Consider the following 56619-nt stretch of genomic DNA (forward strand, 5'->3'; position numbering starts at 1 on the left):
ACTCCGTCCGCCGAAGTCATGGCCACGCCCTGCCCACTCCGGTCACAGCCGCTCGACGATCGTCACATTGGCCTGACCGCCGCCCTCGCACATCGACACCACCCCCGACGACCCCCTCGCACCGCTCGGCCCCAGGGGGCCTCCCAGGCTTCGGCGGCCTGCGCCGGACTCCGTCCGCCGAAGTCATGGCCACGCCCTGCCCACTCCGGTCACAGCCGCTCGACGATCGTCACATTGGCCTGACCGCCGCCCTCGCACATCGTCTGGAGGCCGAAGCGGCCGCCGGTGCGTTCCAGTTCGTGCAGGAGGGTCGTCATCAGCCTGACGCCGGTCGCGCCGAGGGGGTGGCCGAGGGCGATGGCACCGCCGTTGACGTTGACCCTGGCGGGGTCGGCGCCGGTCTCCTTGAGCCAGGCGAGGACGACCGGGGCGAACGCCTCGTTGATCTCGACCAGGTCGACGGCGTCGATGGTGAGGCCGGTCTTCTTCAGCGCGTGGGCGGTGGCCGGGATCGGGGCGGAGAGCATCCGGATGGGGTCCTCGCCGCGTACGGAGAGGTGGTGGACGCGGGCGCGGGGGCGCAGTCCGTGTTCGCGGACGGCCCGTTCGGAGGCGAGGAGCAGGGCGGCGGCGCCGTCGGAGACCTGGGAGGAGCATGCGGCGGTGATGGTCCCGCCGTCGAGGACCGGCGCGAGCGCGGCCATCTTCTCCAGTGAGGTGTCCCGGCGCGGGCCCTCGTCGACCGTGACATGGCCGTAGGGGACCGTCTCGCGCTCGAAGCGGCCCTCGTCGATGGCGCTCAGCGCCCGCCGGTGGGAGCGCAGGGCGAACTCCTCCTGGTCCTGGCGGCTGATGCCCCACTTGGCGGCGATCATCTCGGCGCCGGCGAACTGGTTGACGGATTGCCGGCCGTAGCGGGCGCGCCAGCCGGCGCTGCCCAGGAAGGGGCCCTCGGTCAGTCCGAGCGGCTCGGCGGCCTGCCGGGAGGCGAAGGCGATGGGGATCTGGGACATGTTCTGGACGCCGCCGGCGACCACCAGGTCCTGGGTGCCGGAGAGGACGGCCTGCGCGGCGAAGTGCACGGCCTGCTGCGAGGAACCGCACTGCCGGTCGACGGTCACCCCCGGCACCTCCTCGGGCAGCCCGGCCGCCAGCCAGCTGGTGCGGGCGATGTCACCGGCCTGCGGTCCCACCGCGTCGAGGCAGCCGAAGACGACGTCCTCGACGGCGGCCGGGTCCACGCCCGAGCGCTCGACCAGGGCGGTCAGCACATGGGCGCCCAGGTCGGCCGGATGGACCCCGCTCAGTCCGCCCCGGCGCCGCCCGACCGGCGTGCGCACCGCTTCGACTATGTAGGCCTCGGCCATGTCATCGACTCCCTGCCCAGAAAGGGGTTCTCAACCAATGGGTGAGCTACTCGCGGACGGCGATCCCGTCCAGCACCATCGACAGGTACTGCCGGGCGATCTCCTCCGGGCTGTGCTGTCCGCCCGGCCGGTACCAGGAGGCGGCGACCCAGACCGTGTCGCGCACGAACCGGTAGGTGAGGCGGACGTCGAGGTCGGCGCGGAAGACGTGCGCGGCGACCCCGCGCTCCAGCGTGGCCAGCCACGCCTTCTCGAACCTGCGCTGGGACTCGGCGAGGAAGGTGAACCTGTCCTGCGCGACCAGCTGCTTGCTCTCCTTCTGGTAGATCGCGACGGCGGCGCGGTGCCGGTCGATCTCCCGGAAGGACTCGGTGACCAGGGCTTCGAGGGTCTCGCGCGGACCGAGCCCGGCGTCCAGGACGGTGTCGTAGCCGTCCCACAGCTCGTCGAGGAAGGTCCGCAGGATCTCCTCCAGCATCGATTCCTTCGAGTCGAAGTGGTAGTAGAGGCTGCCCGCGAGCATGCCCGCGTGGTCCGCGATCTTGCGTACGGTGGTGGCGTTGTAGCCCTGCTCGGCGAAGACCTCGGCGGCGGTGTCGAGGAGTTCACGCCGCCGGGCGGGGGCGGCGGTCACCTGATGCTTCTTCTTGGTCGGCACGGATACATTCTCGTCCTACGGGTGCTGGCTGCTGACGGAGACGACCTCTCCGGTGAGGTACGAGGAGTAGCCGGACGCCAGGAAGACGATGGCGTTGGCGACCTCCCAGGGTTCGGCGTGGCGGCCGAAGGCCTCACGGGCGGTGAGGTCCGCCAGCAGTTCGGCGGAGGTCACCTTCGCCAGGTGGGGGTGCATGGCGAGGCTCGGCGCCACCGCGTTGACCCGCACCCCGTACTCGGCCGCCTCGATCGCCGCGCACCGGGTCAGCGCCATCACCCCGGCCTTGGCCGCGGCGTAGTGCGCCTGTCCGGCCTGGGCCCGCCAGCCGACGACGGAGGAGTTGTTGACGATCACTCCGCCGTGCCCGCCGTCGCGGAAGTGCCGCAGCGCGGCACGGGTGCACCGGAAGGTACCGCCCAGGGTGACGTCGAGGACCCGCGACCACTGTGCGTCGCTCATGTCGACGAGCGCCGAAGTCCCGCCGAGACCGGCGTTGTTGACGACGACGTCCAGCCGCCCGTGCGCGCGGACGGCGGTCTCGAACAGGGCCGCCACCTGCGCCTCGTCGGTCACGTCGCACGGGACGGCGCTCACCGCCCCGGGGAACTCACGGGCGAGTGCGGCCTCGTGCTCCTCGAGCCGCCGGGTGTGCGCGTCGCTGATGAGTACGCGTGCGCCCTCCTCGAGGAAGCGCCGTGCGGTCGACCCGCCGATCCCCGCCCCGGCCGCGGCGGTGATGACGGCGGTGCGGCCCGCGAGCAGACCGTGCCCGGGCACGTACTCCGGAGTCTCGACGCCTGTCATGGGGCCACGCTAACCTACCAAACAATTGTTAGGGAAGGACGGTGACGGAGGCAGTGGACCTGACCCACACCCCGGCGGACGAGGAGTTCCGCGCCGAGGCCCGCGCCTGGCTGACGGCGCACGTGCCGTCCCGCCCGCTGCCCTCCCTGGAGACCGCGGAGGGCTTCGCGGCGCACCGCGCCTGGGAGGCGGAACTGGCCGCCGACCGCTGGTCGGTGGTGTCCTGGCCCGAGCGGTACGGCGGCCGGGACGCGGGGCTGCTGCGCTGGCTGGTCTTCGAGGAGGAGTACTACGCGGCGGGTGCGCCGGGCCGGGTCGGCCAGAACGGCGTCAGCCTGCTCGCGCCGACCCTCTTCGAGCACGGCACCGAGGAGCAGCGCGCCCGCGTGCTGCCGCCGATGGCCACCGGGAAGGTGGTCTGGGCACAGGCCTGGTCGGAACCCGAGGCCGGGTCCGACCTGGCCGCCCTGAGGTCCAGGGCGGTGCGGACGGCCGGGGGCTGGCTGCTGACCGGCCAGAAGACCTGGTCGTCGCGGGCCGCCTTCGCCGACCGCGCCTTCGGCCTGTTCCGCAGCGAGCCGGACACCCCGAGACCCCACCAGGGGCTCACCTACCTGATGTTCGACCTGCGCGCGCCAGGCGTGACGGTCCGGCCGATCGGCCGCCTCGACGGGAAGCCGGCCTTCGCCGAGCTGTTCCTGGACCAGGTGTTCGTGCCGGACGAGGACGTGATCGGCGAGCCGGGGCAGGGCTGGCGGATCGCCATGTCGACAGCGGGGAACGAGCGGGGGCTGACCCTGCGCTCACCGGGCCGGTTCCTCGCCTCCGCGGACCGGCTGGTGCGGCTCTGGCGGGAGCGGGGCGCCCCGGAGTCCGCCACGGCCCGGGTGGCCGACGCCGTCGTCCGGGCCCGCGCCTACCAGCTGTTCACCTATGCGGCGGCCGCGCGCGTCCTGGACGGCGAGGCGCTGGGCCCGGAGTCCAGTCTCAACAAGGTGTTCTGGTCCGAGCTCGACCTCGCACTGCACGAGACGGCGCTCGATCTGCTCGGCGAGGAGGGCGAGTCGGCGGACACGGCGTGGTCCGAGGGGTACGTCTTCTCGCTGGCCGGTCCCGTCTACGCGGGCACCAACGAGATCCAGCGCGACATCATCGCCGAGCGCCTGCTCGGCCTGCCGAAGGGACGCCGCTGACATGCGCTTCCTCCTCGACACGGAGCAGCGGGACTTCGCGGACGCCGTGCGGGGCCTGCTCGCGGCGGCGGACACACCGACGGTGGTACGGGACTGGAGCCGCGGGGAGCATGCGAGCGGGCGTGCCCTGTGGGGTCGTCTCGCCGAGGCGGGGGTGTTCGGGCTGGCGGTGCCGGAGGAGTACGGCGGGGCGGGGTACCGGCCCGTCGAACTCGCCGTCGCCTTCGTGGAGCTGGGGCGGTACGCGGTGCCCGGGCCGCTGGTGGAGACGGTGGCGGCCGCCGTGCTGCTCGGTGAGCGGCCCGATCTGGCGAAGCGGTTCCTGCCGGAGATCGTGTCGGGCGGCGCGATGGCGACGGTGACGATGTCCTTCGCGCGGCACGGGTACGGACCCGCGCTGGACGGGGACGCGGCACAGGTGCGGCTGGCCGCCACACCGGAGGGACTGCGGTTGTCGCCCGGTGCCGGTGCGGTGCGCCGGTCGCTGGATCCGGCGCGCCGGCTCACGCCGCTGCCGCCCGTCGGTGAGCTGGTCGGCGCGGAGCCGCCGTGGGGGCGGGCGCTGCTCTGGGCGCGGCTGGCGACGGCGGCGCAGGCGCTGGGGGTGGGGGTCGCGCTGCTCGAGCGGACGGTGGAGTACGTGCGGCAGCGCACCCAGTTCGGCGTGCCCATCGGGTCGTTCCAGGCGGTCGGGCACCGGCTGGCCGATGTGCGGATCGCGCTGGAGTTCGCCCGGCCGCTGGTCTTCGGGGCGGCGGTGACGATGAGTCCGGCGGATGTGGCCGCGGCGAAGCTGAGCGCGTGCGAGGCGGGGTATGCGGCGGCGCGGGCGGCGTTGCAGTTGCACGGGGCGATCGGGTACACGGCGGAGTACGACCTGTCGCTGTGGCTGACCAAGGCGCGGGCGCTACTGGGGGCTTGGGGGACGCCGGAGGAGTGCAGAGGAGTGGTTCTCGGTCTTCTTTAGGCTGCGGGCCGGTGGGGGATGGTCGCGCAGTTCCTCCCCCAGCCTTCGGCCGGGGGTACCCCCAGCGCCCCTTCGGGGCGCGCGTTTCAGTGATCGCCTCTTGTCAGTTCCCGGTACTCCTCCTGGGTCGGTTTGGGGATGTGGGTGTCCGGGCCGAACATTCCCCTGGCCAGGCTCGCGCGCACCCGCTGCGAGAGCGTGACCTTGCGCCGTACCCCGTTCGCGTCCTCCAGGGGGCCCAGTTCGTACGGCGGGTTCTGTTCGTGCTGGGTGAGGGTGAACAGGTGTGCCTGGCTGAGGGGTTCGTGGACCTCGATGTACTCGCCGTGCGGAAGCATCTTGATGAGGCCGGTCTCCCTGCCGTGCAGCACCTTGTCGCGGTCCCGGCGCTGCAGACCGAGGCAGATCCGCTTGGTGACGACGAAGGCGAGGACGGGGGCGACGAAGACGGAGATCCGCACGAACCAGGTGATCGAGTTGATGGAGAGATGGAGGTGGGTGGCCACCACGTCGTTGCCGCCGCCGACCAGCAGGACGAAGTAGACGGTGAGCCAGGCGACTCCGAGGGCGGTGCGGACGGGGGCGTTGCGCGGCCGGTCGAGGATGTGGTGTTCGCGTCTGTCGCCGGTGATCCACGCCTCGATGAAGGGGTAGACGCCGATGGCGAGGAGGAAGAGCGGGAAGAGCGAGAAGGGGATGAAGACGCCCAGCTCCAGGGTGTGGCCCCAGGCGTTGATCTCCCAGCCGGGCATGACCCGGATCAGCCCTTCGGAGAAGCCGAGGTACCAGTCGGGCTGGGCGCCGGTGGTCACCAGGTCCGGACGGTAGGGACCGAAGGCCCACACCGGGTTGATGGTGGCGATGCCGCCGATGACCGCGAGGACGCCGAAGACAAGGAAGAAGAAGCCGCCGGCCTTGGCCATGTAGACCGGCAGGAAGGGCATGCCGACAACGCTCTTCTGGTCGCGTCCGGGCGCCGGGTACTGGGTGTGCTTGTGGTAGAAGACCAGGATCAGGTGGGCGACGACCAGCCCCAGCATGATCCCCGGCAGCAGCAGCACGTGGATCGGGAAGAACCGCGAGATGATGTCGTGCCCGGGGAACTCCCCGCCGAACAGGAACATCGAGATGTACGACCCGACGATCGGGATCGACAGGATCGCGCCGTCGGCGAACCGGACGCCGGTGCCGGAGAGCAGGTCGTCCGGGAGCGAGTAGCCGGTCAGACCGGTGAGGATGGCGAGGAACAGCAGGGTCCAGCCGAGCAGCCAGTTGACCTCGCGGGGCTTGCGGAAGGCGCCGGTGAAGAAGACCCGCATCATGTGGACGACCATCCCGGCCACGAAGACCAGCGCCGCCCAGTGGTGGATCTGCCGGATCAGCAGTCCGCCGCGCACGTCGAAGCTGATGTGCAGCGTCGACTCGTACGCCTTGGTCATGACGATGCCGTTCATCGGCCCGTAGCTGCCGTGGTAGACGACCTCGGCGCCGCTGGGCTCGAAGAAGAGCGTGAGGTAGACGCCCGTGAGGATCAGGATGAGGAAGCTGTAGAGGCAGATCTCCCCCAGCATGAAGGACCAGTGGTCCGGGAACACCTTGCGCATGTTGGCCTTGGCAAGGGAGTACAGTCCGAGCCTTCCGTCGGCCCAGTCCGCGAGCTTCTCACCCTTGCCGGGCGGCGCCGCTCGGTCCGCCGAACTCCCCCGTGGTGCCTGCCCGTTCACCGTTCGTGCGCCGTCGTCCATACGTCGCCCGCCTCCCCGCCGGATCACCCCTCAGGGTGGCACGCCGGAGCGCCGCAGCCAACGGGGCGTCGAGAACTCAGGCCGCCGGGACGCCCGTTCCGACGATGCCGGCCGCCCGCGCCGCCGCCAGCCACTGCGGGAACTCGCCGACGAGACGGTCGTACAGCTCGCCGTCCGGGACCTGCCGCGGGTCCGAACCGGCGTGGAAGAAGCCCGCGTTGTCCACCACCCGCTTCCCCGGCACCGCCAGGTCGTCGAGCTTGCGCAGGAAGTCGAACTGTTTGCTGTGCGGGTCGCCGAAGCCGACGAACTGCCAGAACAGCGGCAGTTTCGCCGCCTTGCACAGGTAGCGTTCCGCGGCGAGCTTGTTGATCGGGCCGCCGTCGGTCTGGAAGACGACCAGGGCGGGGTCGGTGGCGCCGCTGTCGAGGTAGTGGTCGATGACGGCGTCCATGGCGAGGTGGTAGCTGGTCTTCCCCATGTGCCCGAGGCCGGCCGCGATCTTCTCGATCCGGCCCGTGTGCTCGGCCAGTGCGATGTCGGTGACCGCGTCGATGTCGGTGGAGAAGAAGACCACGGGCACCCGGCCGTCGTCGTCCAGGTGCGTGGAGAGGCCGAGCATCCGGTCGACCAACACCTGCATACTGCCGTCCGCGTAGTACGGCTTCGTGACTCCGCTCCCCACGACCGACGTAAGGGGGCTTCCAACTCAGGGAGTTGCGGTCCAGCCCGAACCGACCCTATATGGGCAAAGGGAAACTACCACAACGCGGGCGCGGTCTGCTCCACCTTGCTGAGACTGATCGCCGCCATCGTCCGCTCCCCTCGCCCCCGGTCGGAAGGCCGAGGTTACTTGATCGGCTGACATGCGGCGGCGCCTGCCCGGTCGTCCGGTCGGGGACTGTGGGGCAGGCGCCGTCAGTGTTCCGTACGCCTTTGTACGGGACGTTCCTCGGGGTGCGTCAGACCATCAGCGAGCGGTCCGTCGGGCGGATCGGGGCCGGGAGGTCGCTCGCTCCGGTGAGGAAGCGGTCGACGCCCTTGGCGGCGGAGCGGCCCTCGGCGATCGCCCAGACGATCAGGGACTGGCCGCGGCCCGCGTCACCGGCGACGAAGACACCGGGGACGCTGGTCTGGAAGTCCGCGTCGCGGGCGATGTTGCCACGCTCGTCGAGGTCGACGCCGAACTGCTCGACCAGGCCGTTGACCCGGTCGGTGCCGGTGAAGCCCATGGCGAGGGTGACCAGCTGGGCGGGGATCTTCCGCTCGGTGCCCGGCTTCGGGGTCAGCTTGCCGTCGACGAACTCCACCTCGGTGAGGTGGAGCCACTGGACGTTGCCGTCCTCGTCGCCCTCGAAGTGGGTGGTGGAGACGGAGTAGACCCGCTCGCCGCCCTCCTCGTGCGCCGAGGTGACCTTGTAGAGCATCGGGAAGGTCGGCCACGGCTGGTGCGGCGCGCGGTCCTCGCCCGGCCGGGGCATGATCTCCAGCTGGGTGACGGAGGCCGCGCCCTGGCGGTGGGCGGTGCCCACGCAGTCCGCGCCGGTGTCGCCGCCGCCGATCACGACCACGTGCTTGCCCTCGGCCGTGATCGGGGAGGTGACGTAGTCGCCCTCCTGGACCTTGTTGGACAGCGGCAGGTACTCCATCGCCTGGTGAATGCCCTTGAGTTCACGACCGGGGACCGGGAGGTCACGGGCCGTGGTGGCGCCGGCGGCGATGACGACCGCGTCGTACCGCTTCTTCAGGTCGGTCGCCTTGAGGTCGACGCCGATCTCGATGCCGGTACGGAAGCGGGTGCCCTCCGCGCGCATCTGCTCGATACGGCGGTTGATGTGCCGCTTCTCCATCTTGAACTCGGGGATGCCGTAGCGGAGCAGGCCGCCGATGCGGTCGGCGCGCTCGTAGACGGCGACCGTGTGGCCGGCCCGGGTCAGCTGCTGGGCGGCGGCCAGGCCGGCGGGGCCGGAGCCGATGACGGCGACGGTCTTGCCCGACAGGCGCTCGGGGGCCTGCGGGGCGACGGTGCCCGCGTCCCACGCCTTGTCGATGATGGAGACCTCGACGTTCTTGATGGTGACGGGCGGCTGGTTGATGCCGAGCACGCACGCCGACTCGCACGGGGCCGGGCACAGGCGGCCGGTGAACTCCGGGAAGTTGTTCGTGGCGTGCAGGCGCTCGGACGCCGCCGTCCAGTCCTCGCGGTAGGCGTAGTCGTTCCACTCGGGGATCAGGTTCCCGAGCGGACAGCCGTTGTGGCAGAACGGGATGCCGCAGTCCATGCACCGGCTGGCCTGCTTGCTGATGATCGGCAGCAGGGAGCCGGGGACGTAGACCTCGTTCCAGTCCCTGACACGTTCGGCGACGGGACGGGTCTCGGCGACCTCACGGCCGTGGTTCAGGAAGCCCTTCGGGTCAGCCATTGATCGCCGCCTCCATCATCTTCTCGTGGGTCTCGGTCTCGGAGAGACCCGCTCGCTCGGCGGCGTCCTTGGCGGCGAGCACTGCCTTGAAAGTGCCGGGAATGATCTTGCTGAACCGCTGCACGGCCACGTCCCAGTCGGCGAGCAGCTTCTCGGCGACCGTGGAGCCGGTCTCCTCGGCGTGCCGGCGCACCACGTCGTGCAGCCACTGCTTGTCGGTGTCGTCGAGGGCCTCGACGGCGTCCACGTTGCCGACGTTGACGTTGTCGACGTCGAGGTCGATGACGTAGGCGATGCCGCCGGACATGCCGGCCGCGAAGTTGCGCCCCGTCTCGCCGAGGACCACCGCGTGCCCACCGGTCATGTACTCGCAGCCGTGGTCGCCCACGCCCTCCGAGACGACCGTCGCGCCGGAGTTGCGGACGCAGAACCGCTCGCCGGTCCGGCCGCGCAGGAACAGCTCGCCGCCGGTCGCGCCGTACGCGATGGTGTTGCCCGCGATGGTGGAGTACTCGGCGAGGTGGTCGGCGTCGCGGTCGGGACGCACGATCACCCGGCCGCCCGACAGACCCTTGCCGACGTAGTCGTTGGCGTCGCCCTCCAGGCGGAGCGTGACACCGCGCGGCAGGAAGGCGCCGAAGGACTGGCCCGCCGAACCGGTGAAGGTGATGTCGATGGTGTCGTCGGGCAGGCCCGCGCCGCCGAACTTCTTCGTCACCTCGTGGCCGAGCATGGTGCCGACCGTGCGGTTGATGTTGCGCACCTTCACCTGGGCGCGCACCGGGTGGGCGTCGGTGGCGCTGGAGGCGGCCAGGGCGTCCGCGGCGAGCTTGATCAGCTCGTTGTCCAGGGCCTTCTCCAGGCCGTGGTCCTGGGCGACCGTCTGGTGCAGGGCGGCGCCCTCGGGCAGCTCGGGCACGTGGAAGAGCGGGGCCAGGTCCAGGCCCTGCGCCTTCCAGTGGTTCACGGCACGGGTGACGTCGAGCGCCTCGGCGTGGCCGACGGCCTCCTCGATGGAGCGGAAGCCCAGCTCGGCGAGGATCTCGCGGACCTCCTCGGCGATGAACCGGAAGAAGTTGACCACGTACTCGGCCTTGCCGGTGAAGCGGTCGCGCAGCACCGGGTTCTGGGTGGCGACGCCGACCGGGCAGGTGTCGAGGTGGCAGACACGCATCATGATGCAGCCGGAGACGACGAGCGGCGCGGTCGCGAAACCGAACTCCTCGGCGCCGAGCAGCGCGGCGATCACCACGTCACGGCCGGTCTTCAGCTGGCCGTCGGTCTGCACGACGATGCGGTCGCGCAGGCCGTTGAGCAGGAGGGTCTGCTGGGTCTCGGCGAGGCCGAGCTCCCAGGGGCCGCCCGCGTGCTTCAGCGAGGTCAGCGGCGAGGCACCGGTGCCGCCGTCGTGGCCGGAGATCAGGACCACGTCCGCGTGCGCCTTGGAGACACCCGCGGCGACCGTGCCGACGCCGACCTCGGAGACCAGCTTGACGTGGATGCGGGCCTTCGGGTTGGCGTTCTTGAGGTCGTGGATCAGCTGCGCGAGGTCTTCGATGGAGTAGATGTCGTGGTGCGGCGGCGGGGAGATCAGGCCGACGCCGGGGGTGCTGTGCCGGGTCTTGGCGACCCAGGGGTACACCTTGTGGCCGGGCAGCTGGCCGCCCTCGCCGGGCTTGGCACCCTGGGCCATCTTGATCTGGATGTCGTCCGCGTTGACCAGGTACTCGGAGGTCACGCCGAAGCGGCCGGAGGCGACCTGCTTGATCGCGCTGCGCCGCGCCGGGTCGTAGAGGCGGTCCGGGTCCTCGCCGCCCTCACCGGTGTTGGACTTGCCGCCCAGCTGGTTCATGGCGATGGCGAGGGTCTCGTGGGCCTCGCGCGAGATGGAGCCGTACGACATGGCGCCGGTGGAGAAGCGCTTGACGATCTCGGAGACCGGCTCGACCTCGTCGACGGAGATCGACGGGCGGTCGCTCTTGAAGCCGAACAGGCCGCGGAGCGTCATGAGGCGCTCGGACTGCTCGTTCACGCGGTCCGTGTACTTCTTGAAGATGTCGTAGCGGCCGGAACGCGTGGAGTGCTGGAGGCGGAAGACCGTCTCCGGGTCGAACAGGTGCGGCTCGCCCTCGCGGCGCCACTGGTACTCGCCCCCTATGTCCAGGGCGCGGTGGGCCGGCGCGATGCCGGAGGCCGGGTAGGCCTTGGCGTGCCGGGCGGCGACCTCCTGGGCGATGACGTCGATGCCGACGCCACCGATCTTGGAGGCGGTGCCGTTGAAGTACTTCTCGACGAAGCCCTCTTCGAGACCGACGGCCTCGAAGACCTGGGCGCCGCGGTAGGAGGCGACCGTCGAGATGCCCATCTTGGACATGACCTTCAGGACGCCCTTGCCCAGGGCGTAGATCAGGTTGCGGATGGCCGTCTCGGCCTCGATGCCCGGCAGGAAGGTGCCCGCGCGGACCAGGTCCTCGACGGACTCCATGGCCAGGTACGGGTTGACCGCGGCGGCGCCGAAGCCGATCAGCAGGGCGACGTGGTGGACCTCGCGGACGTCACCGGCCTCGACGAGCAGGCCCACGCGGGTGCGCTGCTTGGTGCGGATGAGGTGGTGGTGGACGGCCGCGGTGAGCAGCAGCGAGGGGATCGGCGCGTGCTCGGCGTCGGAGTGGCGGTCCGACAGGACGATGAGACGGGCGCCGTTCTCGATGGCGGCGTCGGCCTCGGCGCAGATCTCCTCGAGGCGCGCGGCGAGGGCGTCGCCGCCGCCGGAGACCCGGTACAGACCGGACAGGGTCGCGGCCTTGAAGCCGGGCATGTCGCCGTCGGCGTTGATGTGGATGAGCTTGGCCAGCTCGTCGTTGTCGATCACCGGGAAGGGCAGCACGACGCTGCGGCAGGACGCGGCGGTCGGCTCGAGCAGGTTGCCGGAGGGGCCGAGCGACGAGCGCAGGGAGGTGACCAGCTCCTCGCGGATCGCGTCCAGCGGCGGGTTGGTGACCTGCGCGAACAGCTGGGTGAAGTAGTCGAAGAGCAGCCGCGGGCGGGCGGACAGCGCGGCGATCGGCGAGTCGGTGCCCATGGAGCCGATCGGCTCGGCGCCGGCCTTGGCCATCGGCGCCAGGATGACGCGCAGCTCCTCCTCGGTGTAGCCGAAGGTCTGCTGGCGGCGGGTGACCGAGGCGTGGGTGTGCACGATGTGCTCGCGCTCGGGCAGGTCGCTCAGCTCGATCTCGCCGGCCTCCAGCCACTCCGCGTACGGCTGTGCGGCGGCGAGGGTCGCCTTGATCTCGTCGTCCTCGATGATGCGGTGCTCGACGGTGTCGACGAGGAACATCCTGCCGGGCTGCAGCCGGCCCTTGCGGACGACCTTGGCGGGGTCGATGTCGAGGACGCCGACCTCGGAGCCGAGGACGACCAGACCCTCGTCGGTGACCCAGTAGCGGCCGGGACGCAGGCCGTTGCGGTCGAGAACGGCGCCGACCTGGGAGCCGTCGGTGAAGGTGACGCAGGCGGGGCCGTCCCAGGGCTCCATCATCGTGGCGTGGAAGCCGTAGAAGGCGCGCCGGGCCTCGTCCATGGAGGCGTGGTTCTCCCACGCCTCCGGGATCATCATCAGCACGGAGTGCGGCAGCGAACGCCCGCCCAGGTGCAGGAGTTCGAGCACCTCGTCGAAGGACGCCGAGTCGGAGGCGTCGGGCGTGCAGATCGGGAAGATGCGGTCGAGCTTGTCCTGCGGGCCGAACAGGTCGGAGACCAGCTGGGACTCGCGGGCGCGCATCCAGTTGCGGTTGCCCTTGACGGTGTTGATCTCACCGTTGTGGGCGACGAACCGGTACGGGTGGGCGAGCGGCCACGACGGGAAGGTGTTCGTGGAGAACCGGGAGTGCACGAGCGCGATCGCGGACGCGAAGCGGCGGTCGGACAGGTCCGGGAAGAAGGGCTCCAGCTGGCCGGTGGTCAGCATGCCCTTGTAGACGATGGTCCGCGCGGACAGCGACGGGAAGTAGACGCCCGCCTCGCGCTCGGCGCGCTTGCGCAGCACGAACGCCTTGCGGTCCAGCGCGATGCCCTCGCTGGCGTGGTCGGTGACGAAGACCTGCCGGAAGACCGGCATGGTGGAGCGGGCGGTGGCGCCGAGCAGCTCCGGGGCGACCGGAACCTCGCGCCAACCGAGGACGGTGAGGCCCTCCTCGCCCGCGATCGTCTCGATCCGCGAGACGGCGTCCTGGGTGCCGTCCTCGGGGAGGAAGGCGATACCGACGGCGTAGGAACCGGCCGTCGGCAGCTCGAATCCGGCCACCTCGCGGAAGAAGGTGTCGGGCACCTGGGAGAGCAGGCCCGCGCCGTCGCCGGAGTCCGGCTCGGAACCGGTGGCGCCGCGGTGCTCCAGGTTGCGCAGCACCGTGAGCGCCTGCTCGACCAGCGCGTGGCTCGCCTCGCCGGTGAGGGTGGCCACGAAGCCGACGCCACAGGCGTCGTGCTCGTTGCGGGGGTCGTACATACCCTGCGCAGCAGGGCGAGCATCCATGAAGGACCAGTTCTGGCCATTCGCGGAGTGCTGGGACGGCTGGCGCGGCGTACGCATCGGCTCTCCCGTCGTCGTCAGTGGCATATAGCAGGTGCCGAGGGACGACGCTGGCCCTCTGCGTTTTTGTTGCGAAATTTCACGCAGGTTACATGATGGAGCGGTTCTCGGGAACCGGATACTCCGTTCCAACATGCGGACGCCACAGGGGTTTGCGGCGGGGTACCGCGCTGGGCGGTGAAGGCGAGGGGGACCGATCGGGACAGATCCGTGTCCATCGGTCCGAGGGGGCGGGGTTGAGCGTCGTGTCACCCCAAGGGTGCACGACAGGCGTCATTGCCTGCGGCGCTTACGGCTCATGCCCAGTGGTTAAGCATTCGAAACCAGCGAGTAACGGCTACTTATGCGGCCCAACGCATAAGTAGCGGTTCACCTATCCTACGGCCGTTCCGAACAGCGTGCCCAGGGCGTACGTCACACCGGCCGCGGCGCCGCCCAGCGCCAGCTGCCGAAGTCCGCTGAACCACCAGCTGCGCGCGGTCACCTTGGCCACCACGGCACCACAGCCGAACAGCCCGGCGAGCGCCAGCAGCAGGGCGGGCCACAGCGCGGTGGCGCCGAGCAGGAACGGCAGGACGGGAAGAAGGGCGCCGAGCGCGAACGAGCCGAAGGACGACACCGCGGCGACCAGCGGCGAGGGCAGATCCCCGGGGTCGATGCCCAGTTCCTCGCGGGCGTGTATCTCCAGCGCCTGCTCGGGGTCGGCGGACAGCTGCCGGGCGACCTCGCGCGCGAGCGCGGGCTCGACGCCGCGCGCCTCGTACAGCGCGGCCAGCTCGGCCTCCTCGTCCTGCGGATGCCGGCGCAGCTCCCGGCGCTCGACGTCCAGCTCCGCCTCGACCAGCTCACGCTGCGAGGCGACGGAGGTGTACTCGCCGGCCGCCATGGAGAAGGCGCCGGCGGCGAGACCCGCGAGACCGGTGATGACGATGGTCTGGTGCCCGACGGCGCCACCGGCCACACCGGTCATCAGGGCGAGGTTGGAGACCAGCCCGTCCATGGCACCGAAGACGGCGGGCCGCAGCCAGCCCCCGTTGACGTCCCGGTGGGTGTGGTTGTCGCGGTGGGCCTCGTGGAGCGTCGCCTCGGTGTCGATGATGGCCATGAGGGGTCCCCCTGGAGTCGCGTGAAGAAGCCTCGAATAAGCTGAGGCAAAGCTAACTTTGGACAAGTTCTATCTTTCGACAACAGCAACATTACGTCGCCACATTCCCCGCCGCCAGCAAGGAAAGGCTCGGCTAACCTGCGGCTTTACCCTTCTGTGCTCAGCCGTGCGTCGAGCCGCGCAGATGTCGACCGGGTGATGTGAACGCCTCCGAGGCTGCGGTCAACCGCCGTTGGTGGGACACATCCGCAAACGGTTCCGCGCCCGCGCGCGAAGCCCCTCCCGGAGAGGCCCGCCCATGTCATCGATCGCCTGCGCCCCGTCGGTCCCCGCTCCCGACGGACCCGCGCCCGCACCGCACGACCGGGCACGGGGCGCGCTGCTGGGCCTGGCCGTGGGGGACGCGCTCGGGGCGCCGGCGGAGAACATGAAGCCCTCCGAGATCCGGGCCCGCTGGGGCCGCGTCACGGGATACGTCACCGACAAGCCGGCGGGCACGGACGACACCGAGTACGCGATCTTCTCCGGTCTGCTCCTCGCCCGCCACGGCTCGGCGCTCACCCCCGCCCATGTCGAGGCGGCCTGGCACGAGTGGATCGCCAGCCGCGCCGAGGGCCCCTTCAAGGGCGCGGGCTTCAGCGAACGCGGCACGCTGGAGAACCTCCGCCGCGGCCTCGCCGCTCCGATCTCCGCCCAGCACCGGCACGCCTGGAGCGACGGGCTGGCCATGCGGGCGGCGCCCTTCGGGGTCTTCGCGGCCGGCCGGCCCGCGGAAGCGGCCCGCCTGGTCGCCATCGACGGCTCCGTGAGCCACGAGGGCGAGGGCATCTACGGCGGCCAGGCGGTGGCGGCGGGCGTGGCGGCGGCGATGGCGGGGGCTCCTCCCACGGCGGTGGTCGCGGCCGCGCTCGCGGTGATCCCGGACGACTCCTGGACGGCGCGTTCGCTGCGCCGGGGGGTGTCGGTGGCCCACCGCGGGGAGCGGGCGGTCCGCTCGGCGGTGGTGATCGGCGGCTACCCGTGGACCGACCTGGCCCCCGAGGCGGTGGCCCTGGCCTTCGGGGCGTACGCGTCGGCGGACGGCGACTTCCGGGAGTCGGTGTTGACGGCCGTCAACATGGGCCGGGACGCGGACACGACGGCGGCCGTGGCGGGCGCGCTGGCCGGGGCGACGCGGGGCGAGGGGGCGATCCCGGCGGAGTGGGCCGCGGCGATCGGCCCGGCCCGGGGGAGCTGCCTGCCGTCGATGGCGGGACAGCACGTGCTGGAGGTGGCGGAACTGCTGACGGCGTCAGCGGCTCGGCGAACGCCGACGCACCACGACTCCGCGGGTCCACGCACGCAATCGCCGCACGACAGGACGCCCCTGGAGACACAGCCGCCCCCCGACCCGACCACCACGCCGGCACGGCCGCCCCACACCCCCACCACCCCCCTCGCCGAGGCTGTCCTCAGCGAGGTCCAGCCGTGAGGCGGCGCCGCATCGAGGGGCTCTTTCTCGGGCTCGCCGCGGGTGACGCCGCCGGCTGGCCCGCCGCCCGGCACCGCGCCGCCCGGATGCCGGAGTGGACCCGCCGCCTCACCCGCGAACTGGACACCTTCGCCGAGCAGAACGCGACCACCACCCTCCCCGTCCCCATCGCCCTGAACCAGCCCCCCGAGCCCCTGCGCCTCGGCCCCTCCGACGACGCCGAGTGGGCGGCCTTCGCCGCGGAAGCCGTGCTGCGCGCCGGCGACGACACCGCCCTGGCCGACCTCAGCCGTGAGCTCCGTACCCGCGCCGCCATCGACCTCACCTGGACCGCCGTGGCCTCCGAGGTCGCCGCCGCGGCGGAACGCGCCCCCGAGATCGAGTCCGCCGTGCTCCCCCTGCGCGCCCGCATCTCGGTGCGTGCCGGTCTCGGCAACCTCGCCACCGGCCTGCGCCCGCCCGCCACCGGCCACGACAACCCGCACTACTTCGACGACGCCGCCTGCGTCCGCGCCTGCGCGCTCGCCGTCGCCCATCCCGGCGACCCCCGGCGCGCCGCCGACCTCGCCGAGTTCGACGCCCGCTACACGCAGGACGGCGACGGGGTGCACGGCGCCCGCGCCATGGCCGCCGCCCTTGCCCTCGCCCTCGCCGGTGCCGAGGTGGAGACCTGCGTGGCCGCGGCCCTCGCCGAACTCCCCGAACCCACCGAGATCGGCCGCAACGCCCGTCACGCCCTCACCCTCGCGGGCACCACCGACACCGCGTTCGCCCTGATCCCCCTCCTCGAACACGAAATCGTCGACCACGTCTACAGCTACGGCATCGCCGCCGCCGAGACCGTCCCCGTCGCCCTCGCCCTCGCCACCGCCGCGCGCGGCCGGATCGCCGAGGCCGTACCCGCCGCCGCCTGCCTGTCGCGGGTCGCCGACTCGGCCCCGGCCCTGGCCGGCGCGCTCACCGGCGCCCTCGGCGGGGCCGAGTCGATCCCGGCGTCCTGGCGGGACGCCTGCCGCACCCTCTCCGGCTGCGCCCTCCCCCGCCTCACCGGCACCGACCTCGTGGAACTCGCCGAACTCCTGGAAGCCACACAACCGGCCCGTCCAGGTGGATGATTCGGTGCATGACGCCCATAGGAGAAGAAAGCACCGGCGCTTCCCTCGACGAACGGATCGCCGGGGCCCTGGTCGGCGCCGCCGTCGGTGACGCCCTCGGCGGCCCGGTCGAGGGCTACTCCCCCGACCAGATCCTCGAACGCCACGGCGGCCGCGTGCACGGCATCGTCGGCCCCTGGCACGGCGATCAGTGGCGCACCGCCCGCCCCGTCGCGCCGTACCACAAGGGCGACGGGCACGTCACCGACGACACCTTGATGACCCATGCGCTGGTACGGGTGTACGACCGCGTCCGCGACCACCTCGACGCGTACGCGATCGCCGAGCACCTGGTCCCGGACCTGATGACCACCCCGCGCTGGATCCCCGAGCTGGAGACGGAGACCCTCCCCCTGCACCGTGTCTTCCTCGCCGAGAAATGGCTGGCGGCGCGCCTGCACTACGGCCACGTCGACCCACGGGAGGCAGGCGTCGGCAACATCGTCAACTGCGGTGCGGCGATGTACATGGCCCCGGTCGGCCTGGTCAACGCGGCCGACCCGCGGGCCGCGTACCACGAGGCGCTGGACGTCGCGGGCGCCCACCAGTCGTCGTACGGCAGGGAGGCGGCGGGCGTCTTCGCGGCGGCGGTGGCGGCGGCGGCCTCGCCGGGGGCGACCCCGGACTCGGTCGTCGGCACCTGCCTGTCGCTGGCGAAGGACGGCACGCGCGAGGCCGTCGAACGGGTCTGTGAAGTGGCCGCGCGCCACTCCGACTTCGAGTCGGCGCTCACCCCCCTGCGGGAGGCGGTCGCCCCGTACGACACGGTGGGCCCCGACTACCGGTCCCCCTCGCTCGGCGCCCGCCGCCCCTCCCGGCTGCACGCCATCGAGGAACTCCCCGTCGCACTGGGCATGGTGCTGGTGGCGGACGGCGACTACCGGCGGGCCGTGCTCGGTTCCGTCAACTACGGCCGGGACTGCGACTCCATCGCGACGATGGCGGGCGCGGTCGCCGGGGCGCTCGGCTCGCCGGTGCCGCAGGAGTGGTCGAAGCGGGTGGCGGAGGCGAGCCGTCTCGACCTCTGGGAGCCGCCGCGCGTCCTGGCCGGGGTGGCCCGGGAGGTCTTCGCCCGTGACGTCGGACGCCGCCGCGCCCACGAGCAGTCCTTCTCCCGCCTCGGAGGCCCGAGTTGCTCCGACTGACCTGGGTCCAGCCGGAGGACCTGCTGGGCCACGAGCTGCGCCAGGCCCGGCAGGACGGACGGGAGCCGTCGGCGATCGCTGCGCGCTGGCGGGCGGCGGGGGGTGGGGACGCGCCCGCGCGAGCCGGGGCGTCACCGGACCGGGCGTCCCGCTACCTGCGCCAGCTGGCGGAGGACCTGCTCGACGAACTCGCGGACCTGCCCAGTCGGTTGAACGAGCCGACGGATCTGGCCGCGATCAAGGCGCTGTGTCCTGAGTGGCCGGACGCGCCACGGGGAGGGCGGTGCGGGCCGTCGTGCGACTGCGGGTGCGATGTGGCCGATCGCGCAGTTCCCCGCGCCCCTGCCGGGGCGCTGCCCGCGGGCAGTCGTGCCGCCGGGGCGATGGGGGTCCCCCCGCGCGAGCGAAGCCGAGCGTGGGGGACCCCCCAGCCCCCGCCCGCCCGCGCCTACCACGCCGCCTGGCTCGGCCGTGCCGTCGGGTGTCTGCTCGGGAAACCCGTCGAGAAGCTCCCCCTGCACGCCGTCCGCGACCTCGCCCGCGCCACCGGCAACTGGCCCCTGAACCGCTACTTCACCGCCCGGGGCGTCCCCGCCGAACTCCTCTTGGCCCACCCCTGGAACCGCCGCTCGGCACCCACCTCCCTCGCCGAGAACATCGACGGCATGCCCGAGGACGACGACCTCAACTACCCCCTCCTCAACCTCCTCCTGCTCCAACGCCACACGAAGGACTTCACCACCTCCGACGTGGCCGCCCTCTGGCTCGACGAACTCCCCGCCGGCCGCACCTTCACCGCCGAACGCGTCGCCTACCGCAACCTGCTCAGTGGCGTCGAACCCCCGGGCACCGCCCGCCACCGCAACCCCTTCCGGGAGTGGATCGGCGCCCTGATCCGCGCCGACGTGCACGGCTGGACCAACCCCGGCGACCCGGCCGCCGCCGCCGAACAGGCCCATCGCGACGCCACCCTCACCCACACGGCCAACGGCGTCTACGCGGCGATGTTCACGGCGGCCGTCATCGCGACCGCCGCCACCGGCACCCACGACGTCCACGCCTGTCTGCGCTCCGGCCGGTCCGTCGTCCCGCCCCACTCCCGGCTGGCGATGGCGATCGACCACGCGATCCGGCTCGCCGAACGCCACGCCGACTTCGACACCGTCGTCGACGCACTCCACGCCGTCCACTCCCCCACCCACCACTGGGTGCACGCCATCCCCAACACCGCTCTGCTCACCGCCGCGCTCACCCACGCCGACGGCGACTTCAGCGGCTCCGTCACCCGTGCGGTGAGCGGCGGCTGGGACACCGACTCGAACGGCGCGACCGCCGGCTCCGTCGCCGGGCTGCTCGCGGGCGACCCCGACGCCCTCCCGGACCGCTGGACCACCCCGCTCAAGAACCGACTCGCCACCTCCGTCGCCGGCTTCGACGGCACCGGCTTCGACGCCCTCGCCCACCTCACCCACCTGGAGGCGACCCGCCCATGACCCATATCGCCGTACTCGGCAGCACCAACATGGACCTCGTCGCGTACGCCGAGAAGGCCCCCCGGCTCGGCGAGACCGTGCCGGGACGGGAGTTCCGTACGATCCCCGGTGGCAAGGGCGCCAACCAGGCGATCGCCGCCGCCCGCGCCGGCGCCACCGTCTCGATGATCGGCGCGGTCGGCCACGACTCCTACGGCGCCCGGCTGCGCGAGACCCTCGAACACTCCGGTGTGGACACCGACTCGCTGCGCACGATCGAGTGCCCCTCCGGTACCGCGCACATCGTCGTGGACGACGAGGGCGGCAACGCGATCGTCGTGGTCCCCGGCGCGAACGGCACCGTCGACCATCTCGCCCCGGGCGACGAGGGCGTCATCGCCTCCGCGGACACCCTGCTCCTCCAGCTGGAGATCCCGCTCCCCGCGGTCGTCGCCGGTGCCCAGGCCGCCCGCAGGCACGGTGTCCGCACCGTCCTGACCCCCTCCCCCGTCCGCCCCCTGCCCCCCGAACTCCTGGAGAACATCGACTTGTTGGTGGCCAACGAACGGGAGGCGGCCGCCCTCACCGACCGGACCGACCCGCGTGATGCCGCCGCCGCCCTGCTCGGCCTGGTGCCCCAGGTCGTCGTCACGCTCGGCGCGGCCGGCAGCCTCTACCTCACCCGTGACGCCGCGCCCCTGGTGATTCCCGCGCCCCGGGTGACCGCCGTCGACTCGACGGGGGCCGGCGACACCTTCGTCGGGACGCTCGCGGTGGCCCTGGCCGAGGAGAAACCGGTCCGCGAGGCCCTGTCCTGGGCCGCCGCCGCGGCCGCGCTCGCCGTCCAGCGGGAGGGGGCGTCGACATCGATGCCGTACCGCCCGGAGATCGACGCCCAGTACACGGCATGAGGACGACGACACCGCCCGGGCCCCTCGGCGGGCTGCGCGTCCTGGATCTCGCCACCCTCTTCGCCGGGCCCCTCGCCGCCACCCTGCTCGGTGACTTCGGTGCCGATGTCGTCAAGGTCGAGCACCCCGCCAAGCCCGACCCCTCCCGGGGGCACGGCCCGGCCAAGGAGGGCGTCGGCCTGTGGTGGAAGGTGCTCGGCCGCAACAAGCGCGCCATCACCCTCGACCTGTCCAAGCCCGGGGGCCGCGCCACGCTGCTGAAGCTCGCCGCGACCGCCGACGTGGTCATCGAGAACTTCCGCCCCGGCACGCTGGAGAAGTGGGACCTGGGATGGGAGGAGCTGTCCGCGGCGAACCCGCGCCTGATCCTGACCCGGGTCACCGCCTTCGGCCAGTTCGGCCCCTACGCCCACCGCCCCGGCTTCGGCACCCTCGCCGAGGCGATGAGCGGGTTCGCGGCGATCACCGGCGAACCCGACGCCCCGCCCACGCTGCCGCCGTTCGGCCTGGCCGACTCCATCGCGGCGCTCGCGACGGCGTACGCGGTCCTGACCGCGCTCGCCGGCCGGGACCGCACCGGCGAGGGCCAGGTCGTCGACATGGCGATCATCGAGCCGATCCTGACCGTCCTCGGCGCCCAGCCCACCTGGTACGACCAGCTCGGCTACGTCCAGGAGCGCACCGGCAACCGCTCCGCCAACAACGCCCCGCGCAACACCTACCGCACGGCGGACGGCGACTGGGTCGCCGTCTCCACCTCGGCCCAGTCGGTCGCGGAACGCGTGCTGCGGCTGGTCGGGCGCCCGGAGCTGATCGACGAGCCGTGGTTCGCGACGGGTGCCGAGCGCGCCGCGCACGCCGACGTCCTCGACGCGGCCGTCGGCGACTGGGTCGCCGCCCGCTCCCGTGCCGAGGTGCTGGCCGAGTTCGAGAAGGCGGAGGCGGCGGTGGCGCCCGTCCAGGACGTCCGGGACGTCATGGAGGACCCGCAGTACCAGGCGCTGAACACGATCACCACCGTCCCCGACCCCGAACTCGGTCCGCTGCGCATGCAGAACGTCCTCTTCCGGCTCTCCTCGACACCCGGCGCGATCCGCTGGGCGGGCCGCCCGCACGGCGCCGACACGCACGCGGTCCTCACCGAGCTCGGCCTGACCGGGGCACAGCTGCGGGCCCTGCGCGAGGAGGGCGCCGTATGACCACGGTGGCGTTCCCCCTGACCTGGCTGTACGTCCCGGGCGACCGGCCGCGGGTCGTCACCAAGGCGCTGGTGTCGGGCACCGACGTGGTGGTGATCGACCTGGAGGACGCGGTCGCCCCCGACCGCAAGGACTACGCCCGCGCCGCCACCGCCGAACTGCTCACCCACCGCCAGCCGGTCCCGGTGCACGTCCGGATCAACAGCCTGGACACCCCCTGGGCCGAGGCCGACCTGACGGCCCTGCTCGGCCTCCCCGGCCTCGGCGGCCTGCGGCTGCCCAAGGTCACCGGCCCGGCCGACATCCAGCACGTCACCGCCCGGACCACCGCCCTGCCGCTGTACGCACTCCTCGAATCGGCCCTCGGCATCGAACACGCCTACGCCATCGCCGCCGCCCATCCCGCCCTGCGGGGCATCTCCCTGGGCGAGGCGGACCTACGGGCCGACCTCGGCGTACGGGACGACGTCGGCCTGGACTGGTCCCGTTCGCGGATCGTGGTCGCCGCACGGGCGGCGGGCCTGGCCCCGCCGCCCCAGTCGGTACACCCCGACACCCGTGACCTGGGCGGCCTGGCCGCCTCCTGCGCGCACGGCCGCGCCCTGGGCTTCCTGGGCCGCGCCGCCATCCACCCCCGCCAGCTGCCGATCATCGAGCGGGCCTACCTCCCCACGGAGGCGGAACTGGAACAGGCGGAAACGATCACCAAGGCGGCCACCGCGGAACAGGGCGCCCAGGCCCTCCCGGACGGCAGGTTCATCGACGCGGCGGTCGTGGCGGCGGCCCGCAGAACCCTGTCCCTGGCCACCCACAGGTGACATGCGAAGAGGGCGCCCGAGATGGTCTCGGGCGCCCTCTTCGTCGTCTGCCGAAGGTCAGCTCTTCTTGGTCGGCGCCGCTCCGGCTCCGTCCTTGACCTCGCCGGACCCGTCCTCGGCCGCGTCGTCCGACGCCGCTCCGGGCTCCGCTTCCGGCTCGCTCCCGGCAGCCGTCGCCTCGGGAGCCTCCCCGGTCTCGACGGCACCGTCGGCCGCAGCGGCTCCGTCGGTCCCGTCGTCGGCGGCGCCCGGCTCCACCACGGCCTCCCGGCCCGGCCGCTTCTTCGCGGAGAGCACCATGTACAGCACCGCGAGCAGGAACACGATCATCGCGGTCCAGTCGTTGAGCCGCAGACCGAGGATGTGGTGGGCGTCGTCGACGCGCATGTACTCGATCCAGCCGCGGCCCACGCAGTACGCGGCGACGTACAGGGCGAAGGCCCGGCCGTGTCCGAGGGTGAAGCGGCGGTCGGCCCACATCACGAGGAAGGCGACGCCGATGCACCACAGCGACTCGTACAGGAACGTGGGGTGGTAGTAGCCCGGGACCCGGCCGCCCTCGGAGGAGGTGATGTGCAGGGCCCACGGCAGATGGGTCTCGCGGCCGTACAGCTCCTGGTTGAACCAGTTGCCCCAGCGGCCGCAGGCCTGGGCGAGGGCGATACCGGGGGCGATGGCGTCGGCGTAGGCCGGGAGCGGGATGCCCCGGCGCCGGCAGCCGATCCACGCGCCCACCGCGCCGAGGGCGATCGCGCCCCAGATGCCGAGGCCGCCCTGCCAGACCTTGAACGCGTCGACCCAGTCACGGCCCGCGCTGAAGTACAGCTCGTAGTCCGTGATCACGTGGTACAGACGCCCGCCGACCAGGCCGAACGGTACGGCCCATACCGCGATGTCGGCCACGGTGCCGGCTCGCCCGCCGCGGGCGATCCAGCGCTTGTTTCCGAGCCAGACGGCTACGAAGACACCGATGATGATGCAGAACGCGTAGCCGCGCAGCGGAATGGGACCGAGGTGGATCACTCCGCGCGAAGGGCTGGGAATGTAGGCAAGATATTCCATGGCAGGGTCGACGCTACCGTGCCGGACCGGGGCGACGGCAACCAGCCCGGCTACGGCTCCATAACAGGGGCGTGAGAATCGCCTGCTCCGCCTTACCCCTTGTTCGCGTCCTCGACCAGCTGCTTCAGTTTGGCCGGGGTCATCGTCTGGTCCTGGTAGATGTTCTTGCCGTCGAGCAGGACGGTGGGCGTGCCGCTGAACCTGCCCGCCTGGAAGGCCTGGTTCGACTTCACGACCCAGGCGGTGTGCGTGCCGTTGTCGACACACGTGCGGAAGGCCGGCGTGTCGAGGCCCTTGACCTTGCCGGCCAGCCCGATCAGCTTGGCGCTGTCGGCGAAGGCGTCGTCGGTCTCCTCGGGCTGGTTCTCGTACAGCACGTCGTGGAAGTCGCGGAACTTCCCGGCGTCCTGGGCGCAGGCAGCCGCGTTGGCCGCCTGCCGGGAGCCGCTGCCGCCGAGGTTTCCGTCGATGAGGGTGGCCAGGTGGTACTCGATCCTGAGCTTGCCGGAGTCGACCAGCTCGTGGAGCGTGGGCCGGTAGGCCGTCTCGAAGGCCCGGCAGGCCGGGCAGCGGAAGTCCTCCCAGACGGTGAGCGTCGCCTTGGCGCCGTCCGTGCCGACCGGGATCGCGAGGCTGTCCTTGCCCTGCGCGCCCGACGGCGCCACCACCGGCCCGGAGCTCTCGCTCTTCTTGTCCTTGCCCGCGTTCGCGGCGACGACGCCGATCACCGCGGCCAGGCCGAGGACGCAGACGACGCTCGCGCCCACGATCAGCGCCCGTCGTCGCCTGTCCGCGGCCTTCTGCTTCTCGCGCTCGACCGCCAGCCGCTCGCGGGCCATCCGCTTTCCGTCACGATTCTTCTCGCTCACACCCCCAGAACGAACCGGGGAGGCGCACCGCGCCTCCCCGGTCCCAGGTCCACCCGTTCGAGTGACCGAATGTTCTGTCGTGCCCGTAGCCCGATCGGCGACCGGGCCACCGCGCTACGCCTGTCCGCGCACGCCCTTCGCGAGGTGCCCGGCGAGTTCCCGGACCGCCGTCACGCCGGCCGCGTCGTCCGGCGCGTCCAGCATCCGCTTCACGAAGGCCGAGCCGACGATCACCCCGTCGGCGAAGCGGGCGACCTCGGCGGCCTGGACCGCGTCGGACACGCCGAGGCCGACGCAGACGGGCAGCGCGGTGCCGGTGGCGCGGGTGCGCTCCACGAGCTCCTCGGCCTGGGCGCCGACGGATTCACGCGTACCGGTGACACCCATCAGCGACGCCGCGTAGACGAAGCCGCTGCCCGCCGCGGTGATCGTGGCGAGCCGTTCGTCCTTGCTGCTGGGCGCCACCACGAAGACGGTCGCGAGGCCGTGCTTCTCGGCGTGCTCCCGCCACAGTGCCGACTCCTGGACCGGCAGGTCGGGCAGGATGCAGCCGGCGCCGCCCGCTTCGGCCAGCTCGGCGGTGAACCGCTCGACGCCGTAGCGGTCGATGGGGTTCCAGTACGTCATGACGAGGATCGGCTTGCCGGTGGCCTCGTGGGCCTCCCTGACCGTGCGCATGACGTCCGCGATCCGCACGCCGCCGCGCAGGGCGATGTCGTCGGCGGTCTGGATGACCGGGCCGTCCAGGACCGGGTCGCTGTGCGGCAGCCCGACCTCGACGACGTCGGCTCCGCCGTCCAGGACCGCCTTGACGGCGTCGATGCCGCCGTCCACGGTCGGGAACCCGGCCGGCAGGTAGGCGATGAGCGCGGCGCGGCCCTCGGCCCTGGCACCGGCGAGGGTGTCCGACAGCAACTGGATGTTCCCGCTCACTTGGCGTCCCCCTCGATCTCGGCGGTGGCGGTGGCGTCGGCGGCCACCTCGGCGTCGGTGTCGTACAGCCCGAAGTAGCGCGCGGCGGTGTCCATGTCCTTGTCGCCGCGCCCGGAGAGGTTGACGACGATCAGCCCGTCCTCGCCGAGTTCCCTGCCGACCTCCAGGGCGCCGGCGAGGGCGTGCGCGCTCTCGATGGCCGGGATGATGCCCTCGGTGCGGGAGAGCAGACGCAGGGCCTGCATGGCCGCGTCGTCGGTGACCGCGCGGTACTCGCCGCGGCCGGAGTCCTTGAGGTAGGAGTGCTCCGGGCCGATGCCGGGGTAGTCGAGGCCGGCGGAGATCGAGTACGGCTCGGTGATCTGGCCCTCGTCGTCCTGGAGGACGTAGGACCGGGAGCCGTGCAGGATGCCGGGCTCGCCGGCGGTGAGGGTGGCCGCGTGCTCGCCGGTCTCGATGCCGTGCCCCGCGGGCTCGCAGCCGATGAGGCGGACGGTCTCGTCGGGGATGAAGGCGTGGAAGAGGCCGATGGCGTTGGAGCCGCCGCCGACGCAGGCGATCGCGGCGTCCGGGAGGCGGCCGGCGCGCTCCAGGAGCTGGCGACGCGCCTCGACCCCGATGACCCGGTGGAAGTCACGGACCATGGCCGGGAAGGGGTGGGGTCCCGCGACCGTGCCGAAGAGGTAGTGGGTGCGGTCGACGTTGGCCACCCAGTCGCGGAACGCCTCGTTGATGGCGTCCTTGAGGGTGCGGCTGCCGGACTTCACGGCGATGACCTCGGCGCCGAGCATCCGCATCCGGGCCACGTTCAGGGCCTGCCGCTGGGTGTCGATCTCGCCCATGTAGATGGTGCAGTCGAGGCCGAACAGGGCGCAGGCGGTGGCGGTGGCGACACCGTGCTGGCCGGCACCGGTCTCCGCGATCACCCGGGTCTTGCCCATCCGCTTGGTGAGCAGGGCCTGGCCGAGCACGTTGTTGATCTTGTGGGAGCCGGTGTGGTTGAGGTCCTCGCGCTTGAGGAAGACGCGGGCGCCGCCGGCGTGTTCCGCGAAGCGGGGGACCTCGGTGAGGGAGCTGGGGCGGCCGGTGTAGTTGACCAGGAGGTCGTCGAGTTCTCGGGCGAACTCGGGGTCGTGCTTGGCCTTGTCGTACTCGACGGCGACCTCGTCCACGGCGGCGACGAGCGCCTCCGGGATGAACTTGCCGCCGAAGGCGCCGAAGTAGCCCTCGGGCGAGGGCACCTGACCGGTGGGGTCAGGGAAGAAGAAATCGCTGGGCATGCCAGAACCTCACGGTGAGTGCGTGTGAAAAGTCACTGTTCGCCGTGGGGGCGGAGATGTGTTCGGTGACTGCGAGCCGTCAGCGGTTGCTCGCGCCCGCGCGGCGGTAGCCGCACATCAGATACAGCCCCGCGCCCCTAAAGGGCGCGCTGCCATCGGCGGCCGTTCACCTGGCCCGGTTCGTCGCCGATGACGTAGCGGACGCGGCGGCCGTGGACTCGGCGGGCCGGCGCACGGCAACCGCGTGGGCGGCAGCCGCGCGCCAGGCGGGCGTACCGGTCCACTGCCGTCGTCACCGTGGGAGTCATCGGGGTCAGCCTAGCGGGTGGTCAGGGGCGGCCGTGCCGGAGTGCGGGGTGTTCGCCGGCCGCCACCAGGTCGGCCACCGCCGACTTGGGGTCGCGGCCCGTCACCAGGGACTCGCCGACCAGGACCGCGTCGGCGCCCGCGTTGGCGTACGCGATCAGGTCGTGCGGGCCGCGGACGCCGGACTCGGCGACCTTGACGAGGTTCTCGGGGATCTCGGGGGCGACGCGCTCGAAGGTGGCGCGGTCGACCTCCAGGGTCTTCAGGTTGCGCGCGTTGACGCCGATGATCTTGGCACCCGCGTCCACCGCGCGCTCGACCTCGTCCTCGTCGTGGACCTCGACGAGCGGGGTGAGGCCGATGGACTCGGCGCGCTCGATCAGCGACTCCAGGGCCGGCTGTTCGAGGGCGGCGACGATCAGCAGCGCGAGGTCGGCGCCGTACGCCCGGGCCTCCCACAGCTGGTACGACGTGACGATGAAGTCCTTGCGCAGCACCGGGATGTCCACCCGGGCCCGGACCGCCTCCAGGTCGGCCAGCGAACCGCCGAAGCGGCGCTGCTCGGTCAGGACCGAGATGACGGCCGCGCCGCCCGCCTCGTAGTCGGCGGCGAGTCCGGCCGGGTCGGCGATCGCGGCCAGCGCGCCCTTCGACGGGCTGGAACGCTTGACCTCGCAGATGACCTTGACGCCCTCACCGCGCAGCGCGGCCACGCCGTCCTTGGCGGCGGGCGCCTTCGCCGCGCGCTCCTTGAGCTCGTCGAGGCTGACGCGCGCCTGCCGCTCCGCGAGGTCGGCACGGACTCCGTCGATGATCTCGTCGAGCACACTCACGCGAGCGGCCCCCTTCCGGACGGTTCTTCAAGGCGGTCAATCCCACAAGTAAAGAACTCATGGTCAATCCGATGGTATCCGCAGGACGGCGCAGTCCTCGCATCGATGCTTCCGTGGTCCCACTACCTGGACTTTCCATAGTTGATCAAGGATGCAACCAGCCACCGAACGGCAGGTTCCGGACAATCGTGAAGACCAGCACCAGCGCGCCGAGGCTCCACATCTGCACCGGTCTCAGTTCGATCCGGGCGGGCCGGCCGCGGACCGCGCGTGCCACCCAGACGGTCCACACCACGGCGAAGGCCAGGTACGCGACGACTCCGGCCGCGTTGTCCTGGAGCGCGGCCAGGAAGTCGCCGTGGACGAACGCGTGCGCGCTGCGCAGGCCGCCGCAGCCGGGGCAGTACAGGCCGGTGAGCCGGTAGAGCGGGCAGACCGGGTAGTGGCCGGGCTGGTTGGGGTCGACGGTGCCGACGTAGGCGAAGGCCCCGGCCACCGCGGCCAGCACCCCCGCGGGCACGGCCAGCCGCCCGCGCAGCGAGGGCGGCACCGGGGCGGCGGCTGTGCTGGGGCTGTCGGCGTTCACGCCTCGCATTGTGCCCCGTACGGTCGCCGCACGCGCGAGAGGGGCGCCCCCGACCTCTCGGGAGCGCCCCTCTCGGGAAGAGGTGCGGGTCAGCTCTTGGCGCCGGCCGGTTCCGGGGTGACGGCCGGGGCGGTGTGCCGGAGCGCGCCGGAGCCCTTCGGCTGGCCGAGGCCCATGGAGCGCATGATCATGCCGACCACGCCACCGAGAAGCACGATCACCATTCCGGCCCAGAAGCCCACCGGCTGCGCCATCACCATGAAGGCACCGGCTACGCAGAAACCGATGAAGGCGATGGTGACGCCGGTCCAGGCGGCCGGGGTGTGACCGTGGCTGCTGCCCGCCATGACTTGCTCCTCATTTGACTGGTGCGTGTCGTACGGGCCGTCCGTGCGAGCTCGTACGTGTCCTTCCGGACGCTCGTCGTCCATTGTCCCGTACGAGCACCTGTGCGATGAGCGGGGGTGGCGTCTGATTCGCCACACCGGCGCGCTACGCCCCGGTGGGGTCCTCTCCCCGGTCCAGCGCCTTCCAGATGTCCTCGGGACGATCGGGGTCCACCGGCTTCGGCGCGCGGCGCGGGCGGTCCGCGCCGGTGCCGCGCTCGTAGCGCCCGGACATCGCGGGCCACAGTCGGCCGTAGCGCAGCGCGAGCAGTCCGGCGACCAGGATGAGCGCGCCGCCGACCGCGGCGACGTACGGCCAGCCGGTGTGGCTGAGGGCGTCGATCGTGGCGGAGGTGTCGCCGCTGGCCTGTGCGGCCTTCTCGTCGAGCGCGGAGTCGTCGGAGGCGCCCAGCAGCGCGGCCGCGGTGATCCCGGCGCCGGAGAGCGCGAGCAGCCCGGAGACCACGGAGCGACCGGCCCTGCGGACGGCGAAGACGGCGACGAGCGCGGCGAGGCCCACTATCGCGAGGGCCGCGGGAACACCCGTGACGTCGCTGCCCTTCGCGGTCAGCGGGAAGTCGCCGCCGGCCACCGTCGCGGTGCCCTCCGCCCAGCGCTGCCGGGTGGAGAGCAGGGCCACGGCCGCGCCGAGCGCACCGAGCAGCAGCGCCGCCGCGAGGCTGCGGCGGCCGGACCGCTCGGGTGCGGCGGCTTCGGAAGAGGGGTGAGGAACAGCAGTCACGTACTCCACTATCGCCTGAACCCGGGGCGAACGGTCACCCGGGGTGGGGTGAGAAGCACCCCATTCGCCGGGCCCGGGCGCCTACTTGCCCAGTCGGTTGGCCGTGTGTACGGCGCGCAGCACCGCCGCCGCCTTGTTGCGGCACTCCTGGTCCTCGGCCACCGGGTCGGAGTCGGCGACGATGCCCGCGCCGGCCTGGACGTACGCGGTGCCGTCGCGCAGCAGGGCGGTGCGGATGGCGATCGCGGTGTCGGAGTCGCCGGCGAAGTCCAGGTAGCCGACGCAGCCGCCGTACAGCCCCCTCCTGGACGGCTCCAGTTCGTCGATGATCTGCATCGCCCGGGGTTTCGGGGCGCCGGAGAGGGTGCCGGCCGGGAAGCAGGCGGTGAGGACGTCGAAGGCGGTGCGGCCCTCGGCGACCTTTCCGGTGACCGTCGAGACGATGTGCATGACGTGCGAGTACCGCTCGACGGACATGAAGTCGACGACCTCGACGGAGCCCGGCTCGCAGACCCGCCCCAGGTCGTTGCGGCCGAGGTCGACGAGCATCAGGTGCTCGGCGCGCTCCTTGGGGTCCGCCATCAGCTCGTCGCCGAGGGCCTGGTCCTCCTGCGGGGTGGCCCCGCGCGGCCGGGTGCCGGCGATGGGGTGCACCATGGCCCGCCCGTCCTCGACCTTGACCAGCGCCTCCGGGGAGGAGCCGACGACGTCGAACCCCTCGAAGCGGAACAGGTACATGTACGGCGACGGGTTGGTGGCCCGCAGCACCCGGTAGACGTCCAGGGCGCTCGCCGTGCACGGGGTCTCGAAGCGCTGCGAGGGGACGACCTGGAAGGCCTCGCCCGCGCGGATGCGCTCCTTGATGTCCTCGACGGCCGTCTGGAAGTCGGGGCCGCCCCACAGGGCCGTGTACTCGGGGAGTTCGGAAGGGGGCAGCACGGCGGGCGGCTGGGCGACCGGGCGGGAGAGGTCGGCCTCCATCGCGTCGAGGCGGGCGATCGCGTCGGCGTAGGCCTCGTCGACGCCCGTGTCGAGGTCGTTGTGGTTGATCGCGTTGGCGATCAGCAGGACCGAGCCCTCCCAGTGGTCCATGACGGCCAGGTCGCTGGTGAGGAGCATGGTCAGCTCGGGCAGCTTCAGGTCGTCGCGCTCCCCCGGGCCGATCTTCTCCAGGCGGCGCACGATGTCGTAGCCGAGGTAGCCGACCATGCCGCCGGTGAACGGCGGCAGGTGCTCCGTGTGGGGGGTGTGCAGGGCCTCGATGGTGGCGCGCAGGGCGGCCAGCGGGTCGCCGTCGACGGGGACGCCGACCGGCGGGGTGCCGAGCCAGTGGGCCTGGCCGTCGCGGGCGGTGAGGGTGGCGGCGGAGCGCACGCCCACGAAGGAGTAGCGGGACCAGCGGAAGGCGGTGCGGCCGTTCTCGGCGGACTCCAGCAGGAAGGTGCCGGGGCGTTCGGCGGCGAGCTTGCGGTAGAGCGCGACCGGGGTGTCGCCGTCGGCGAGGAGCGTGCGGGTGACCGGGATGACACGCCGGTCGGTCGCCAGCTTGCGGAAGGTCTCGAGGTCCATGGCGGCAGACCTTACTGATCCGAGGCGGGCGGGCCGGAATCGGCGCCGTCACCGCCGCCCGGGAGCAGCACGTCGGCGTCGAAGCAGGTCCGGTCGCCGGTGTGGCAGGCGGCGCCCACCTGGTCCACCTTGACCAGCACCGTGTCGGCGTCGCAGTCCAGCGCGACCGACTTCACCCACTGGACGTGGCCGGAGGTGTCGCCCTTGACCCAGTACTCCCGGCGGCTGCGCGACCAGTAGGTGCAGCGTCCGGTGGTGAGGGTCCGATGCAGCGCCTCGTCGTCCATCCAGCCGAGCATCAGCACCTCGCCGGTGTCGTACTGCTGGGCGATGGCGGGCAGCAGGCCGTCGGCACTGCGCTTGAGGCGGGCTGCGATCTCCGGGGCGAGGCCACCGGACGGGGACGCGCCCGTCGTACCGGTCGTACTGGTCATGCCTGCCATTGTGCCGCGCGGCACCGACAGTCACGGACCGTGTCCACTGTCCGGACGGTGAGTGTGGTCGTAGGCTGATCCCATGTCGACCTTCGCCAAGCGTGAACGGCTCCTGCTCGCCGACCTCTTGGAGACCGCCGGTCCCGAGGCGCCGACCCTCTGCGAGGGCTGGCTGACCCGCGATCTGGCCGCGCACGTGGTGGTCCGCGAGCGCCGGCCGGACGCCGCCGGGGGCACGATGATCAAGGCGCTCGCGCCGCGTCTGGAGAAGACGACGGCCGAGTTCGCCGCGAAGCCGTACGAGGAGCTGATCCAGCTGATCCGTACCGGTCCGCCGCGCTTCTCCCCCTTCCAGCTCAAGCAGGTGGACGAGGCGGCCAACACCGTGGAGTTCTACGTCCACGCGGAGGACGTCCGCCGGGCCCAGCCGGACTGGTCGCAGCGTGAGCTGGACCCGGTCTTCCAGGACGCCCTGTGGTCCCGTCTGGAGCGCACCGCCCGGCTGCTGGGCCGGGGGGTGCCGACCGGGCTGGTGCTGCGCCGTCCCGACGGGCAGACGGCCGTCGCCCACCGCGGCACCCCCGTGGTGACGGTGACCGGCGAGCCCTCCGAGCTGCTGATGTTCGCCTTCGGCCGGCAGAGCGCGGCGAAGGTCGACGTGGACGGCGACGAGAACGCCATCGCCCAGCTGACCGAGTCGAGGCAGCTGGGCATCTGAGGAGAGCGTGATGATCAAGGTCGCGATGACGAACGTGTACGTGGACGACGTGCCGAAGGCGCACGCCTTCTACACGGGCGTCCTCGGCTTCGAGACCCGCACCCACCTGGACCTCGGCGGCGGCACCCTCTTCGTCACGGTCGGCGCGCCCGAGGGTGCCCAGCCGGACCTCCAGCTGCTCCTGGAGCCCGGTGACGGCCCCATCGCGGAGCCGTACCGCAAGGCCGTGTACGAGGCGGGGCTCCCGGCCATCGTCTTCTCGGTGGCGGACATCCGGGCCGAGTACGACCGGCTGCGCGCCCTCGGCGTCCGGTTCACGCACGAGCCGCAGGAGCAGGGCCCGGTGATCGCGGCCGTCCTGGACGACACGGTCGGCAACCTCGTCCAGCTGGCCCAGCCGAAGGCCTGAGCAGCCTCAGCGGGGCAGCTCGGCCCGGCGCAGCGCCGGCGCGACCAGGGCGACGATCCCACCGAGCCCGCAGACGGCGGCGCTGACGACGTACACCGGGATGATCCCGAATTCACCGACGGCGGCGGCCGAGACGGGCATGGTCAGCGGGGCGAGGCCCAGACTGACGAGTCCGGACACGGCGGTGACGCGTCCCAGGCAGGCGGGTTCTGCCTGGGTCTGGAGCAGCGCCTGGCACATCGCACCGCTCAGTCCGGCGAGCAAGCCGACCAGCACGGCCACCCCCACGGCGCCGACCAGATTCGGCACGAAGGCGAGGGCGCCGATCGCGACCGCCCCGGCGAGAATCGTGTACGCGGCGACCAGCCCGGCGCGCGGCAGCCGGCCGCGGACGGTCAGCAGCAGCGAGGCGCACCCGGCACCGGCGCCGAATCCGGCAAGCACCCAGCCCATGCCGGCGGCACCCCAGCCGCGCCGGTCGGCGAGCAGAGTGAGCCCGACGTTCAGGGGGCCGACGAAACCGAGGTCGCCGAGTGCGATGGCCAGGATCAGCGGTGCGATGACCCGGTGGCGGCGGATGTAGGCGAGTCCGGCGCGCAGGTCCTGCCACGCGGTCGGTGTGACGGTGCGGTCCCCGGTGGGCAGCTCCCGTACCCGTACCGACATCAGCAGGGGGACGGAGACGGCGATGAGCAGTCCGGCCAGACCGAACGCGCCCGCCGCGCCGCCGACGGCGACCCCGAGGCCGCCCAGGGGGGCGCCGACCACGAGGGCGCAGCGGATGGCGAGGCCGCGCATGCCCTGGACGCGGGCGAGCTGGTCGCGGGTCGTCACGCGGGCGGGGAGGGCGCCCACGGCGGGCATGAACACGGCGTCGACGGCGCCGAAGACGAAGGCGAGCAGAGCCAGGGGCCACAGGCCGGGGCTGGTCAGGAACAGGAGTGCGGCCACGGCGAGCACGGCCGCGCAGCGCACCGCGTCGCTGCCGATGACGACCCGGCGCGGCCCCAGCCGGTCGGCGACCACCCCGCCGAACAGCATCAGCACGGCTCTGGGCAGCGCGCTGACGGACATCACGACCCCCGCCTGCGCGGGCGAGCCGGCCTGCACGGCGGCCCAGGAGAGGGCCACGTAGTAGACGCTGTCGCCCACCATGGAGGAGGCGTAGGCGGCGAGCCAGCGCAGGACGTTGGGGTCACGGTGGGCGGGGCGGTGAGCCGTGGGGGCGGCGGGTAAGACGGTCGCGGTCACGGGGGTGAGCCCTTCTCAGAGGCGGAACGGGAAGCCGTACGTGTACAGCGCGACGTTCTCGCGCCCCTCGCTGTCGCCGTCCGCCGCGGCGGCCCGGCCCCGCTCGGCGTACTTGTAGAGCACAGCGTCCAACTCCCCCTTCAGCGCGGCGAGTTCCTCCGAGGTCAGGCTCAGCAGGAACTCGCTGTCGATGGCCGCGGCGTTCCACTCGGGAGTCCAGGCGGGACGTTCGTCCAGGTAGCGGCGGTAGCGGTCGGCGCGCTGTTCGTGGAAGAGCCGGGTGGCCGCGAGGTGGGCCGCGGCCTTCTGGGGATCGTCGCGGAAGTCGGCGTCCCGGATGGTCACCCCGTCCGAGGCGGGCTGCCACCAGCGCTCCCGTCCGTCCGCGGACTGCCGCGGCGCCTCCTCGATCAGGCCGTGCTCGGCCAGCTTGCGCAGGTGGTAGCTGACCAGGGAGACGGCCTCGTCCACGCGCTCGGCGAGCTGCGAGGCCGTGGCGGTCCGTTCCAGGAACAGCAGCCGGTAGAGGTCCGCGCGCAGCGGATGGGCGAAGGCCTTCAGCGTGCCCACGTCGGTGATCCGGCGGTGCTCCGTGCTTGCCATGCCCACGACCCTAAATCCGGAAAGAAAAATTGCGCAACAGATTTTGCGCAACTTTCCTTTCGCATTCGCCCGGCGAAAAGCCCCGGCGCCGACGCCGGGGCTCAGGCTCGGGACGGCGTCACCGCACGGGGTGGCCCGCCTCCCGCAGGGTCTGCTTCACCTCGCCGATCCTCAGGTCGCCGAAGTGGAAGACCGACGCCGCGAGCACCGCGTCCGCGCCCGCCGAGACCGCCGGGGGGAAGTGGGCGAGCGCGCCCGCGCCCCCGGAGGCGATGACCGGGACCGTGACGTGCTTGCGGACCGCGGTGATCATCTCGATGTCGTAGCCGTCCTTGGTGCCGTCCGCGTCCATCGAGTTGAGCAGGATCTCCCCCGCCCCCAGTTCGGCCGCCCGGTGCGCCCACTCGACCGCGTCGATGCCGGTGCCGCGGCGGCCGCCGTGGGTGGTCACCTCGAAGGAGCCCGACTCGGAGCGGCGGGCGTCGACCGACAGGACCAGCACCTGGCGGCCGAAACGTTCCGCGATCTCCCGGATGAGGTCCGGGCGGGCGATGGCCGCCGTGTTGACGCCCACTTTGTCGGCGCCGGCGCGCAGGAGCTTGTCGACGTCCTCCGCCGTACGGACGCCACCGCCGACCGTCAGCGGGATGAACACCTGCTCGGCGGTGCGGCGCACCACGTCGTAGGTGGTCTCCCGGTTGCCGGACGACGCGGTGATGTCCAGGAAGGTCAGCTCGTCGGCGCCCTCCGCGTCGTACACCTTGGCCATCTCGACCGGGTCGCCCGCGTCGCGCAGGTTCTGGAAGTTCACGCCCTTGACGACCCGGCCGTTGTCCACGTCCAGGCAGGGGATGACTCGGACCGCCAGGGTCATGAATCCACGGCTCCTCTGTGTGCCTCTGTGCCTCTAGCCTCGGAAGGCTTCCAGTTCCACTTCGACCAGGATGCGCGGGTCGACGAAGCCCTCCACCACCAGCAGGGTGGACGCCGGGCGCACCGCGTCGAAGATCTCCTTGTGGGCCCGTCCCACCGCGTCCACGTCCCGTACGTGGGTCAGGTACATGCGGGTCCGGACCACCGACCCGACGTCGAGCCCGAACTCGCCGATCGCCTCGATGGCGCTGGTGAAGGCCACCTTGGCCTGTTCGTAAGGGTCGCCCTCGCCGTACAGCACCGTCCCCTTGAAGGACGTGGTACCGCCGACCAGCACCCGGTCGCCCGCCGCCACGGCGCGCGCGAATCCGAAACTCTCTTCCCAGGGACTTTCGCTCTGCACGCGCCGTACGGCTCCGGACGTCATGACGACACAGCCTCCAAGGCCTCTTCCAGGGTGAACGCCTTCGCGTACAGGGCCTTCCCGACGATGGCGCCCTCGACACCGAGGGGTACCAGCTCGGCGATCGCGCGGAGGTCGTCCAGCGACGACACGCCGCCGGAGGCCACGACCGGCCGGTCGGTGGCCGCGCACACGTTCTTCAGCAGTTCCAGGTTCGGGCCCTGGAGGGTGCCGTCCTTCGCGATGTCGGTGACGACGTAGCGGGCGCAGCCCTCCTTGTCGAGGCGGGCCAGCGTCTCGTACAGGTCGCCGCCGTCGCGGGTCCAGCCGCGGCCCCTGAGGGTCGTACCGCGCACGTCCAGGCCGACGGCGATCTTGTCGCCGTGCTCGGCGATGACCTTGGCGACCCACTCCGGGGTCTCCAGGGCGGCCGTACCGAGGTTGACGCGGGTGCAGCCGGTGGCGAGGGCGGCGGCCAGGGTGGCGTCGTCGCGGATGCCGCCGGACAGCTCGACCTTGATGTCCATGGCTTTCGTGACCTCGGCGACCAGGGCGCGGTTGTCGCCGGTGCCGAAGGCGGCGTCCAGGTCGACCAGATGCAGCCACTCGGCGCCCGACCGCTGCCAGGAGAGGGCGGCCTCCAGGGGGGAGCCGTAGGAGGTCTCGCTGCCCGACTCGCCGTGCACGAGGCGGACGGCCTGGCCGTCGCGGACGTCGACGGCGGGGAGGAGTTCGAGCGTGCTCACAGTGTTCCGATCCAGTTGGTGAGGAGCTGGGCGCCGGCGTCGCCGGACTTCTCGGGGTGGAACTGGGTCGCCCACAGGGCGCCGTTCTCCACGGCCGCCACGAACGGCTTGCCGTGCGTCGACCAGGTCACCAGCGGCGCCCGGATGGCGGCGTTGTGCGTCTCCAGCGCCCACTCGTGGACGGCATAGGAGTGCACGAAGTAGAACCGCGCGTCGGCGTCCAGTCCGGCGAACAGCTGGGAGCCGTCCGGTACGTCCACGGTGTTCCAGCCCATGTGGGGCACGATCTCGGCCTGCAGCGGCTCGACGGCGCCCGGCCACTCGTCGAGGCCCTCGGTGCGGACGCCGTGCTCGATGCCGTGCCCGAACAGGATCTGCATGCCGACGCAGATGCCCATCACCGGCCGCCCGCCGGACAGCCGGCGGTCGATGATCCAGTCCCCGCGGGCCTCCCTGAGGCCCTGCATGCAGGCGGCGAAGGCGCCGACGCCCGGCACCAGCAGCCCGTCCGCGTTCATGGCCTTGTCGAAGTCACGGGTGATCTCGACGTCGGCCCCGGCGCGGGCGAGGGCGCGCTCGGCGGACCGGACGTTGCCGAAGCCGTAGTCGAAGACGACCACGCTCTTGGGAGCGGTCAATTCCACACCTCCAGCCTCATGACGCCCGCCACCAGGCACATCGCGGCGCCTATCGACAGCAGCACGATCAGGCTGGTGGGCATCTTCTGCTTGACGAAGGAGATGATGCCGCCGACCAGGAAGAGGCCGACGACGATCAGGACGGTCGAGAGGCCGTTCACAGCGCGCCCTTCGTGGAGGGGAGGATGCCGGCCGCGCGCGGGTCACGCTCGGAGGCGTAGCGCAGCGCCCTGGCCAGCGCCTTGAACTGGCACTCCACGATGTGGTGCGCGTTGCGTCCGTAGGGCACGTGCACGTGCAGGGCGATCTGCGCCTGGGCGACGAAGGACTCCAGGATGTGCCGGGTCATCGTGGTGTCGTACTCGCCGATCATCGGCGCCATCTTCTCGGGCTCGGTGTGCACGAGGTACGGGCGGCCGGACAGGTCGACGGTCACCTGGGCGAGGGACTCGTCCAGCGGGACCGTGCAGTTGCCGAAGCGGTAGATGCCCACCTTGTCGCCGAGCGCCTGCTTGAAGGCGGCGCCGAGGGCGAGGGCGGTGTCCTCGATGGTGTGGTGGGAGTCGATGTGCAGGTCGCCGTCGGTCTTCACGGTGAGGTCGAACAGGCCGTGCCGCCCGAGCTGGTCGAGCATGTGGTCGTAGAAGCCGACGCCGGTGGCGATGTCGGTCTTGCCGGTGCCGTCGAGATCGATCTCGACCAGGACCGAGGTCTCCTTCGTGGTGCGCTCCACGCGCCCTACGCGGGTCATGCGTCCAGCTCCTTCTTGACTTCACGTACCGCGTCGAGGAACGCGTCGTTCTCTTCGGGGGTTCCGGCGGACACCCGCAGGAAGCCGGGTACGCCGTTGTCCCGGACGAGGACCCCCCGGTCGAGGATCTTCTGCCACACGCCGTGCGGGTCGGCGAACCGCCCGAACTGCACGAAGTTGGCGTCGGACTCGGTGACCTCCAGGCCCAGCGCCCGCATCTCGGCCACCAGCCGGTCCCGCTCGGCCTTCAGCTGCTCCACGTACTTCAGCAGCGTGCCGGTGTGCTCCAGGGCGGCCAGGGCGGTCGCCTGGGTGATCGCCGACAGGTGGTACGGCAGCCGTACGAGCTGGACCGCGTCCACCACCGCGGGGTGCGCGGCGAGGTAGCCGAGGCGCAGGCCGGCCGCGCCGAAGGCCTTGGACATGGTGCGGGAGACGACGAGATTCGGCCGACCTTCGAGCAGCGGCAGCAGCGAGGCGCCGTGGCTGAACTCGACGTACGCCTCGTCGACGATCACCATCGACGGCTTCGCCGCCTGGGCGGCCTCGTACAGCGCGCGGACCGTCTCGGGCGGTACCGCGTTGCCGGTGGGGTTGTTGGGGGTGGTGACGAACACGACGTCGGGCCGGTGCTCGGCGATCGCGCGGGCGGCGGCCTCGGCGTCGATGGTGAAGTCGGCGGCGCGCGGACCGGAGAGCCAGCCCGTACCGGTGCCGCGCGCGATGAGCCCGTGCATCGAGTACGACGGCTCGAAGCCGATCGCCGTGCGGCCCGGTCCGCCGAAGGTCTGCAGCAGCTGCTGGATGACCTCGTTGGAGCCGTTGGCCGCCCACACGTTCTCGACGCCGACCGGGTACTTCCCGGTCTCCGTCAGGTACCTGGCCAGCTCGGTGCGCAGCTGTACCGCGTCCCGGTCGGGGTAGCGGTTCAGATCGCGGGCGGCCTCGCGGACCCGCTCGGTGATCCGCTCGACCAGGGGCTCGGGCAGCGGATACGGGTTCTCGTTCGTGTTCAGCCGGACCGGGACGTCCAGCTGGGGCGCGCCGTAGGGGGACTTGCCGCGCAGCTCGTCCCGTACGGGCAGATCGTCGATGCCGGTCACTTGCCTTCGGGTACCTTCCAACCGAACCTTGCCTTGATCGCCGCGCCGTGCGCGGGCAGGTCCTCCGCCTCCGCCAGCGTGACCACGTGGTGCGCGACCTCGGCCAGCGCGTCCTTCGTGTAGTCGACGATGTGGATGCCGCGCAGGAAGGACTGGACGGACAGGCCCGAGGAGTGGCAGGCGCAGCCGCCGGTGGGCAGCACGTGGTTGGAACCGGCCGCGTAGTCCCCGAGGGAGACCGGCGCCCAGGGGCCGATGAAGATCGCGCCCGCGTTCCTGACCCGGTCGGCGACGGCGGCGGCGTCGGCGGTCTGGATCTCCAGGTGCTCGGCGCCGTACGCGTCGACGACCCTGAGGCCCTCCTCGACGCCGTCCACCAGGACGATCGCGGACTGCCTGCCCTTCAGGGCCGGGACGATCCGGTCGTCGACGTGCCGGGTCGCCGCGACCTGCGGCTCCAGCTCCTTCTCGACCGCGTCCGCGAGCTCGACCGAGTCGGTGACCAGGACGGCGGCGGCCAGCGGGTCGTGCTCGGCCTGGCTGATCAGGTCGGCGGCGACGTGCGCCGGGTCGGCCGTGGCGTCCGCGAGGACGGCGATCTCGGTCGGGCCCGCCTCGGCGTCGATGCCGATCCTGCCGGTGAAGTAGCGCTTGGCGGCGGCCACCCAGATGTTGCCGGGGCCGGTGACCATGTTGGCGGCCGGGCAGGACTCGGTGCCGTGCGCGAACATCGCGACGGCGGTGGCGCCGCCGGCCGCGTACACCTCGTCGACGCCGAGCAGCGCGCAGGCGGCGAGGATCGTGGGGTGCGGCAGTCCGCCGAAGTCGGCCTGCGGCGGCGAGGCGAGCGCGATGGACGGGACACCGGCCTCCTGCGCGGGCACCGCGTTCATGATCACGGAGGACGGGTAGACCGACCGGCCGCCGGGCGCGTACAGGCCGACCCGCTCGACCGGCACCCACTTCTCGGTCACCGAGCCGCCGGGCACGACCTGGGTCGTGTGGGTCGTACGACGCTGTTCGCGGTGGACGAGACGGGCGCGCCGGATGGACTCCTCCAGGGCCGCGCGCACGGCGGGGTCGAGCTCGTCCAGCGCCTTGGCCAGTGCCTCGGCGGGCACCCGCACCTGCTCGAGGACGACCCCGTCGAACTTCTCGGCGAAGTCGATCAGCGCCGCGTCGCCCCGATGATGCACGGCCTCGCAGATCGGACGCACCTTCTCCAGGGCGGCCGAGACGTCGAAGTCGGCTCGGGGCAGCAGGTCGCGCAGGGCGGGTCCCTCGGGAAGGGCGTCGCCGCGCAGATCGATTCGGGAGATCACACGACCAATTCTCGCAGACCGCTGTGACGGACGGTTCGCGCGTATCAATGGCTGATACAGAACGCGGGCCGACGGCGGGTCCCTACCGTGGGGCGACGGCGGGCGACGGGCCGGGGGCCGGCGGCCGGTGCGCGGCCCTGGCCGGAAACGGAAGATCACCCTCACGTCGTGTGTTCGAGGCGTGACGGACGGGCATCACCGCTGGGCGAGCACATGACTCACGAGTAGCCGGGGAGGAAGGAAGAGCCGTGACCGAGGGGGACGGCGTCCAGGACGGCGACCTGCCGGACGATCTGACGGCGACCGAGGCCGGCATGTGGCAGGCGTTCCGCAACGGCAGCGTGTACGACCTGAGCAGCGGCGACGCGCGCGTGGACGATCCGCACGGCGGCCACCCGTGGGGACCGGAGCGGACCGTGCGGGCCCGGATCGTCTGCTGGCTGCTGCTCGACGGCCCGCCCGCGCTCGCCGGCCGGGTGTCCTCGCTGAAGCTGGCCGGCGTGCGGATCAGCGGCACGCTGGACCTCGCGGGCGGGACCGTCCTGCCGTACGTGGAGCTGCGCGGCTGCCGGTTCGACGACGAGATCCTGCTGCCGGAGGCACACTTCACGACCGTGCGGTTCGTGGACTGCGCGGCGCCGCGCCTGGAGGCGGCCCGGTTGCGCACGGAGGGCGACCTCAACCTGCTGCGCTGCCGATTCCTCGGCGGGGTCCGGCTGACCGACGCCCACATCGGCACGGACCTGCTGCTGAACGAGGCGGTGGTCCACCGGGACCGCAGCGGCCGGTCGATCGCGGCCGACGGCATGACCGTCGGCCAGGACCTCCAGGCGGACCTCCTGGAGTCGCACGGCGAGCTGAGGCTGCGCAGCGCGAAGGTCGGCGTCTCGCTGAGCCTGCGCGGCGCGCGGCTGCTCAACCCCGACGGGCGGTACGCCCTCAACGCGCCCCAGCTGACCGTCGGCCGCACGCTGTACCTGACCCCGGCCGGGGTGGGCGGGCCCTGGCAGAGCGGGACGACCCCGGCGCGCGGGACGCGGATCCAGCGGTTCGAGTGCCGGGGCGGCATCCGGCTGGACGACGGGCGCTTCGGGGACGCGGTGGACCTGGAGCGGGCGCGGCTCGCCCTCACCGACGACCAGGAGCTGTCGCTGCGCCGGGTGCAGGCGCCGGAGCTGCGGTTCCTCGGGGAGGAGCCGCAGCGCGGCCGGGTGCTGCTGTCCGGCGCCCGGGTCGTCAGCCTGGTCGACCGGGCGACCAGCTGGCCGGGTCCCGGGCGGCTGCACATGGGCGGCTTCGCCTACGAGAACCTGGTGCCGCAGGGCCCGTTCCCGCTGACCCGGCGGCTCGGCTGGGTGGCGGCGGCGACCGCCGAGTACAACCCGGAGCCGTACGAGCGGCTGGCGAGCGTGCTGCGGGCCGCCGGCGAGGACGAGGACGCGCGCGAAGTGCTGCTCGCCAAGCAGCGCCGGCGCCGCGAGACGCTGCCGCTGGCCGGCAAGCTCTGGGGCTACGCCCAGGACCTGACCGTGGCCTACGGGTACCGGCCGGGCCGGGCGGCGGTGTGGATGGCGGTGCTGTGGGCGGCCGGCACGCTCGCCTTCGCGCACGCCCCGCATCCGCCGATGAACCCCGGCGGCCACCCCACGTGGGAGCCCGCGCTGTTCGTCCTCGACCTGCTGCTGCCGGTGATCGACCTGGGCCAGGCCGGTCAGTGGCGCCTCAGCGGCGGGTGGGAGTGGGCGTCGACGGTGATGATCCTGCTGGGCTGGATCCTCGCGACGACGGTGGCGGCGGGGGCCACCCGCCTGCTCAGGCGCGGATAGCCGGGCCCTCGGCGGCACTCCAGCAGATGAGCAGACCTCACCTTTTACCTTCCTTTGACTTTTGTCCGTACAACTTTCGCGGAGTTGGCCCGACGGTCTGGCGCGAGCCCGACCCGCCGACCTTCAATGGCGGGACCATGGCTTCGCTGCGCGCGCTGTTCCGCTCCGCACGGACGGCAAGAACCACTTCGCGCCCCGCCCTCGGTCCGCTCCCGCCGGCCGAGGACGAGGTACTCCTCGACGCACCCGACGAGCGGCTCGCTCCGGCGCTGATCGCGGCCGGTCAGGGCGCCTACGGACCCGCCGCGGGACTGCTCGCCGCCACCCGGGCGGCGGCCGAGTGGGAGGCCCGGGACCGGTACGTGCGCCGCCTCGCCCTGTTCGCCCGCTCCCGCCCGGAGTGGCTCGACGAGTGGCACCTGGCCACCCCGCAGGATCCCGACCTGCTCGTGCTGCGCGCCCAGCTGGCGGTGGACCACGCCTGGAACTCCCCCGCCCGGAGCGAGGTGCTACGCGCGGTGAGCTCCGTGATCACGAGCGCCGCCCGCGGCGACGACCGGGACCCGGTGCCGTGGCGGATCGCCCTGGACCACGCCCGAGGCTCGAACGCCGGCCACAAGTACTTCGAGGAGCTGTGGGAGGCGGCGGTCCGCCGGGCCCCGCACCACTACGGCTGCCATGTGGCGGCCCTGCGCTACCTGGCCACCTACTGGCACGGCTCGCACCACGAGTGCTTCGACTTCGCCGACCTGGCCGCGCAGGACGCGCCCGCCGACTCGCTCGTCCAGGCCCTGCCGGCCCGCGCGGCGTTCGCCTACCTCACCGACGGCTGCGGTCCCGAGGTGCCCCGGGCCCGGCTGGACGCGGCGGCCGACCGGGCGATCGCCCTGTCCGCCCGGTTCCCGGCGGGCGACCTGTGGCCCGCCGAGGTCCGCAACAAGCTGATGTACCTCCTGGTCCGCCTGGAACGCTGGGAGGCCGCCCGCACCCAGCTGCACCTGATCGGCCCGTACGCCACGTCCTTCCCCTGGGACCGCCTGTCCGACGACCCGCTGGGCCACTTCGTACGGCTGCGCGCCCACCTGCTGGCCGGGACGGAACCCGTCCCGGAGGCCGGAGCGATCCCCTCCCCGGGAGGCCCCGGGCGCCCACGGACCGAGCACGGCGGGCACGTCACCGCCGATGACCACTAGGCTGTGGCGCCGTGACCACCGTCCGTCTCCCCCTCTTCCCGCTGAACTCGGTGTTGTTCCCGGGGCTCGTGCTGCCGCTGAACATCTTCGAGGAGCGCTATCGCGCCATGATGCGCGACCTGCTGAAGACACCCGAGGAAGAACCGCGCCGGTTCGCCGTGGTGGCGATCCGCGACGGCCACGAGGTGGCACCGAGCGCACCGGGCATGCCGGACCCGACGGCCCAGCCGGACAAGGGCCCGGCGGCCGGCTTCGGCCCCGACCCCCTCAAGTCCTTCCACGGGGTGGGCTGTGTGGCGGACGCGGCGACGATCCGGGAGCGGGCCAACGGCACGTTCGAGGTGCTGGCGACGGGGACGAACCGGGTGCGGCTGCTGTCGGTGGACACCTCCGGGCCCTTCCTGACGGCCGAGCTGGAGGAGCTGCCGGAGGACCAGGGCGACGAGGCCGGCCCGCTGGCGGAGGGGGTCCTGCGGGCGTTCCGCCAGTACCAGAAGCGGCTGGCCGGCGCCCGCGAGCGCTCCCTGACCGCGGGGATCGAGCTCCCGGACGAACCGTCCGTCGTCTCCTACCTGGTGGCCGCCGCGATGATGCACGACACGCCCACCAAGCAGCGCCTGCTCCAGGCCCCCGACACCGCCTCACGCCTGCGTGACGAGCTGAAACTCCTTCGCTCCGAGACGGCGATCATCCGTAACCTGCCGTCGCTGCCCGCGGCGGAGCTGACGCGGTCGCCGACGAGTCTGAACTGAGCAGGGGGCCTGTGACATGCCGAAGAAGGCGAACAAGAAGCAGCAGTCCGCGGGCGGCACCCCGGCGACGGTGGCACTGACCGCGGCGGGCGTGGACTTCACCGTCCACTCCTACGACCACGACCCCGCCCACCCGTCGTACGGCGAGGAGGCGGCGGAGGCCATGGGCGTGTCCCCGGACCGCGTCTTCAAGACGCTGGTCGCGGACGTGGACGGCACCCTGACGGTCGCGGTGGTGCCGGTGGCGGGCAGCCTGGATCTCAAGGCCCTGGCCACGGCGGTGGGCGGCAAGCGCGCGGCGATGGCGGACCCGGCCCTGGCCGAACGCACCACGGGCTATGTCAGGGGCGGCATCTCCCCGCTCGGCCAGCGCAAGAAGCTGCCCACGGTCCTGGACGCGTCGGCGTCGTCCCACGCCACGATCTGCGTGTCGGCAGGCCGCCGGGGCCTGGAGGTGGAACTCGCCCCGGCCTCCCTGGCGACGCTGACGGGCGCCACCCTGGCCCGGATCGGCCGCCCCTGATCTCCCGGCACGGCCGCGCCCCGGCGGGGGGACTCCCAGGCCGGCGGGGGGACTCCTAGGCGGGCGGGGCCGCGTACGGGCCCTCCTCGTAGGGGGGCTCCGGGTCGCGGGGGCCGAACAGCGCCGTGAGGCCCAGCTGGACCAGCAGCGCCGAGAACGACCACGCGAGCAGCGCCCCCTTCGCCCCGAGCTTCAGCGGCGCCGAGAAGGTCACGCCCTTCCCCGCGGCCTTGGCATGCGCGATCACGTCCTGCTGTGGCCCCAGCCACATCCCCAGCCGCCACGCCAGCAGCGAGGCGAGCAGCCCGCCGACGCCCAGCGCCACCACCAGCGGCACGCCCCCGCGCCGCCGCCACAGGAACACCGCCACCGCGCTCACGGCCCCGAAGGCCAGCGCCAGCAGCGTGAACGTGCCGTCCACGCCGGCCGCCTGCTCGCCCTCGGTGTCCTTGAGGTAGACCACCCAGCTCCGGCCGGACCGGTCCCCCACCAGCGGCACGTGCGGCGCCAGCCACAGCCACAGCAGCCCCAGCAGCACCCCGCTCACGGCCAGCGCGACCGCGACGACCGCGGCCTCCCGCAGTTCCGTCTTCATCCCGGGACCGTCCTGTCCGTACTCGCCCCACGTTCCCGCGGCCGCCCCGGCGGGCGGCGGCACCTGCCAGGCCTGGTGCGAGGGCTGGTCGTGCGGCGGCGGAGGCGGCGTCAACGGTGCGGTCACCCTGACATCGTGCCAGGTCGTGCTGTGCGGCGCGTCACCGGACGGCGGCCCGACGGTACGCCCAGGTCGCGACGGCCAGCGACACCACCCCGACCGCCGCGCACACACCCAGGTCGGCGAGGACGACGGCCCAGTCGGGGCGTGCCCCGAAGGTACGGGCGTAGGCCTCGACGCCGTACGTCGACGGCAGCAGGTCGCGCGCGAACCGGATGAACTCCGGCATCCGGTCCGGCGGCAGCACGCCCAGCAGCAGCGCCGCCGACATGCCCAGCTGCCCGAGCAGCGTGGCGAGTTCGGGGCGCGGCGCCAGCAGTCCGCAGGCGGCGCCGAGTCCGGCCAGGGCGGCCCCGGCGAGCGGGATCACCGCGACGAGGACCCACAGGTTCCCCAGCGGCAGCCCGAACAGCACGCACCCGAAGGCGGCCGTCACCAGCGTGCCCGGCACCGTGAAGGAGGCGTATGCGGCGGCGGCCCCGAGCACCACGGAGGCCGGCGGCACCGGCAGGGTGGCGTAGTGGTCGAGCCCACCGCTCGCCCGCAGCTGCCCGAAGTACTGCGCCAGCAGGTTCAGGGCCACGAAGGCGACGACGACCACCGAGGAGCCGGCCACCACGGACTGGGCCTCGCCCCGGTTGTCCACCACCCCGCGCATCATGATCATGATGCCGACGGACTGGAAGGTCGCGACGAACAGCAGCGGGATCCGCGCCACCCGGGCGCGGGACAGCTGCGCCCGGTAGACGGCCGTCAGCGACGGCCACAGCCGGGCACGCGGCCCCAGCTCGGCCACCGCGCCGCCCGGCGCCGTCTCCTCCGCGCCCAGGGCACCGCCCGGCAGGATCTCCGCGGGTACGACACTCACGTCGCGCTGCTCCTCTTCCCGACGGCGACGGCATTCCGAACGGCGCCCACGGCACGTACGGCCGCCGCGTCCTCCCGTACGGGCCCGCCCGCCGCCGCGTTCACTCTCGTATCCACCGTCACGCCTTCACCAGCCCCTGCCGTGCGGCGCCGCCCAGCGCCAGGTAGACGTCCTCCAGGCTGGGCGTGGCGAGGGTGAAGTCGTCCAGGGCGGCGAAGGCGGCCCCGCCGGTCACCGTGGCGACGGCGGCCCGGGCCTCCTCGGGCGCGAGCCGCAGCGTCCAGCGCCGGCCGGACTCGACGGCACGCCCCCGCAGGGCGGCCACCTCGGGCACGTCCAGCGGCGCCCGCTCCCGCCACACCAGCTCGACCCGCACCTCGCCGGCGACCCGTTCCTTGAGCCCCGCGGGGGTGTCACAGGCGATGACCCGCCCCTGGTCCAGTACGGCGACCCGGTCCAGGACGGTCTCCGCCTCGATCACGTTGTGGGTGACCAGGACGACGGTCGTGCCCCGCTCGGCGCGCCGCCGGTCGACGGCGGCCCACACCGCCCGCCGGGCCACCGGGTCCATCCCGGTCGTCGGCTCGTCCAGCACGAGCAGCGGCCGCTCCCCGACCAGCGCTGCGGCGAAGCAGGCCAGCCGCCGCTGTCCGCCGGAGAGCTTCTTGAGCGCCCGCCCGGCGATCGGCGTCAGCCCCAGCTCCTCCAGGACGGCGTCGCGCTCCCGGCGCGCCTGCCGTACGTCGAGGCCGCGCAGCCGCCCGGTCGTCTCGGCGGCGAGCGAGACGGTCAGCTCGTCGAGGGCGCTGGACTGCTGCCCGAGGTAGGCGAGGATCCGCGACGCCCGCTCCGGATGCCGCACGATGTCGTGCCCGAGGATCTCGACACCGCCCGAGTCGGGCCGCAGCAGCCCCGTGAGCTGCCGCACCAGCGTGGACTTCCCGGCCCCGTTCGGCCCGAGCAGCCCGAAGATCTCCGCCCGCCGGACCTCCAGCTCCACCCCGTCGGTGGCCCGCACCTCGGGCACACCGGGAGCGCCGCGTCGCCCCTTGACCGCGGCGTAGGTCTTGGTCAGCCCACGCACGGCACACACGACGTCACCCTGTTGCCGAAGTGCCCGACCCACGCGCGTACTCACAAGGCACGAGAGTACGGGGTCGCACACGTTTACTCGTCTTTGGGGCGCCTCGGGGCCCCGTCAGGGGCAGGGGGAAGGTCACTCCGAGGAGGCATGTTCCCCGGCCCCCGCCGGCACGTCGAACTCTCTCCAGAACCCCGCCCGGATGGCGTACCGGTCGTGCTCGTCGATCTGGTCGTCCTTGTGTGCGAGCAACCCGAACCGCGCCGCGTACCGCAGCAGCTCCCCGTCGATCCGGTGCGGAATCCGCGGGTACATCCCGGACAGCCGGTGCAGGTGCCCCTGGTCGCCGAGCCGCGAGATCCACCGCCGGGCGAACACCTGTCCGACCTCGTACGGATCGCCGCCGACGGTCGTGATGTCCTCCTCCCGGTCGGCCCACCGCTGCTCCGCCGTGGTCAGCTGGGCCAGCGTCGGCATGGCGGCCGCCTCCGCCGACTCCGCGACGGTGCCCGGCCGGTCCACCCACCCCTTGTCGGAGGACCACCGCAGCGTGGCGGTGGTCGCCGGGTGCACCGGCTGCGCCCCCGGCGCCCGCAGCGCCGCGAGGTCCTTCGGCGTCGGCACCCCCTTCGGGGCGGGCACCCTTTCTTGCGCCCCGCTCCCGGCGGCGCCCGCCACCGGCGCCCGCTCGCCCTCCTCGGTGCCGGTCTCCGCGGCGGCCGGCGCCGACTCGGGCAGCGGTGCGGAGAGGATCGCGGCGATCTCCGGCCGGGGCGCAGGCGTAGGCGCGCAGACCGCGGTCAGCTCCTTGGCCCGGACCGCCTGGGTGATCCACGCGCGGTCCAGGACCCGCCGCTCGTCGGCCTCGGCGACCAGGTCCTCGGACTGGTTGTAGTCGCCGTCGGCGGCCTGCACGGCCCACAGGTGCACGGCGACCCCGTGCTCCTTGGCGGCCATCATGCCCGGCAGCAGATCCCCGTCGCCGGTCACCAGGACGATGTCGGAGCAGGCGCGGTTGCGGGCCAGTTCGGTCAGCTCGGCGTGCATGGCCGCGTCCACGCCCTTCTGCGCCCAGCGTCCGTCGCTGCGGGTCAGGGCGCCGAGCCGGACGGTCACCCGGGGCATCACGCGCAGCCGGCGGTGCTCCGGCTGCGGAACGCGGTCGGGGGCGCCGTCGAACCAGTAGATGCGCAGCAGTGGACGTTCGGTGTCGGACTCCGCGCGCTCGCGCAGCGCCTGGATCAGCGCGGCGTGGTCGACGGTGATCCGGGATCGGGAGGGCTCACCGGCGAGGAGACTGGCGGCGGCCCCCAGCAGATACCCGGCGTCCACCAGGACGATGCAGCGGTCCACGCGACTCACCCTCTTTCCGGGAGGTTTGCTTTTCGGGGCTTCCTTCGAGTCTGCCCGACGGCGCGGGGGTTAACGGCCCGAACTCGATCTTCGGCGTGGCGTTTCGGGACCTTCCTCGCCGACAAGCCCTGTTACACAGGGTAATTATCCGAAATGCGTCTGTTGTCAGCCTATGTGAATCTGAATTCGGCCCCTAGATCCCCCACAGGAGGCAGATCACCATGGCCAAGAACAAGAACCGCAAGCAGGGTGGCTCGCAGAACCGCGCGCCCCAGGCCGAGCAGGCCCACGAGCACGCGCAGCGCACGTCGGCCGAGTCCCACGACTCGCCGGTGTCGCACATCCAGGGCAGCCCCGCGGATGTTGCCCGTAAGCAGCAGAAGCGCTTCGGCCACAACTGAGCGGACCGGCAGGTCCGCCGGGGCTCTTGAAGCCCGGGCACGACGGAGGGGCGCACCCGCATCGGGTGCGCCCCTCCGGCACGCGCACGGCTCAGCGGGCCGTGCCGCCGCTCATCCGGCCAGGCAGGACGGGCCGAGCAGCACCTTCAGGTCGCCGAACAGCGCCGGATCCGGCTTCACCCGGTGCCGGTCGAGGCGGAGCACCGTCGTCCTGGTCGGACCCTGGAGCTTGATCCGGACCTCGCTGTCGCCCTTGTGGTGGCTGAGGATCTCGCCGAGCCGGCTGACCATCGGCGGGGTGACCCGGGTGGCCGGGATGGTGAGGATCACCGGCGCGTTGGTGCCGGCGTTGGACAGGTCCGGGACCGTGAGTTCCATGCCGACCAGCCGCGGCACGTCCTCGCGCTTGTCGAGCCGGCCCTTGACGAACACCACCGCGTCCTCGACGAGTTGGGTGGAGATCAGCTGGTAGCTCGCCGGGAAGAACATGCACTCGATGGAGCCCGCGAGGTCCTCCACGGTGGCGATCGCCCAGGCGTTGCCCTGCTTGGTCATCTTGCGCTGGAGACCCGAGATGATGCCGCCGATCGTCACCACCGCGCCGTCGGCGTGCTCACCGCCGGTCAGCTGCGCGATGCCGGCGTCGGCCTTGTCGGAGAGCACGTGCTCCAGGCCGAAGAGCGGGTGGTCGGAGACGTACAGACCGAGCATCTCCCGCTCCTGGGCGAGCAGATAGGTCTTGTCCCACTCCTCGTCGGTGAAGACGACGTCGAGGCCGAAGCCGGGTTCGTCGCTCTCCTCCTCGCCCATCCCGCCGAACAGGTCGAACTGCCCCTCGGCCTCCTTGCGCTTCACCGCGACCACGTTGTCGATCATCGTGTCGAAGTGCGCGGTGAGGCCCTTGCGGGTGTGCCCCAGGGAGTCGAAGGCGCCCGCCTTGATCAGCGATTCCGTGGTGCGCTTGTTGCACGCGACCGCCTCGACCTTGTCGAGGTAGTCGGGGAAGGAGCTGTACTTGCCCTTCGCCTTGCGGCTCCTGATGATCGACTCGACCACGTTCGTACCGACGTTGCGGACGGCCTCCAGGCCGAAGAGGATCACGTCGTCGCCCTGCGCGGCGAAGTTGTGCACCGACTCGTTGACGTTCGGCGGGAGCACCTTGATGCCCATGCGCCGGCACTCGTTGAGGTAGACGGCCGACTTGTCCTTGTCGTCCTTGACCGAGGTCAGCAGCCCCGCCATGTACTCGGCGGGGTGGTTCGCCTTCAGATACGCGGTCCAGTACGAGACCAGGCCGTACGCGGCCGAGTGCGCCTTGTTGAACGCGTATCCGGCGAACGGGACCAGCACGTCCCACAGCGCCTGGATGGCCTCGTCGCTGTAGCCGTTCTTGCGGGCACCGGCCTGGAAGATGGTGAAGTTCTTCGCCAGTTCCTCGGGCTTCTTCTTGCCCATCACGCGGCGCAGGATGTCGGCCTCGCCGAGCGAGTAGCCCGCGATGATCTGCGCGGCCTTCTGCACCTGCTCCTGGTAGACGATCAGGCCGTAGGTGACGGCCAGGACCTCTTCCAGGGGCTCCTCCAGCTCCTTGTGGATCGGGGTGATCTCCTGGAGCTTGTTCTTGCGCAGCGCGTAGTTGGTGTGCGAGTCCATGCCCATCGGGCCGGGACGGTAGAGCGCCGACACGGCGGAGATGTCTTCGAAGTTGTCGGGCTTCATCAGGCGCAGCAGGGAGCGCATGGGGCCGCCGTCGAACTGGAAGACGCCCAGGGTCTCGCCGCGCTGGAGGAGTTCGAAGGTCTTCGGGTCGTCGAGCGGCAGGGACAGCAGGTCGAGGTCGATGCCCTTGTTGGACTTCACCATCTTGACGGCGTCGTCCATGATCGTCAGGTTGCGCAGGCCGAGGAAGTCCATCTTCAGCAGGCCGAGCGACTCGCACTGCGGGTAGTCCCACTGCGTGATGGTGACGCCGTCCGTGTGCCGCACCCAGACCGGGGCGTGGTCGACGATGGGCTCGCTGGACATGATCACGCCGGCCGCGTGCACACCCATCTGCCGCACCAGGCCCTCGACGCCCTTCGCGGTGTCGATGACCTTCTTGACGTCCGGCTCGTTCTCGTACATGGCACGGATCTCGCCCGCCTCGTTGTACCGCGGGTGCGAGGGGTTGGTGATGCCGTCGAGGTCGATGCCCTTGCCGAGGACGTCGGCGGGCATCGCCTTGGTGAGCCGGTCCCCCATGGCGTACGGGTAGCCGAGCACGCGCGCGGAGTCCTTGATGGCGTTCTTGGCCTTGATCTTGCCGTAGGTGCCGATCATGGCGACCTTGTCGGCGCCGTACTTCTCGGTCACGTACCTGATCACCTCGACGCGCCTGCGCTCGTCGAAGTCGATGTCGACGTCGGGCATGGAGACGCGCTCGGGGTTGAGGAACCGCTCGAAGATCAGGCCGTGCGGGATCGGGTCGAGGTCGGTGATGCCCATGGCGTAGGCGACGATCGAGCCGGCCGCGGAGCCTCGGCCGGGGCCCACCGCGATGCCGTTGTTCTTGGCCCACATGATGAAGTCGGCGACGACCAGGAAGTAGCCCGGGAACCCCATCTGGATGATGACGTCCATCTCGTACTCGACCTGCTTCTGCCGGTCCTCGGGGACACCGCCCGGGAAGCGGCGGTCCATGCCCCGGCGGACCTCCTCCTTGAACCAGGAGACCTCGGTGTAGCCCTCGGGGATGTCGAACTTGGGCATGAGGTCGCGCTTCTCGAACATGCCCGTGGTGTCGACCATCTCGGCGACCAGGAGCGTGTTGGCGCAGCCTTCCTGCCAGGCGTCCGAGGAGTCGATGGCGTACATCTCGTCCGTGGACTTCAGGTAGTAGCCGGTGCCGTCGAACTTGAAGCGGTCGGGGTCGGAGAGGTTCTTGCCGGTCTGGATGCACAGCAGGGCGTCGTGGGCGGCCGCCTCGTGCGCGTACGTGTAGTGCGAGTCGTTCGTCACCAGCGGCGGGATGCCGAGCTTCCGGCCGATCTCCAGGAGGCCGTCGCGCACCCGGTGCTCGATGTCGATGCCGTGGTCCATCAGCTCCAGGAAGTAACGGTCCTTGCCGAAGATGTCCTGGTAGTCGGCGGCGGCCTTCAGCGCCTCGTCGTACTGGCCGAGCCGCAGCCGGGTCTGCACCTCACCGGAGGGGCAGCCGGTGGAGGCCACGATCCCCTCGGACCACTGGGAGATGGTCTCCTTGTCCATCCGGGGCCACTTCTGCAGCCAGCCCTCGGCGTAGGCGTCGGAGGACAGTTTGAAGAGGTTGTGCAGGCCGGTCTTGTTCACCGCCCACATCGTCTTGTGCGTGTAACCACCGGAACCGGAGACGTCGTCCCGCTTCTGGTGCGGCTGCCCCCACTGGATCTTGCGCTTGTTCCGCCGGGACTCGGGGGCGACGTACGCCTCGATCCCGATGATCGGGGTCACCCCGGCCTTCTTCGCCGAGTGGAAGAAGTCGTACGCCCCGTGCAGGTTGCCGTGGTCGGACATGGCGATGTGCGTCATGCCCATCTCGTTGCAGGCGTTGAACATGTCCTTCAGCCGCGCGGCACCGTCCAGCAGGGAGTACTGGGTGTGGACGTGCAGGTGCGTGAAGGGCGGCTTCGACACTGGTTCTGCCTCCAAAAAGAACAGGCTTCCACGATCTTCCGACCGGCTGCGGACAGTCTGGGGGGACAGCGTCGAAGTCTATGCCCCGGGACTGACACCGGCCGGGCACTCCCACGTACCTTCGTGCGTTGGGTACGGCAGATACGGCTGTCGTACACGTCATGCACCAGGAGGCACTCCGCGATGTCGGTCACCCCGCTCAACGACGAGCAGCGCGGCGAGGAGATCCTCGCCGTTTTCGACACCGCCTTCGGCGAGCTCCTGGCCGCCGACCCGGCCGCGTTCCGCGTCAAGTTCCGGAAGATGGCCGCCTCGGCCTTCGCCTTCTACCGCGGCACGGCGGGGCTCTTCTACCACGACCTCGACGCCGACCGGCGCGGCGGCCCCTACCTGGACGAGCGCACCTCGCGCGTGTGGATCCACGGCGACCTGCACGCGGAGAACTTCGGCACGTACATGGACTCCAACGGCCGCCTGGTCTTCAACGTCAACGACTTCGACGAGGCCTACGTAGGCCCCTTCACCTGGGACCTGAAGCGCTTCGCCGCCTCCATAGCGCTGGTCGGGTACGCCAAGGCGCTCAGCGACGAGCAGATCACCGACCTGGTCGAGGTGTACGCGGCCGCCTACCGGGAGCGGATCCACGCGCTGGCGACGGGCGCGAAGAGCGACGAGGTGCCGCCCTTCACCCTGGACACCGCCGAGGGCCCGCTGCTCGGCGTGCTGCGCGCGGCCCGCTCGCTGACCCGCTTCGAGCTGCTGGACTCGATGACGGAGATCCGGGACTTCGAGCGCCGCTTCGCCGCCGGCGGCGGCTCCATCGAGCTGGACGCCGCCACCCGCTACAAGGTGCTCGCGGCCTTCGACGGCTACCTGGAGACCCTCCCCGAGGCGTCCCTGTCCCGCCCGGACTCCTACCGCGTGAAGGACGTGGTGGGGCGTCGCGGGATCGGCATCGGATCGGCCGGTCTGCCCTCGTACAACATCCTGCTGGAGGGGGCCACGGACGCCCTGGAGAACGACGTCGTGATCTACATCAAGCAGGCCCAGACCCCGGCGGTCTCCCGGCATGTCACCGACCCGGCGATCCGGGACTACTTCCAGCACGAGGGCCACCGCACGGTGATCTCGCAGCGTGCCCTGCAGGCGCACGCGGACCCGTGGCTGGGCTGGACCGAGCTGGACGGCGCCGGGCAGCTGGTCGCCGAGGTGTCGCCGTACGCGGTGGACCTGGACTGGAGCGACCTCGACGACCCGGAGGAGATCGCGGCGGTCGTGGCGGACCTCGGCCGGGCCACGGCGTCCATGCACGCGGCGGCCGACGACCAGTCCGGCGAGTCCCTGGTGCCGTTCTCCACCGAGCGGGCCATCGACGCGGCGATCGCCGCCGACGAGGACGGCTTCGCCCCCCTGCTGACCGACTTCGCCCACAGCTACGGCGCCCGCGCCCGCGCCGACCACCAGATCTTCGTCGACCTCTTCCGCAACGGCCGCATTCCAGGCCTGTAACCTTCGCGGATCCACAGGGTCCCTTTAGGGGTCTCCTACATGAGTACGTGACAGACTCTTCACCGCTATGGACATATCCGGGACCCAGCTCAGAGCCGTGCGCGCGGCGCTGTTCACGGCCTTCGTCGTGACGCTCAGCACCGCGTCGCACGTGCTGCTGTCCCGGGCCCCGCTGCCGGTCACGTCGGTGGGCACGGTGGCCGCCGGGGTGTTCTGCACGGCGTACGCGCTGGCCGGTCGCGAGCGCGGCTTCGGCCGGATCGCCGCCCTGCTGATCCCGCTGGAGCTGGCCGCCGACACGGTCTTCACCACCGGCCAGCACGCCTGCTACGGCCGCGCGGGCGGCCCCGTCACCGGCCCGCTGCGCGCGGTCGGCTTCGACGTGCTGTGCCACGGCGCGGTGGGCACTCCGCTGGCACAGATGGCCGGCGGCTCCCGCGCCTCGGCGGTCCTCGCGCACGCCGACCCGGCGGCCGCCTGGCTGCTGCTCGCCGCGCACGTCTGCGTCGGCCTGCTGGCCGCCGCCTGGCTGCGCCGGGGCGAGCGCGCCCTGACCCAGTTGCTGCGCGCGGTCGCCGCCACCACCTTCCGGCCGCTGCTCCTCGCGGTCGCCGCGGGCACGGTCCGGCCGGCCACGGTACGGCCGCGGCCGCGCCCGGCGCCGCGCACGGCCGCCGCCCGCGAGCTGGTGCTCGTGCACTCCCTGGGACGGCGCGGGCCGCCGCGCTCCGGGGCGCCCGCACGGCCTCTCGCCTTCTCCTGAGCGCCCCTCCTCCCGAGAACGCCCCTCGTCCGAGCAGGACGAATCCCACACACGTATCCCGCGTACGACACGTGCGCGTCCCCAAGGGAGATCACCGACATGAGCAAGCGCAACAGCGCGGCCTCCAAGACCGCCGCCCGGGAGCGGCTGCGCGTCGAGCGCGAGAAGCAGGCCAAGCGCGCGAAGGCCAAGCGGCAGCTCATCGTGGCCGGCTCGATCGTGGCCGTGCTGGCCGCGGCGGGCGGCATAGGCTACGCCGTCGTCCAGAACAACAAGCCCGCCCACTGGGAGAGCGTCAAGAGCGAGAAGCTCGTCAAACCGGCGAACACCAGCGGCGAGAACGGCACGACGGTCGTCATCGGCAAGGCGAGCGCCAAGAAGACCCTCGCCATGTACGAGGACCCGCGCTGCCCCATCTGCGCCCAGTTCGAGCAGACGGTCGGATCGACCGTGGACAAGGAGGTCGCGGACGGCAAGTACAAGATCCAGTACGTGGGCGCGACCTTCCTCGACGACCGGCTCACCGGCGAGGGCTCGAAGAACGGGCTGAGCGCTCTCGGCGCGGCGCTGAACGTCAGTCCCGAGGCGTTCCTCGAGTACAAGACCGCGATGTACTCGAAGAAGTACCACCCCGAGGAGACCGACGACAAGTTCAAGGACGACGCCTACCTGATCAAGGTGGCGGACACGGTCCCGGCTCTGAAGGGCAACACGAAGTTCCGGACCGCCGTGAAGAACGGCACCTTCGACAAGTGGGCTCTCCTCATGAGCCAGAAGTTCGACACGGACAGCAAGAAGTACAACATCCAGGGAACGCCGTCCCTCGTGATGGACGGCAAGCTCGTCAACGGCCCCAACGGCAGCGCCCCGATGACCGTGGCCGACTACGAGACCGCGATGGCGGCGGCCCTCAAGGGCTGAGCAGCAAACGCAATACCCCGGACCGCACAAGCGGTCCGGGGTATTCCGTTTTTTCGGCTCCCGGCCGCGAATACCGGGGAACGAAATCAAGACAAGTAAAGGGACGCACATCCGCCATCATCGTCGAGGCAAAGAAAAGCCGTTTACATTCAACGTTTGATCAAGGTAGCGTTCACGCCGCACCCCGGACATGACACGTTGCGGAGGAAAGATGAGATTCAAGAAA

At 71.9% G+C, this 56619-nt stretch carries 52 protein-coding genes and 2 pseudogenes; 19 read left to right on the forward strand and 35 right to left on the reverse strand.

Annotation, left to right across the window (positions count from 1 at the left end; translation table 11 throughout):
* Positions 1–42: 42 nt before the first annotated feature.
* From ACZ3KP_RS26705 to ACZ3KP_RS26720, 4 genes and pseudogenes are all read right to left on the reverse strand, one after another.
* Positions 43–177, reverse strand: a pseudogene (locus tag ACZ3KP_RS26705) (acetyl-CoA C-acetyltransferase); the annotation flags it as partial.
* Between the two features lie 32 nt (positions 178–209).
* A complete protein-coding gene (locus ACZ3KP_RS26710) occupies positions 210–1367 on the reverse strand; it encodes an acetyl-CoA C-acetyltransferase (protein WP_467502248.1) in 1158 nt (385 codons plus the stop codon).
* A gap of 46 nt (positions 1368–1413) precedes the next feature.
* Entirely contained in the window at positions 1414–2025 is a 612-nt protein-coding gene (locus ACZ3KP_RS26715; protein ID WP_467502250.1) for a TetR/AcrR family transcriptional regulator, read from the reverse strand.
* Between the two features lie 15 nt (positions 2026–2040).
* Entirely contained in the window at positions 2041–2829 is a 789-nt protein-coding gene (locus ACZ3KP_RS26720) for an SDR family oxidoreductase (protein ID WP_467502251.1), read from the reverse strand.
* Between the two features lie 53 nt (positions 2830–2882).
* On the opposite strand from ACZ3KP_RS26720, the gene ACZ3KP_RS26725 reads away from it, so the two are divergent.
* Together ACZ3KP_RS26725 and ACZ3KP_RS26730 are read left to right on the forward strand one after the other, a co-directional pair.
* A complete protein-coding gene (locus ACZ3KP_RS26725) occupies positions 2883–4022 on the forward strand; it encodes an acyl-CoA dehydrogenase family protein (protein ID WP_467502426.1) in 1140 nt (379 codons plus the stop codon).
* Between the two features lies 1 nt (position 4023).
* On the forward strand, positions 4024–4989 hold the full coding sequence (locus ACZ3KP_RS26730; protein WP_467502253.1) for an acyl-CoA dehydrogenase family protein: 966 nt from the start codon (positions 4024–4026) through the stop codon (positions 4987–4989).
* 86 nt (positions 4990–5075) lie between these two features.
* Here the strand turns inward: ACZ3KP_RS26730 and qcrB are convergent, their stop codons facing one another.
* The 5 genes and pseudogenes from qcrB to ACZ3KP_RS26755 all read right to left on the reverse strand — a co-directional run bounded on the left by qcrB (position 5076) and on the right by ACZ3KP_RS26755 (position 14850).
* Positions 5076–6734 (reverse strand): cytochrome bc1 complex cytochrome b subunit, encoded by a 1659-nt coding sequence (gene qcrB / locus ACZ3KP_RS26735; protein WP_467502254.1) that lies wholly within the window; start codon positions 6732–6734, stop codon positions 5076–5078.
* Positions 6735–6810: 76 nt separating this feature from the next.
* Positions 6811–7422: pseudogene (locus ACZ3KP_RS26740) on the reverse strand (VWA domain-containing protein); the annotation flags it as partial.
* Between the two features lie 274 nt (positions 7423–7696).
* A complete protein-coding gene (locus tag ACZ3KP_RS26745; RefSeq protein WP_467502256.1) occupies positions 7697–9157 on the reverse strand; it encodes a glutamate synthase subunit beta in 1461 nt (486 codons plus the stop codon).
* Positions 9150–13745 (reverse strand): glutamate synthase large subunit, encoded by a 4596-nt coding sequence (gltB, locus tag ACZ3KP_RS26750; protein WP_467502257.1) that lies wholly within the window; start codon positions 13743–13745, stop codon positions 9150–9152. The genes ACZ3KP_RS26745 and gltB overlap by 8 nt, the downstream gene beginning before the upstream one ends.
* 373 nt (positions 13746–14118) lie before the next feature.
* Positions 14119–14850, reverse strand: a complete 732-nt coding sequence (locus ACZ3KP_RS26755) for a VIT1/CCC1 transporter family protein (RefSeq protein WP_132886211.1) — start codon at positions 14848–14850, stop codon at positions 14119–14121.
* 298 nt (positions 14851–15148) lie between these two features.
* Between ACZ3KP_RS26755 and ACZ3KP_RS26760 the strand changes: the two genes are divergently transcribed.
* From ACZ3KP_RS26760 to ACZ3KP_RS26790, 7 genes are read left to right on the forward strand one after another with little or no spacing between them, the layout of a single operon-like run.
* Positions 15149–16321, forward strand: coding sequence for an ADP-ribosylglycohydrolase family protein (locus tag ACZ3KP_RS26760; protein WP_467502259.1), 1173 nt, complete (start codon positions 15149–15151; stop codon positions 16319–16321).
* Positions 16318–17436, forward strand: coding sequence for an ADP-ribosylglycohydrolase family protein (locus ACZ3KP_RS26765; protein ID WP_467502260.1), 1119 nt, complete (start codon positions 16318–16320; stop codon positions 17434–17436). Before ACZ3KP_RS26760 ends, ACZ3KP_RS26765 begins: the two co-directional genes overlap by 4 nt.
* An 8-nt stretch (positions 17437–17444) precedes the next feature.
* Positions 17445–18620 carry an ADP-ribosylglycohydrolase family protein gene (locus ACZ3KP_RS26770; RefSeq protein ID WP_467502261.1) on the forward strand — a complete coding sequence of 392 codons (1176 nt, stop codon included), beginning with the start codon at positions 17445–17447 and terminating at the stop codon, positions 18618–18620.
* Positions 18608–20113, forward strand: a complete 1506-nt coding sequence (locus tag ACZ3KP_RS26775) for an ADP-ribosylglycohydrolase family protein (RefSeq protein ID WP_467502262.1) — start codon at positions 18608–18610, stop codon at positions 20111–20113. Before ACZ3KP_RS26770 ends, ACZ3KP_RS26775 begins: the two co-directional genes overlap by 13 nt.
* The gene (gene rbsK / locus ACZ3KP_RS26780; protein ID WP_467502264.1) at positions 20110–21003 is read left to right on the forward strand and encodes a ribokinase; all 894 of its coding nucleotides are present in this window, start codon (positions 20110–20112) and stop codon (positions 21001–21003) included. The genes ACZ3KP_RS26775 and rbsK overlap by 4 nt, the downstream gene beginning before the upstream one ends.
* Entirely contained in the window at positions 21000–22202 is a 1203-nt protein-coding gene (locus ACZ3KP_RS26785) for a CaiB/BaiF CoA transferase family protein (RefSeq protein ID WP_467502266.1), read from the forward strand. The genes rbsK and ACZ3KP_RS26785 overlap by 4 nt, the downstream gene beginning before the upstream one ends.
* Positions 22199–23020, forward strand: a complete 822-nt coding sequence (locus ACZ3KP_RS26790; protein ID WP_467502267.1) for an HpcH/HpaI aldolase/citrate lyase family protein — start codon at positions 22199–22201, stop codon at positions 23018–23020. The genes ACZ3KP_RS26785 and ACZ3KP_RS26790 overlap by 4 nt, the downstream gene beginning before the upstream one ends.
* Positions 23021–23077: 57 nt before the next feature.
* Here the strand turns inward: ACZ3KP_RS26790 and lgt are convergent, their stop codons facing one another.
* The 11 genes from lgt to hisI form a co-directional block, all read right to left on the reverse strand.
* The gene (lgt, locus tag ACZ3KP_RS26795; protein WP_467502269.1) at positions 23078–24082 is read right to left on the reverse strand and encodes a prolipoprotein diacylglyceryl transferase; all 1005 of its coding nucleotides are present in this window, start codon (positions 24080–24082) and stop codon (positions 23078–23080) included.
* Positions 24083–24174: 92 nt separating this feature from the next.
* Positions 24175–24951: a DsbA family protein gene (locus tag ACZ3KP_RS26800; protein ID WP_467502270.1), complete on the reverse strand. Its 777-nt coding sequence runs from the start codon at positions 24949–24951 to the stop codon at positions 24175–24177.
* Positions 24952–25065: 114 nt separating this feature from the next.
* The gene (trpA, locus tag ACZ3KP_RS26805) at positions 25066–25884 is read right to left on the reverse strand and encodes a tryptophan synthase subunit alpha (RefSeq protein WP_467502271.1); all 819 of its coding nucleotides are present in this window, start codon (positions 25882–25884) and stop codon (positions 25066–25068) included.
* Positions 25881–27164, reverse strand: coding sequence for a tryptophan synthase subunit beta (gene trpB, locus ACZ3KP_RS26810; protein WP_467502272.1), 1284 nt, complete (start codon positions 27162–27164; stop codon positions 25881–25883). The genes trpA and trpB overlap by 4 nt, the downstream gene beginning before the upstream one ends.
* Positions 27165–27301: 137 nt before the next feature.
* Positions 27302–27472: a tryptophan biosynthesis modulator TrpM gene (trpM, locus tag ACZ3KP_RS26815; RefSeq protein WP_467502274.1), complete on the reverse strand. Its 171-nt coding sequence runs from the start codon at positions 27470–27472 to the stop codon at positions 27302–27304.
* A gap of 21 nt (positions 27473–27493) precedes the next feature.
* Positions 27494–28303 (reverse strand): indole-3-glycerol phosphate synthase TrpC, encoded by an 810-nt coding sequence (gene trpC / locus ACZ3KP_RS26820; protein WP_467502275.1) that lies wholly within the window; start codon positions 28301–28303, stop codon positions 27494–27496.
* Between the two features lie 145 nt (positions 28304–28448).
* Positions 28449–28898, reverse strand: a complete 450-nt coding sequence (locus tag ACZ3KP_RS26825; protein ID WP_467502276.1) for a DUF2752 domain-containing protein — start codon at positions 28896–28898, stop codon at positions 28449–28451.
* Between the two features lie 80 nt (positions 28899–28978).
* Complete coding sequence (locus tag ACZ3KP_RS26830; protein WP_467502277.1) at positions 28979–29236, reverse strand: HGxxPAAW family protein; 258 nt, start codon at positions 29234–29236, stop codon at positions 28979–28981.
* 145 nt (positions 29237–29381) lie between these two features.
* Positions 29382–30026, reverse strand: coding sequence for a TIGR02234 family membrane protein (locus tag ACZ3KP_RS26835; RefSeq protein ID WP_467502278.1), 645 nt, complete (start codon positions 30024–30026; stop codon positions 29382–29384).
* A 72-nt stretch (positions 30027–30098) separates the two neighbouring features.
* Positions 30099–31586: an anthranilate synthase component I gene (locus ACZ3KP_RS26840; protein ID WP_358975659.1), complete on the reverse strand. Its 1488-nt coding sequence runs from the start codon at positions 31584–31586 to the stop codon at positions 30099–30101.
* 11 nt (positions 31587–31597) lie between these two features.
* A complete protein-coding gene (gene hisI, locus ACZ3KP_RS26845) occupies positions 31598–32029 on the reverse strand; it encodes a phosphoribosyl-AMP cyclohydrolase (RefSeq protein WP_467502279.1) in 432 nt (143 codons plus the stop codon).
* Between the two features lie 73 nt (positions 32030–32102).
* On the opposite strand from hisI, the gene ACZ3KP_RS26850 reads away from it, so the two are divergent.
* A complete protein-coding gene (locus ACZ3KP_RS26850) occupies positions 32103–32738 on the forward strand; it encodes a TIGR03085 family metal-binding protein (RefSeq protein WP_358975665.1) in 636 nt (211 codons plus the stop codon).
* A gap of 10 nt (positions 32739–32748) precedes the next feature.
* Positions 32749–33147 (forward strand): VOC family protein, encoded by a 399-nt coding sequence (locus ACZ3KP_RS26855; RefSeq protein WP_467502281.1) that lies wholly within the window; start codon positions 32749–32751, stop codon positions 33145–33147.
* 6 nt (positions 33148–33153) lie between these two features.
* Here the strand turns inward: ACZ3KP_RS26855 and ACZ3KP_RS26860 are convergent, their stop codons facing one another.
* The 10 genes from ACZ3KP_RS26860 to hisD all read right to left on the reverse strand — a co-directional run bounded on the left by ACZ3KP_RS26860 (position 33154) and on the right by hisD (position 40837).
* Entirely contained in the window at positions 33154–34398 is a 1245-nt protein-coding gene (locus ACZ3KP_RS26860) for an MFS transporter (RefSeq protein WP_467502283.1), read from the reverse strand.
* Between the two features lie 15 nt (positions 34399–34413).
* Complete coding sequence (locus tag ACZ3KP_RS26865) at positions 34414–35001, reverse strand: ArsR/SmtB family transcription factor (RefSeq protein WP_467502285.1); 588 nt, start codon at positions 34999–35001, stop codon at positions 34414–34416.
* 118 nt (positions 35002–35119) lie between these two features.
* Positions 35120–35875 (reverse strand): imidazole glycerol phosphate synthase subunit HisF, encoded by a 756-nt coding sequence (gene hisF / locus ACZ3KP_RS26870; RefSeq protein WP_132886231.1) that lies wholly within the window; start codon positions 35873–35875, stop codon positions 35120–35122.
* Between the two features lie 33 nt (positions 35876–35908).
* Positions 35909–36301, reverse strand: a complete 393-nt coding sequence (locus tag ACZ3KP_RS26875; protein WP_467502288.1) for a RidA family protein — start codon at positions 36299–36301, stop codon at positions 35909–35911.
* On the reverse strand, positions 36298–37023 hold the full coding sequence (gene priA, locus ACZ3KP_RS26880; protein WP_467502290.1) for a bifunctional 1-(5-phosphoribosyl)-5-((5-phosphoribosylamino)methylideneamino)imidazole-4-carboxamide isomerase/phosphoribosylanthranilate isomerase PriA: 726 nt from the start codon (positions 37021–37023) through the stop codon (positions 36298–36300). Before priA ends, ACZ3KP_RS26875 begins: the two co-directional genes overlap by 4 nt.
* Positions 37020–37667 (reverse strand): imidazole glycerol phosphate synthase subunit HisH, encoded by a 648-nt coding sequence (gene hisH / locus ACZ3KP_RS26885; protein WP_358975679.1) that lies wholly within the window; start codon positions 37665–37667, stop codon positions 37020–37022. Before hisH ends, priA begins: the two co-directional genes overlap by 4 nt.
* Positions 37658–37822 (reverse strand): hypothetical protein, encoded by a 165-nt coding sequence (locus tag ACZ3KP_RS26890; protein ID WP_046729563.1) that lies wholly within the window; start codon positions 37820–37822, stop codon positions 37658–37660. The genes hisH and ACZ3KP_RS26890 overlap by 10 nt, the downstream gene beginning before the upstream one ends.
* On the reverse strand, positions 37819–38412 hold the full coding sequence (gene hisB, locus ACZ3KP_RS26895) for an imidazoleglycerol-phosphate dehydratase HisB (protein WP_123977923.1): 594 nt from the start codon (positions 38410–38412) through the stop codon (positions 37819–37821). The genes ACZ3KP_RS26890 and hisB overlap by 4 nt, the downstream gene beginning before the upstream one ends.
* On the reverse strand, positions 38409–39515 hold the full coding sequence (locus ACZ3KP_RS26900; RefSeq protein WP_467502291.1) for a histidinol-phosphate transaminase: 1107 nt from the start codon (positions 39513–39515) through the stop codon (positions 38409–38411). The genes hisB and ACZ3KP_RS26900 overlap by 4 nt, the downstream gene beginning before the upstream one ends.
* Positions 39512–40837: a histidinol dehydrogenase gene (hisD, locus tag ACZ3KP_RS26905; protein WP_467502292.1), complete on the reverse strand. Its 1326-nt coding sequence runs from the start codon at positions 40835–40837 to the stop codon at positions 39512–39514. The genes ACZ3KP_RS26900 and hisD overlap by 4 nt, the downstream gene beginning before the upstream one ends.
* A gap of 248 nt (positions 40838–41085) precedes the next feature.
* On the opposite strand from hisD, the gene ACZ3KP_RS26910 reads away from it, so the two are divergent.
* From ACZ3KP_RS26910 to ybaK, 4 genes are all read left to right on the forward strand, one after another.
* Positions 41086–42663, forward strand: a complete 1578-nt coding sequence (locus ACZ3KP_RS26910) for an oxidoreductase (protein ID WP_467502294.1) — start codon at positions 41086–41088, stop codon at positions 42661–42663.
* 137 nt (positions 42664–42800) lie between these two features.
* Positions 42801–43856 carry a hypothetical protein gene (locus ACZ3KP_RS26915; RefSeq protein ID WP_467502296.1) on the forward strand — a complete coding sequence of 352 codons (1056 nt, stop codon included), beginning with the start codon at positions 42801–42803 and terminating at the stop codon, positions 43854–43856.
* 11 nt (positions 43857–43867) lie between these two features.
* Positions 43868–44608, forward strand: a complete 741-nt coding sequence (locus ACZ3KP_RS26920) for an LON peptidase substrate-binding domain-containing protein (protein WP_132886239.1) — start codon at positions 43868–43870, stop codon at positions 44606–44608.
* 16 nt (positions 44609–44624) lie between these two features.
* Positions 44625–45131 carry a Cys-tRNA(Pro) deacylase gene (ybaK, locus tag ACZ3KP_RS26925; protein WP_467502297.1) on the forward strand — a complete coding sequence of 169 codons (507 nt, stop codon included), beginning with the start codon at positions 44625–44627 and terminating at the stop codon, positions 45129–45131.
* A 55-nt stretch (positions 45132–45186) separates the two neighbouring features.
* Here ybaK and ACZ3KP_RS26930 read toward each other — a convergent pair whose 3' ends face one another.
* From ACZ3KP_RS26930 to ACZ3KP_RS26945, 4 genes are all read right to left on the reverse strand, one after another.
* Complete coding sequence (locus ACZ3KP_RS26930) at positions 45187–45852, reverse strand: AAA family ATPase (protein ID WP_467502299.1); 666 nt, start codon at positions 45850–45852, stop codon at positions 45187–45189.
* A gap of 34 nt (positions 45853–45886) precedes the next feature.
* Positions 45887–46714: an ABC transporter permease gene (locus ACZ3KP_RS26935; RefSeq protein WP_467502300.1), complete on the reverse strand. Its 828-nt coding sequence runs from the start codon at positions 46712–46714 to the stop codon at positions 45887–45889.
* A 118-nt stretch (positions 46715–46832) separates the two neighbouring features.
* On the reverse strand, positions 46833–47852 hold the full coding sequence (locus ACZ3KP_RS26940; RefSeq protein WP_467502302.1) for an ABC transporter ATP-binding protein: 1020 nt from the start codon (positions 47850–47852) through the stop codon (positions 46833–46835).
* 78 nt (positions 47853–47930) lie between these two features.
* Positions 47931–49148 (reverse strand): NYN domain-containing protein, encoded by a 1218-nt coding sequence (locus tag ACZ3KP_RS26945; protein WP_467502303.1) that lies wholly within the window; start codon positions 49146–49148, stop codon positions 47931–47933.
* A 221-nt stretch (positions 49149–49369) separates the two neighbouring features.
* On the opposite strand from ACZ3KP_RS26945, the gene ACZ3KP_RS26950 reads away from it, so the two are divergent.
* Positions 49370–49549 carry a hypothetical protein gene (locus tag ACZ3KP_RS26950; RefSeq protein ID WP_358975711.1) on the forward strand — a complete coding sequence of 60 codons (180 nt, stop codon included), beginning with the start codon at positions 49370–49372 and terminating at the stop codon, positions 49547–49549.
* Between the two features lie 111 nt (positions 49550–49660).
* On the opposite strand, the gene dnaE is transcribed toward ACZ3KP_RS26950, so the two are convergent.
* Entirely contained in the window at positions 49661–53200 is a 3540-nt protein-coding gene (gene dnaE / locus ACZ3KP_RS26955; RefSeq protein WP_467502304.1) for a DNA polymerase III subunit alpha, read from the reverse strand.
* A 183-nt stretch (positions 53201–53383) separates the two neighbouring features.
* Between dnaE and ACZ3KP_RS26960 the strand changes: the two genes are divergently transcribed.
* The 3 genes from ACZ3KP_RS26960 (at position 53384) to ACZ3KP_RS26970 (ending at position 56393) form a co-directional block, all read left to right on the forward strand.
* Positions 53384–54709, forward strand: coding sequence for a DUF2252 domain-containing protein (locus ACZ3KP_RS26960; RefSeq protein ID WP_358975716.1), 1326 nt, complete (start codon positions 53384–53386; stop codon positions 54707–54709).
* 67 nt (positions 54710–54776) lie between these two features.
* Entirely contained in the window at positions 54777–55472 is a 696-nt protein-coding gene (locus ACZ3KP_RS26965; RefSeq protein WP_467502307.1) for a hypothetical protein, read from the forward strand.
* Positions 55473–55571: 99 nt separating this feature from the next.
* Positions 55572–56393, forward strand: a complete 822-nt coding sequence (locus ACZ3KP_RS26970) for a thioredoxin domain-containing protein (RefSeq protein ID WP_467502309.1) — start codon at positions 55572–55574, stop codon at positions 56391–56393.
* Positions 56394–56619: the final 226 nt, after the last annotated feature.

This window comes from Streptomyces sp. NPDC020958, from assembly GCF_055562175.1.

Coding starts and splice junctions, on each gene's coding strand:
- ACZ3KP_RS26710 (WP_467502248.1), bottom strand. CDS start 1,367: ATGGCCGAGGCCTACATAGTCGAAGCGGTGCGCACGCCGGTCGGGCGG.
- ACZ3KP_RS26720 (WP_467502251.1), bottom strand. CDS start 2,829: ATGACAGGCGTCGAGACTCCGGAGTACGTGCCCGGGCACGGTCTGCTC.
- ACZ3KP_RS26730 (WP_467502253.1), top strand. CDS start 4,024: ATGCGCTTCCTCCTCGACACGGAGCAGCGGGACTTCGCGGACGCCGTG.
- qcrB (WP_467502254.1), bottom strand. CDS start 6,734: ATGGACGACGGCGCACGAACGGTGAACGGGCAGGCACCACGGGGGAGT.
- ACZ3KP_RS26745 (WP_467502256.1), bottom strand. CDS start 9,157: ATGGCTGACCCGAAGGGCTTCCTGAACCACGGCCGTGAGGTCGCCGAG.
- gltB (WP_467502257.1), bottom strand. CDS start 13,745: ATGCGTACGCCGCGCCAGCCGTCCCAGCACTCCGCGAATGGCCAGAAC.
- ACZ3KP_RS26755 (WP_132886211.1), bottom strand. CDS start 14,850: ATGGCCATCATCGACACCGAGGCGACGCTCCACGAGGCCCACCGCGAC.
- ACZ3KP_RS26760 (WP_467502259.1), top strand. CDS start 15,149: ATGTCATCGATCGCCTGCGCCCCGTCGGTCCCCGCTCCCGACGGACCC.
- ACZ3KP_RS26770 (WP_467502261.1), top strand. CDS start 17,445: ATGACGCCCATAGGAGAAGAAAGCACCGGCGCTTCCCTCGACGAACGG.
- rbsK (WP_467502264.1), top strand. CDS start 20,110: ATGACCCATATCGCCGTACTCGGCAGCACCAACATGGACCTCGTCGCG.
- ACZ3KP_RS26785 (WP_467502266.1), top strand. CDS start 21,000: ATGAGGACGACGACACCGCCCGGGCCCCTCGGCGGGCTGCGCGTCCTG.
- ACZ3KP_RS26790 (WP_467502267.1), top strand. CDS start 22,199: ATGACCACGGTGGCGTTCCCCCTGACCTGGCTGTACGTCCCGGGCGAC.
- lgt (WP_467502269.1), bottom strand. CDS start 24,082: ATGGAATATCTTGCCTACATTCCCAGCCCTTCGCGCGGAGTGATCCAC.
- trpB (WP_467502272.1), bottom strand. CDS start 27,164: ATGCCCAGCGATTTCTTCTTCCCTGACCCCACCGGTCAGGTGCCCTCG.
- trpM (WP_467502274.1), bottom strand. CDS start 27,472: ATGACTCCCACGGTGACGACGGCAGTGGACCGGTACGCCCGCCTGGCG.
- ACZ3KP_RS26825 (WP_467502276.1), bottom strand. CDS start 28,898: ATGCGAGGCGTGAACGCCGACAGCCCCAGCACAGCCGCCGCCCCGGTG.
- ACZ3KP_RS26830 (WP_467502277.1), bottom strand. CDS start 29,236: ATGGCGGGCAGCAGCCACGGTCACACCCCGGCCGCCTGGACCGGCGTC.
- ACZ3KP_RS26840 (WP_358975659.1), bottom strand. CDS start 31,586: ATGGACCTCGAGACCTTCCGCAAGCTGGCGACCGACCGGCGTGTCATC.
- hisI (WP_467502279.1), bottom strand. CDS start 32,029: ATGGCAGGCATGACCAGTACGACCGGTACGACGGGCGCGTCCCCGTCC.
- ACZ3KP_RS26850 (WP_358975665.1), top strand. CDS start 32,103: ATGTCGACCTTCGCCAAGCGTGAACGGCTCCTGCTCGCCGACCTCTTG.
- ACZ3KP_RS26855 (WP_467502281.1), top strand. CDS start 32,749: ATGATCAAGGTCGCGATGACGAACGTGTACGTGGACGACGTGCCGAAG.
- ACZ3KP_RS26865 (WP_467502285.1), bottom strand. CDS start 35,001: ATGGCAAGCACGGAGCACCGCCGGATCACCGACGTGGGCACGCTGAAG.
- hisF (WP_132886231.1), bottom strand. CDS start 35,875: ATGACCCTGGCGGTCCGAGTCATCCCCTGCCTGGACGTGGACAACGGC.
- ACZ3KP_RS26875 (WP_467502288.1), bottom strand. CDS start 36,301: ATGACGTCCGGAGCCGTACGGCGCGTGCAGAGCGAAAGTCCCTGGGAA.
- hisB (WP_123977923.1), bottom strand. CDS start 38,412: ATGACCCGCGTAGGGCGCGTGGAGCGCACCACGAAGGAGACCTCGGTC.
- ACZ3KP_RS26915 (WP_467502296.1), top strand. CDS start 42,801: ATGGCTTCGCTGCGCGCGCTGTTCCGCTCCGCACGGACGGCAAGAACC.
- ybaK (WP_467502297.1), top strand. CDS start 44,625: ATGCCGAAGAAGGCGAACAAGAAGCAGCAGTCCGCGGGCGGCACCCCG.
- ACZ3KP_RS26950 (WP_358975711.1), top strand. CDS start 49,370: ATGGCCAAGAACAAGAACCGCAAGCAGGGTGGCTCGCAGAACCGCGCG.
- ACZ3KP_RS26960 (WP_358975716.1), top strand. CDS start 53,384: ATGTCGGTCACCCCGCTCAACGACGAGCAGCGCGGCGAGGAGATCCTC.
- ACZ3KP_RS26965 (WP_467502307.1), top strand. CDS start 54,777: ATGGACATATCCGGGACCCAGCTCAGAGCCGTGCGCGCGGCGCTGTTC.
- ACZ3KP_RS26970 (WP_467502309.1), top strand. CDS start 55,572: ATGAGCAAGCGCAACAGCGCGGCCTCCAAGACCGCCGCCCGGGAGCGG.